The 57671-nt window shown below is 38.5% G+C and carries 52 protein-coding genes and 1 other annotated feature (2 of these 53 cut by a window edge); of the genes, 30 read left to right on the plus strand and 22 right to left on the minus strand.

Annotation, left to right across the window (positions count from 1 at the left end):
* On the minus strand, positions 1-207 hold the 5' portion of the coding sequence (locus ACFSTH_RS17885; RefSeq protein WP_377774625.1) for a four-carbon acid sugar kinase family protein. The gene continues 1092 nt to the left of window position 1, outside the view; the window shows 207 of its 1299 coding nt (coding positions 1-207); the start codon lies at positions 205-207; the stop codon falls past the left edge of the window.
* A 173-nt stretch (positions 208-380) separates the two neighbouring features.
* Between ACFSTH_RS17885 and ACFSTH_RS17890 the strand changes: the two genes are divergently transcribed.
* A complete protein-coding gene (locus ACFSTH_RS17890; protein ID WP_377774627.1) occupies positions 381-1070 on the plus strand; it encodes a GntR family transcriptional regulator in 690 nt (229 codons plus the stop codon).
* Between the two features lie 158 nt (positions 1071-1228).
* Positions 1229-2392, plus strand: a complete 1164-nt coding sequence (locus ACFSTH_RS17895) for an iron-containing alcohol dehydrogenase (protein WP_377774789.1) — start codon at positions 1229-1231, stop codon at positions 2390-2392.
* Between the two features lie 479 nt (positions 2393-2871).
* On the opposite strand, the gene ACFSTH_RS17900 is transcribed toward ACFSTH_RS17895, so the two are convergent.
* Entirely contained in the window at positions 2872-4425 is a 1554-nt protein-coding gene (locus ACFSTH_RS17900) for a malate:quinone oxidoreductase (protein ID WP_377774629.1), read from the minus strand.
* Between the two features lie 171 nt (positions 4426-4596).
* Between ACFSTH_RS17900 and ACFSTH_RS17905 the strand changes: the two genes are divergently transcribed.
* The gene (locus ACFSTH_RS17905) at positions 4597-5556 is read left to right on the plus strand and encodes a putative RNA methyltransferase (protein WP_377774631.1); all 960 of its coding nucleotides are present in this window, start codon (positions 4597-4599) and stop codon (positions 5554-5556) included.
* Positions 5557-5604: 48 nt separating this feature from the next.
* Here ACFSTH_RS17905 and ACFSTH_RS17910 read toward each other — a convergent pair whose 3' ends face one another.
* The 4 genes from ACFSTH_RS17910 to ACFSTH_RS17925 all read right to left on the minus strand — a co-directional run bounded on the left by ACFSTH_RS17910 (position 5605) and on the right by ACFSTH_RS17925 (position 9725).
* Complete coding sequence (locus ACFSTH_RS17910; protein WP_377774633.1) at positions 5605-6474, minus strand: aldose epimerase family protein; 870 nt, start codon at positions 6472-6474, stop codon at positions 5605-5607.
* Positions 6475-6579: 105 nt separating this feature from the next.
* Positions 6580-7419, minus strand: coding sequence for a carbohydrate ABC transporter permease (locus tag ACFSTH_RS17915; protein WP_377774635.1), 840 nt, complete (start codon positions 7417-7419; stop codon positions 6580-6582).
* 1 nt (position 7420) lies between these two features.
* Complete coding sequence (locus ACFSTH_RS17920; RefSeq protein ID WP_377774637.1) at positions 7421-8359, minus strand: carbohydrate ABC transporter permease; 939 nt, start codon at positions 8357-8359, stop codon at positions 7421-7423.
* Between the two features lie 19 nt (positions 8360-8378).
* Positions 8379-9725, minus strand: a complete 1347-nt coding sequence (locus ACFSTH_RS17925) for an ABC transporter substrate-binding protein (protein ID WP_377774639.1) — start codon at positions 9723-9725, stop codon at positions 8379-8381.
* A gap of 353 nt (positions 9726-10078) precedes the next feature.
* On the opposite strand from ACFSTH_RS17925, the gene ACFSTH_RS17930 reads away from it, so the two are divergent.
* Positions 10079-10816: a glycerophosphodiester phosphodiesterase gene (locus ACFSTH_RS17930; RefSeq protein WP_377774641.1), complete on the plus strand. Its 738-nt coding sequence runs from the start codon at positions 10079-10081 to the stop codon at positions 10814-10816.
* Positions 10817-11373: 557 nt separating this feature from the next.
* Here ACFSTH_RS17930 and ACFSTH_RS17935 read toward each other — a convergent pair.
* Entirely contained in the window at positions 11374-12339 is a 966-nt protein-coding gene (locus tag ACFSTH_RS17935) for a metallophosphoesterase family protein (protein WP_377774643.1), read from the minus strand.
* Between the two features lie 75 nt (positions 12340-12414).
* On the minus strand, positions 12415-13338 hold the full coding sequence (locus tag ACFSTH_RS17940; protein ID WP_377774645.1) for a DMT family transporter: 924 nt from the start codon (positions 13336-13338) through the stop codon (positions 12415-12417).
* 199 nt (positions 13339-13537) lie between these two features.
* Here ACFSTH_RS17940 and ACFSTH_RS17945 point away from each other — a divergent pair, with 199 nt between their 5' ends.
* Entirely contained in the window at positions 13538-13975 is a 438-nt protein-coding gene (locus ACFSTH_RS17945) for a DUF6526 family protein (protein WP_377774647.1), read from the plus strand.
* A gap of 162 nt (positions 13976-14137) precedes the next feature.
* On the opposite strand, the gene ACFSTH_RS17950 is transcribed toward ACFSTH_RS17945, so the two are convergent.
* On the minus strand, positions 14138-14458 hold the full coding sequence (locus ACFSTH_RS17950; RefSeq protein ID WP_377774649.1) for a thioredoxin family protein: 321 nt from the start codon (positions 14456-14458) through the stop codon (positions 14138-14140).
* 456 nt (positions 14459-14914) lie between these two features.
* Between ACFSTH_RS17950 and ACFSTH_RS17955 the strand changes: the two genes are divergently transcribed.
* The 5 genes from ACFSTH_RS17955 to ACFSTH_RS17975 all read left to right on the plus strand — a co-directional run bounded on the left by ACFSTH_RS17955 (position 14915) and on the right by ACFSTH_RS17975 (position 22521).
* Positions 14915-16186, plus strand: coding sequence for a sugar ABC transporter substrate-binding protein (locus tag ACFSTH_RS17955; protein WP_377774651.1), 1272 nt, complete (start codon positions 14915-14917; stop codon positions 16184-16186).
* 134 nt (positions 16187-16320) lie between these two features.
* Positions 16321-17211, plus strand: a complete 891-nt coding sequence (locus ACFSTH_RS17960; RefSeq protein WP_377774653.1) for a carbohydrate ABC transporter permease — start codon at positions 16321-16323, stop codon at positions 17209-17211.
* A gap of 50 nt (positions 17212-17261) precedes the next feature.
* On the plus strand, positions 17262-18086 hold the full coding sequence (locus ACFSTH_RS17965; RefSeq protein ID WP_377774790.1) for a carbohydrate ABC transporter permease: 825 nt from the start codon (positions 17262-17264) through the stop codon (positions 18084-18086).
* Between the two features lie 53 nt (positions 18087-18139).
* Positions 18140-21526, plus strand: a complete 3387-nt coding sequence (locus ACFSTH_RS17970) for a GH36-type glycosyl hydrolase domain-containing protein (RefSeq protein WP_377774655.1) — start codon at positions 18140-18142, stop codon at positions 21524-21526.
* Positions 21527-21555: 29 nt separating this feature from the next.
* Positions 21556-22521: a LacI family DNA-binding transcriptional regulator gene (locus ACFSTH_RS17975; RefSeq protein ID WP_377774657.1), complete on the plus strand. Its 966-nt coding sequence runs from the start codon at positions 21556-21558 to the stop codon at positions 22519-22521.
* Positions 22522-23397: 876 nt separating this feature from the next.
* On the opposite strand, the gene trpB is transcribed toward ACFSTH_RS17975, so the two are convergent.
* Together trpB and ACFSTH_RS17985 are read right to left on the minus strand one after the other, a co-directional pair.
* Positions 23398-24555, minus strand: a complete 1158-nt coding sequence (trpB, locus tag ACFSTH_RS17980) for a tryptophan synthase subunit beta (protein ID WP_377774659.1) — start codon at positions 24553-24555, stop codon at positions 23398-23400.
* A gap of 29 nt (positions 24556-24584) precedes the next feature.
* On the minus strand, positions 24585-25049 hold the full coding sequence (locus tag ACFSTH_RS17985) for a CBS domain-containing protein (protein WP_377774661.1): 465 nt from the start codon (positions 25047-25049) through the stop codon (positions 24585-24587).
* 821 nt (positions 25050-25870) lie between these two features.
* On the opposite strand from ACFSTH_RS17985, the gene ACFSTH_RS17990 reads away from it, so the two are divergent.
* Positions 25871-26959, plus strand: coding sequence for an acyltransferase domain-containing protein (locus ACFSTH_RS17990; protein WP_377774663.1), 1089 nt, complete (start codon positions 25871-25873; stop codon positions 26957-26959).
* A 116-nt stretch (positions 26960-27075) separates the two neighbouring features.
* Here ACFSTH_RS17990 and ACFSTH_RS17995 read toward each other — a convergent pair whose 3' ends face one another.
* Both ACFSTH_RS17995 and ACFSTH_RS18000 read right to left on the minus strand, forming a co-directional pair.
* Positions 27076-28122 (minus strand): LLM class flavin-dependent oxidoreductase, encoded by a 1047-nt coding sequence (locus ACFSTH_RS17995; protein ID WP_377774665.1) that lies wholly within the window; start codon positions 28120-28122, stop codon positions 27076-27078.
* An 89-nt stretch (positions 28123-28211) separates the two neighbouring features.
* Positions 28212-29402, minus strand: coding sequence for a coenzyme F420-0:L-glutamate ligase (locus tag ACFSTH_RS18000; RefSeq protein ID WP_377774667.1), 1191 nt, complete (start codon positions 29400-29402; stop codon positions 28212-28214).
* A gap of 133 nt (positions 29403-29535) precedes the next feature.
* On the opposite strand from ACFSTH_RS18000, the gene ACFSTH_RS18005 reads away from it, so the two are divergent.
* Both ACFSTH_RS18005 and ACFSTH_RS18010 read left to right on the plus strand, forming a co-directional pair.
* Positions 29536-30441 (plus strand): LysR family transcriptional regulator, encoded by a 906-nt coding sequence (locus tag ACFSTH_RS18005; protein WP_377774669.1) that lies wholly within the window; start codon positions 29536-29538, stop codon positions 30439-30441.
* 53 nt (positions 30442-30494) lie between these two features.
* Positions 30495-30842 (plus strand): zinc ribbon domain-containing protein YjdM, encoded by a 348-nt coding sequence (locus ACFSTH_RS18010; protein ID WP_377774671.1) that lies wholly within the window; start codon positions 30495-30497, stop codon positions 30840-30842.
* Positions 30843-30918: 76 nt separating this feature from the next.
* On the opposite strand, the gene ACFSTH_RS18015 is transcribed toward ACFSTH_RS18010, so the two are convergent.
* The 5 genes from ACFSTH_RS18015 to ACFSTH_RS18035 all read right to left on the minus strand — a co-directional run bounded on the left by ACFSTH_RS18015 (position 30919) and on the right by ACFSTH_RS18035 (position 36548).
* Positions 30919-31806 carry an NAD(P)-dependent oxidoreductase gene (locus ACFSTH_RS18015; protein ID WP_377774673.1) on the minus strand — a complete coding sequence of 296 codons (888 nt, stop codon included), beginning with the start codon at positions 31804-31806 and terminating at the stop codon, positions 30919-30921.
* A 35-nt stretch (positions 31807-31841) separates the two neighbouring features.
* Positions 31842-33212 (minus strand): aldehyde dehydrogenase, encoded by a 1371-nt coding sequence (locus ACFSTH_RS18020; RefSeq protein WP_377774675.1) that lies wholly within the window; start codon positions 33210-33212, stop codon positions 31842-31844.
* Between the two features lie 168 nt (positions 33213-33380).
* Entirely contained in the window at positions 33381-33692 is a 312-nt protein-coding gene (locus ACFSTH_RS18025) for a hypothetical protein (RefSeq protein ID WP_377774677.1), read from the minus strand.
* A 766-nt stretch (positions 33693-34458) separates the two neighbouring features.
* Positions 34459-35397, minus strand: coding sequence for a ribose-phosphate diphosphokinase (locus ACFSTH_RS18030; RefSeq protein WP_377774679.1), 939 nt, complete (start codon positions 35395-35397; stop codon positions 34459-34461).
* A 173-nt stretch (positions 35398-35570) separates the two neighbouring features.
* The gene (locus tag ACFSTH_RS18035) at positions 35571-36548 is read right to left on the minus strand and encodes a DMT family transporter (RefSeq protein WP_377774681.1); all 978 of its coding nucleotides are present in this window, start codon (positions 36546-36548) and stop codon (positions 35571-35573) included.
* 207 nt (positions 36549-36755) lie between these two features.
* Between ACFSTH_RS18035 and ACFSTH_RS18040 the strand changes: the two genes are divergently transcribed.
* Positions 36756-37598: a LysR family transcriptional regulator gene (locus tag ACFSTH_RS18040; protein ID WP_377774683.1), complete on the plus strand. Its 843-nt coding sequence runs from the start codon at positions 36756-36758 to the stop codon at positions 37596-37598.
* Positions 37599-37616: 18 nt separating this feature from the next.
* Here the strand turns inward: ACFSTH_RS18040 and ACFSTH_RS18045 are convergent, their stop codons facing one another.
* Positions 37617-38717 carry a hypothetical protein gene (locus tag ACFSTH_RS18045; protein ID WP_377774685.1) on the minus strand — a complete coding sequence of 367 codons (1101 nt, stop codon included), beginning with the start codon at positions 38715-38717 and terminating at the stop codon, positions 37617-37619.
* Between the two features lie 179 nt (positions 38718-38896).
* Here ACFSTH_RS18045 and ACFSTH_RS18050 point away from each other — a divergent pair, with 179 nt between their 5' ends.
* The 12 genes from ACFSTH_RS18050 (at position 38897) to ACFSTH_RS18105 (ending at position 51048) form a co-directional block, all read left to right on the plus strand.
* Entirely contained in the window at positions 38897-39586 is a 690-nt protein-coding gene (locus ACFSTH_RS18050; RefSeq protein ID WP_377774687.1) for a phosphoribosylaminoimidazolesuccinocarboxamide synthase, read from the plus strand.
* 11 nt (positions 39587-39597) lie between these two features.
* Positions 39598-40392, plus strand: coding sequence for an AAC(3) family N-acetyltransferase (locus tag ACFSTH_RS18055; protein ID WP_377774689.1), 795 nt, complete (start codon positions 39598-39600; stop codon positions 40390-40392).
* A gap of 119 nt (positions 40393-40511) precedes the next feature.
* Positions 40512-41267 (plus strand): ABC transporter ATP-binding protein, encoded by a 756-nt coding sequence (locus ACFSTH_RS18060; protein WP_377774691.1) that lies wholly within the window; start codon positions 40512-40514, stop codon positions 41265-41267.
* Between the two features lie 24 nt (positions 41268-41291).
* The gene (locus ACFSTH_RS18065) at positions 41292-42482 is read left to right on the plus strand and encodes an ABC transporter permease (RefSeq protein ID WP_377774693.1); all 1191 of its coding nucleotides are present in this window, start codon (positions 41292-41294) and stop codon (positions 42480-42482) included.
* A 150-nt stretch (positions 42483-42632) separates the two neighbouring features.
* Complete coding sequence (gene rlmN / locus ACFSTH_RS18070; protein WP_377774695.1) at positions 42633-43703, plus strand: 23S rRNA (adenine(2503)-C(2))-methyltransferase RlmN; 1071 nt, start codon at positions 42633-42635, stop codon at positions 43701-43703.
* Between the two features lie 82 nt (positions 43704-43785).
* On the plus strand, positions 43786-44829 hold the full coding sequence (locus ACFSTH_RS18075; protein WP_377774697.1) for a TlpA family protein disulfide reductase: 1044 nt from the start codon (positions 43786-43788) through the stop codon (positions 44827-44829).
* A 134-nt stretch (positions 44830-44963) separates the two neighbouring features.
* Positions 44964-46115, plus strand: a complete 1152-nt coding sequence (locus ACFSTH_RS18080) for a cell wall hydrolase (RefSeq protein ID WP_377774699.1) — start codon at positions 44964-44966, stop codon at positions 46113-46115.
* Positions 46116-46257: 142 nt separating this feature from the next.
* Positions 46258-46974: an ABC transporter ATP-binding protein gene (locus ACFSTH_RS18085; RefSeq protein ID WP_377774701.1), complete on the plus strand. Its 717-nt coding sequence runs from the start codon at positions 46258-46260 to the stop codon at positions 46972-46974.
* Positions 46971-48320, plus strand: coding sequence for an ABC transporter permease (locus ACFSTH_RS18090; RefSeq protein ID WP_377774703.1), 1350 nt, complete (start codon positions 46971-46973; stop codon positions 48318-48320). The genes ACFSTH_RS18085 and ACFSTH_RS18090 overlap by 4 nt, the downstream gene beginning before the upstream one ends.
* 19 nt (positions 48321-48339) lie before the next feature.
* Entirely contained in the window at positions 48340-48717 is a 378-nt protein-coding gene (locus ACFSTH_RS18095) for a VOC family protein (protein ID WP_377774705.1), read from the plus strand.
* Between the two features lie 177 nt (positions 48718-48894).
* The gene (locus tag ACFSTH_RS18100) at positions 48895-50166 is read left to right on the plus strand and encodes a hemolysin family protein (protein ID WP_377774707.1); all 1272 of its coding nucleotides are present in this window, start codon (positions 48895-48897) and stop codon (positions 50164-50166) included.
* Between the two features lie 129 nt (positions 50167-50295).
* Complete coding sequence (locus ACFSTH_RS18105; RefSeq protein ID WP_377774709.1) at positions 50296-51048, plus strand: MerR family transcriptional regulator; 753 nt, start codon at positions 50296-50298, stop codon at positions 51046-51048.
* A 99-nt stretch (positions 51049-51147) separates the two neighbouring features.
* Here ACFSTH_RS18105 and trpS read toward each other — a convergent pair whose 3' ends face one another.
* The 3 genes from trpS to ACFSTH_RS18120 all read right to left on the minus strand — a co-directional run bounded on the left by trpS (position 51148) and on the right by ACFSTH_RS18120 (position 53625).
* Positions 51148-52140, minus strand: a complete 993-nt coding sequence (gene trpS, locus ACFSTH_RS18110) for a tryptophan--tRNA ligase (protein ID WP_377774711.1) — start codon at positions 52138-52140, stop codon at positions 51148-51150.
* Between the two features lie 101 nt (positions 52141-52241).
* Positions 52242-52531, minus strand: a binding site (T-box leader).
* 75 nt (positions 52532-52606) lie between these two features.
* Positions 52607-52855: a hypothetical protein gene (locus ACFSTH_RS18115; protein WP_377774713.1), complete on the minus strand. Its 249-nt coding sequence runs from the start codon at positions 52853-52855 to the stop codon at positions 52607-52609.
* A 197-nt stretch (positions 52856-53052) separates the two neighbouring features.
* On the minus strand, positions 53053-53625 hold the full coding sequence (locus ACFSTH_RS18120) for an NAD(P)H-dependent oxidoreductase (RefSeq protein WP_377774715.1): 573 nt from the start codon (positions 53623-53625) through the stop codon (positions 53053-53055).
* A gap of 201 nt (positions 53626-53826) precedes the next feature.
* On the opposite strand from ACFSTH_RS18120, the gene ACFSTH_RS18125 reads away from it, so the two are divergent.
* The 4 genes from ACFSTH_RS18125 to ACFSTH_RS18140 all read left to right on the plus strand — a co-directional run.
* Positions 53827-54741: an FMN-binding protein gene (locus ACFSTH_RS18125; protein WP_377774717.1), complete on the plus strand. Its 915-nt coding sequence runs from the start codon at positions 53827-53829 to the stop codon at positions 54739-54741.
* 49 nt (positions 54742-54790) lie between these two features.
* Complete coding sequence (locus ACFSTH_RS18130) at positions 54791-56644, plus strand: FAD-dependent oxidoreductase (RefSeq protein WP_377774719.1); 1854 nt, start codon at positions 54791-54793, stop codon at positions 56642-56644.
* 93 nt (positions 56645-56737) lie between these two features.
* On the plus strand, positions 56738-57172 hold the full coding sequence (locus tag ACFSTH_RS18135; RefSeq protein ID WP_377774721.1) for a hypothetical protein: 435 nt from the start codon (positions 56738-56740) through the stop codon (positions 57170-57172).
* A 17-nt stretch (positions 57173-57189) separates the two neighbouring features.
* On the plus strand, positions 57190-57671 hold the beginning of the coding sequence (locus ACFSTH_RS18140; RefSeq protein ID WP_377774723.1) for a polyprenyl synthetase family protein. It continues 523 nt past the right edge of the window; the window shows 482 of its 1005 coding nt (coding positions 1-482); it begins with the start codon at positions 57190-57192; its stop codon lies beyond the right edge, outside the window.

The raw sequence follows: 57671 nt of genomic DNA on the forward strand, positions 1-57671 counted from the left end.
TTGTTGCGTCATTTGTCGCACTCTTTGGTATGCAGCAGCAGAGGCGATACTCCGACTATCCGTATCGACGACAATGGCTGCGTAGTGATGAATAGGAGTAGATGTAAGATCAAATAGTACCGCTGTTTGTAAACCGTGACGAGCAAGTTGAACGCCACTATCGTTAGCCCCTGTTAAATCATCTGCTATAATAGCTAGATTACTCATGTGAAGCTCCTTTCTAAATGTCATAAAACGCTTACAACGAATACATTGACAAATGCTTGCAAAGTATGATTTGATAAATAGAAGAAAAAGAACATAAAATGTTGAAATTTTCAAGTTTTGTGTATATTATAACATCATTAAATGTTGTATACAACATATCTGAAAGGTGATACATGGTGGAATTACCCAAAATTGATACATCAAATTTGTGGGATAAGACTTATGCGTTGTTGAAAGAAAGTATTATTCGTCGTGAATTTGCTCCAAATCAGAAGCTATCTATACCAGACTTGTCAATTCAACTTGGTGTCAGTCGAACACCAGTAAGAGATGCGTTGAATCGATTAGAGATGGAAGGATTAGTAAAAACTATTTCCAAAGTAGGCACTTTTGTTGTAGCTATTGACCGAGAAGATGTGTTAAATATTATGGATACTCGGTTGATGCTAGAATTGTGGGTTGCAGATCAACTTGTTGATCTACCAAGCAATGAATTAGCCGCGGGAATAAGCAGAATGGAGACTATATTAGATTTTGCCGAACAAGATATTGCTGCTAATAAGGACGATGAATATTTGAAAGCAGATTACAACCTACAGTTTCACATTGCATTTATGCAGCTAGGCGGAAATAAAAATAATATAGATATATATTTGCGCACGATGAATTATCGCTATATTACGTTAAAATCTTCGATTGTTTCACGCGAGATGGTACAAGTAGCTCAAAATCAACATCGCCACATTATTCAAGTTATTAAACAAAAGGACACAAATGCAGTCAAAAAAGCACTTCGTGAACATTTGGAAGATTCCAAGCGTAGATTGTTAGAAGTCATTAACGAACATAAAGGAATTATTTAGTTTGGCTATAGTAGATATACTACAGCTATGTACGTAACCGCATTATTAGTGAAAACTAATAGGCGGTTTAAAACTATCACTTTGTTATATACAACATTTAACGTTATGTCATAATACTTTATTATCTGCTCTATACGTAGAGAACTTTGGAGGTTGTAATAATGAATAATTTTCAGTTTCAAACTGCCGGTCAAATTGTAGCTGAACTGCATAGTGTGCATAAACTTGCAGATTATATGGAAAAGTTTGCTCGTGTACGACGTGTCCTTATACTATCTCAACCAGCTATGCAAAGAGCAGGATATTTAGATAATATAACTACTAGTTTACAAGCGAAAGATATTAGCTGTGACGTAATTACTTCCATTGCTCCTGAGCCGACGGATGCGCAGTTAACTGCTGTATTTGAAGATATTCGAAAAGAGAAATATGACGTTATCATTGCAATAGGTGGTGGAAGTGTGCTGGATGCTGCCAAAATTATTGCGGTGATGTTTACTAATGAATTGTCGATTAGACAGATGTTAGGGACGAATTTAGTTACGAAACCAGGCTTGCCGCTCATACTCATTCCAACTACTTCTGGAACAGGCTCAGAAGTTACTCCTAACGCTATTGTGACATTACCAGATGAACAGTTGAAGGTAGCTGTAGTTAGTCCATATCTATATCCCGATCTCGTTATATTAGATGCGCAATTAACGGTAGGTTTACCAGCTGCAATAACAGCAGCAACGGGTATGGATGCTTTTACGCATGCGTTGGAATCGTTTATATCGAATAAAGCTAACGTGATGAGCAATACGTATGCAAAGGAATCGATGCGCTTGATTAGCAATAGTATTGCCGAAGTATACCATAACGGTAGTAATATTAAAGCTCGTGAGCAGATGCTTATTGGTTCTATGTATGGCGGAATGGCATTATCATGCTCTGGAACAGCAGCTGTTCACGCTCTTGCTTATCCATTAGGAGGAATGTTTCATATTACGCATGGGGTTGCAAACGCGATGTTGTTGCCGCATGTAACGGAATTTAATAGAGATGCTATCGAACCGCAGCTGATGGAAGTGGCAAAAATAATAGGTTTATCGTCAAATGTAGCTAATACTAATCAAGCGGCAACCGCTGTAATTGATCAAATAGTGCAGTGGACAAAAGAGCTACATGTTCCACAAAACTTAGCAGATTATGGTGTGCAGCAGCAACATATTGACCAACTAGCTAGTGCAGCGGCAAAAGTAACTCGATTGCTGAATAATAATCCTAAAGAAGTAACGCTAGAAGATATGAAGCATATTTATCGTAAAATATTGAAATAGCGGATTACTTTGATGAAAACAACCGTATTTGGATAGTGGATAAGTACGATGAATTGCAATAAATATGATTTGAAAAAAAAGAGCCATAGCCAAAATCCCCGTTTAGAATGGCGTTATCGAGACAACATTCACTGGCGGGATTTTGGTATGACTCCATATCAATTTATTTGACCGCTACCCGTGTCTTTTTATACGTTTTATCGTATAAAGCTTATGTACAAACGGCTGCATACGACTTTTTATACGATATTTCGTACAAATCCTTCGCTCCAAGCGTCTGCCTAAGCTCGTTTATACGAATTTTAGTACAAAGCGTACTCTTCAACCATCTACCCAAGCTCATTTATACGATATTTCGTATAATACTTTCTCCTGTTGCGTCATGTCATCTAAACAATCACTTGTATGATGGTTCCAGATCAACATATATCGCATGAACACCACCGTTCGTATAGTTGCAGCAACTATGTGCCGCAAAATTATAGACGGCTATTTTGATTTTTTTTGGTAGCATTCAATTGCAATGTTTCAGCAGCTGATTGATGAATCATTTGAATTAATTGCGGATTATGCTGTAAAGATTGTTTGTAAGACGGAATCATTTGTTTAATTTTTGGTTCCCACTCTTTTATATGTCCAGGGAAGCATTTTTCAATGACTTCCAACATAACTGATACCGCTGTTGAAGCTCCTGGTGATGCGCCTAGTAGAGCAGCGATAGAGCCGTCTGCGGCGTGAATGACTTCCGTACCGAATTGCAAGACACCTTTACCACCGGTAGGTGTGTCTTTAATGATCTGTACCCGTTGACCTGCGACTACGAGATCCCAATCTTCACTTTTGGCGTTCGGAACAAATTGTCTTAATTCTTCCATTCGCTTTTCTTTGGATTGTAATACTTGTTGGATCAAATATTTAGTTAATCCCAGATTTTTGACTCCTGCTGCAAGCATTGTTGTTAAGTTATCTGTTTTCACAGAAGTAATTAAGTCCATCAAAGAGCCGTTTTTAAGAAATTTAGGCGTAAATCCTGCGAATGGACCGAATAATAATGCTTTTTTGTTATCGATAAAGCGCGTATCCAAATGCGGAACGGACATCGGTGGTGCACCTAAAGCAGCTTTTCCATATACTTTGGCATGATGTTGATCTGCAATTTCTTGCTTATTACACACCATAAATACACCGCTAACTGGAAAGCCGCCAATCCCTCTACCTTCTGGTATACGGGACTTCTGTAGTAAATGAATACTACCGCCACCGCCACCAACAAACACGAAGTTTGCTTCATGTTGTTCCACAGAGCCAGTCGTTAAGTTACGTATTTTCAATTTCCAATTGCCATTGGCATCTCTTTTTAAATCGTCTACGTTATGTTTGTAGTGTATATTAACGCCATCATCTTGTAGTTGTTTGAATAACATTCTTGTTAAAGCACCAAAATTGACATCTGTTCCGGAATCGATGCGTGTAGCAGCAATCGGCTCTTTAGAGACACGACCATTCATGATGACAGGAATCCATTCGGCAAGTTTAGTCGGATCGTCAGAGAACTCCATACCGTTAAATAAAGGGTTAGCTGACATAGCTGCAAATCGTTTTCGTAAAAAAGCGACATTCTTTTCGCCATGAACTATACTCATATGAGGAATAGGCATAATGAAATCTTGCGGTTTCTTAATAAGACCGCTGTTTACTAAATAAGACCAAAATTGAGTAGAAACTTGAAATTCTTCATTGACTTCAATTGCTTTACTAATATCGATAGAGCCATCAGCTTTTTCTACCGTATAGTTAAGTTCACATAGGGAAGCATGCCCTGTACCAGCGTTGTTCCACTCATTAGAGCTTTCTTCACCTGCAGTTGCTAGTCGTTCAAATACTGTAATGTTCCACTCGGGAACTAATTGTTTTAGAAGTGCTCCTAAAGTTGCACTCATAATGCCGGCGCCAATTAAAATAACGTTTGTTTTGGAGTTTTTGCTGCTCATTTTTACCGTCCTTATTACACTAATATTTGCATATTGTATCATGCACAGTTGTAATTTTTTAAAGATATACTCTATTATATGCTAGTTGAATGCGTTTTAAAAGACTTAATGCGCTGCATATGAGTTGCTTTGGTGTGCTATAATTAAGCTCAACTTAATTTGTTAGCAAACGAAAAGTATGGTGAGAAAGTTCACCAAGGGGAGAGACTGGCGATGAATGAATATCAAAGTCGCAATAATAAAATAAAAAGTGATAAACTGAGTTTGTTGCTTCATTGTCCAATTTGTATGGCTAGTATGAAAGTACAGGCAAATAGTCTTGTTTGTGACGAGCATCATAGCTTTGATATTGCACGAGGTGGCTACGTAAATGTGTTAAAAAAGCCGGCCACTGTTAAATATACGAAATCATTATTCCATGCGCGAAAAGCAATTAGCGAGAGTGGATTATTCGATCCACTTGATCAGAGTATTACTCGTTTGATTGATCGTTATTGGATGTCTAAAAACAGAATGCCCAACGTACTGGATGTTGGATGTGGGGAAGGCTCACGATTAGTACGTATACAGGAGCAATTACAACATATAATGACTGAAAAAACTTCTACATCTTCGGAAGCTCACACCAGTGACGCTCCTCACATAGAGCAACGGGCATCCATATTTGCTGGTTTTGATATTGCAAAAGAAGGGATTGCGCTGGCATGTAAGCATGAGTTAGATGCAGCATGGTTTGTGGCAGACTTGGCACAGTGTCCGGTGAAAGATCGTACTTTTGATATCATATTAAATATATTATCACCTTCGCACTACGGGCAGTTCAAACGAATATTGCGTCCAGATGGATTAGTGGTGAAGGTAGTTCCGGAACAACATTATTTGCATGAATTACGTAAAATGCTGTTCGTTGCTTCAGAGAAGCAAGAGTATGAAGGAAGCGATGATTCTCAGCAACAATTTGCTGATCAATTCCGCTTGATAGCATCCGAACGTGTAACAGAGCAGGTAACGTTAAATCAAACGCAGGTCCATCAATTGTTGCAGATGACGCCGCTCGCTTGGCATGCAGAGCAACAAACAATTGAAGCTATCCAACAATTAGACCAGATGAATATTACATTGGATTTGACGGTTTTAGTAGGTGATCAGCAACAACCTATCATCTATACATGATATAGACGATAGGTTAATTTTGTAGGAGCAGTCAGTACCATCAGTAATTTAATCGATAGTCGTTGCTGCAATATGAATAGTTGAGGTATGCTGTCTACCTGCTTCGAGATATTGCACACCTTTGTTCACGTTCATACCGTTAACTGGAGCCATCCAAGGCTCTACACAAACGAAAGGTTTTTCTTGCAACGCCCAAAGTACGATGTACTGAAAAACATCATCTGAAGTTAACGTTATTTTTAGATCACGAGCATGGTCTAGTATATGGCATTGGTTATTTTCTAGCTGATCGAATATGGCATTTGATTCTGTCTGATTTAGTTGGAACTTTCCGTCCACCATACTATTAGAAACCATATTGTTATAATGAGAAGAGGGCACTTGTAGCTCTAGTGCTTGCTTATCAGCAACATAGAAATACGGATGATAGCCCAAGTAAAAAGGCATCGTTTTGTCGTCTAGATTGTTCACTGTTGCTTGAATAGACAAGCCATTTTCATTTAATGTATACTTCATAGTTAACTTAAATTGGAACGGGAAACGTTCTAAAGTTGCTTCCGTGTGGGTGAAGTCCAGCGTTATTGCAGCATAATGCTGATTTGCCTCTATAGCTGTAACTTTAGCTATCAATTGACGAACAAAACCATGTTGTTTTAATTGGTATGGAGCATCGTTATAGTAATAAGTTTCGTTCTCTAAGTAACTACTAATCGGGAATAATATTGGATTACCGCCACGAATGTTCGTTGATTCATCCACCAGTGTTTCTTGATCCATATAAAATATTTGTTGATTTTGATGGAAATAGGAACTAATAATTGCGCCTCTTTCAGGAACTATTTCAATATAACTGTTCTGTGAAGCATGTTGTAAAACATAAGTGGTAAACTTTTCTTTCTTTATTTGATAAGTAAACATAAGGTGCACCCCTTAAAAGTAATGATTGATCCATTTATAAGTAGTTTAAGTGTAGCACCTAGTCATATAAAGTTAAAGAGTAGCGCTGTCTGTAGAGTATACTTGTTAGCCTTTCAAACCGGTAGTAGAAATCCCTTCAACAAAGTGTTTTTGTAAAGCGAAAAATAAAAGCAAACATGGTATGAGAGCAACTACAGACATTGCCAACAATGGACCCCACGATGAAGCACCAGAGGCATCCATAAACAACCGTAAACCTAAAGGAATGGTATATTTGTTAGCCGAATTTAAAAATAATAGCTGACTAAAGAAATCGTCCCACGCTCCCATAAAAGTAAAGATCGACGTAGTAATAATTGCGGGAACCATCAACGGTAAAATAATATTCCAAAAAATACGAATCGGTCCACAACCGTCAATCGTAGCAGATTCATCTAGTTCACGTGGCAAACCACGTACAAACTGCACCATTAGAAAAATATAGAAAGCTTCCGTTGCTAAAAATTTTGGTGTAATAAGCGGTAAGTAACTGTTAATCCATCCTATTTTCTCAAACAATATATACTGTGGTATAACTGTAACGTGATAAGGTAGCATAATTGTAATCATCATAATACCGAACCATAATTTTTTTAGTGAAAATTGTAAACGACCGAAAGCATACGCAGCTAAAGAACAGCCGATAATATTTCCAATAACACTGAGCGTAGCGACTACAAATGAATTGGTAATAAAAGTCCCAAATTTTAATCTAGCGATACCTGCCCAACCTTTGCTGTAATTATCTAAAGTTACCTCTGTAGGCCAAAGTCGCAAATCTGAAAATATTAAATAAGATGGTTTGAATGAACTACTGATTAACCAAAGGATAGGGTAGAGCATCAAAAGACCAATAAGCAAAACAACTACATGGTTAAGCCAATTCCACCGTCGAGTGATTTGCATGCTAATTCCCTCCATCCCCATAATTGACCCAATATTTTGAAGAACCAAAAATAATTGCTGTTAGTATACCAATAATAAGTAATAGCATCCAAGCCATAGCTGATGCATATCCCATTTCAAAAAATGAAAACCCTTTCATGTATAGATAGAGTGTATAGAATAACGTTGAATCAATTGGTCCCCCTGTGCCACTACTGATAATAAAAGATTGGGTAAATGCTTGAAAAGCACCAATGAGCCCCATGATGACGTTGAACAAAATAACCGGTGTTAGCATAGGAAGTGTAATTGATAAAAATCTACGGAAACGATTAGCACCGTCTACTTGTGCCGCTTCATAGTATTCACTTGGAATTTGTTTTAAGCCTGCTAAAAAAATTATCATTTGGGAACCAAACTGCCAGACAGATAATAAAATAATAGAGTATAACGATGTTTTAGGATTTGCGATCCAGTCAGTTCCTTGAATGCCGAAGAAGTAAAGTAAAAATTGATTAACTACACCATCTAAACCGAACATTTTTCTCCATAATACTGCTATAGCAACACTTCCACCTAAAAGAGTAGGAATATAATAAATGGTACGATAAATGGACAACCCTCGCATCCCACGATTTAGCAGCATAGCTACTAGTAAAGCAAAAATGAGCTTAAACGGAACAGATACGAAAACGTATGTAAAGGTAACTTTTAGGGATTGCATATAACGCGTATCTTGAAACATTGTAGTATAATTGTCGATCCCCACCCAGGTTGGCGGGGATAGTATATTGTATTGCGTAAACGATAAATATAAAGAATAGAACATTGGTCCAATGGTAAGTAAAAACAGTCCCCCGAACCAAGGGAGTAAAAACAGATAGGGAATAGCGTTTTTCTTCCACCACTTTTTAAGTTTCGACGATTGTTTGATTGGTACAGCAATAGTAGATTCACTCAAATCAATTCCCTACTTTCTGTTATTTTTTCAAAGCTTGTTCAGCAGCATTCACCACTTCTTGTGCGGCATTTTCAATAGATGTTGTTTTAAAGGCAATTTTTTGGACGGCATTTAATAGAACACTTGCCCATTCCGAGCCATTAGGTAATTCACGATCCATTTCTCTCGAATTGGCAATAGCTTCATCAATAAAGTTAAATACTTTCAAATCTACTTTACTGGCGTTTTCTTTTAACGCATCTCTTACTTGCGCTGAGCCCGGAATACCACGTTCCGTCCCTAATATTAATGTTGCTTCGGGATCATTAATGATAAAATCCAAAAACAGAGCAGCTTCTTCTGGATGCTTCGTATTTTTATTAACAGACATAAACTGACTTGGTTGCAGCCAAATGCCTGTCGTTTCACCGCCGAATGGTAATAGGGTCATTTCTAATTCATCTTGTAATAGATCTTGATAAGCTTTTAATTGATTAGAGAAGGCAACAGTCATGACTGCTTTTCCTTCTATAAGGAGTGATTTGTCTGGTCCAGTTTCTGTATAAGTGGCAGCCGTTTGCGCGTCAGAAATCAAACCTTTTCCTCTGAAGTTTTCCCACATTTGAAACCACTCGATAACATCTTCTTTTGTGAAGTTGATAGCACCATCTTTGTAAATGGCATGACTTTTTTGTCTAATAAAGTGATTAATAAAGTGCTGATTGTTAGATACATCGGTCATGGGCAATACGTTTGGTAATGCTTGATTTAATTGTTGTAGGTACTTCTCTAGTTGTTCCCATGTCCAATCTTTGGAAGGTGGATTCAAACCGGATTGCTCTATAAGTGCTTTGTTATAAATAACTCCTAGTGCGTTCGATCCGAGATTAATGCCATAAAATTGGTCATCTATTTTGCCGCTTGCAATAATAGATTCATCGATATGGTCTACTTTAATAAGGTTGCCTATGTAAGGGGATAGATCAAGTAAGGCATTCTTGGATACATAATCAGGGTAGTTATTACCTAGTTGAAAAATATCTGGAGCATTTCCACCGGCAACTAAAATGTTGAGCTTATCCCAATATCCATCACTACCTAAATATTCTTCACTAAATGTAATATGCGGATATTTTTGCTGGAACAACTCGATCACTTTCAACGTTGCCTCATGCCTAGTATCTGATCCCCACCACATAATTCTTAGTTGTACTTTGTCTTTGTTCTTATCTTTGTTTGTGCTTTGTTCATTAGTTGATGCTGTGGAAGCGTTATCATTACCGTTGTCAGGCTGCTTGCCTGTTTGTCCACTTCCAGAAGAACATGCTGTTACAAAGAGCAACGTTACCATCATCGTAGTAAATAATAATTGTTTTAATGATTTCATCTAAGTCACCTCTAATAATATAATAAAAAAATAGAAAAAAAGTGAAAAAGTTTAGTTGCAAAAAGAAGTAAATACACTAAAAATTAAAAAGATAGCGTTTACATTATCGCGATAAATCTATAATACGCAGGTAATACAAGTATTGTCAACTAAAAAATGTGTTTTTATTAATCAAATTATCAATTATGTTTATATTTAGTTTAGTATATTTGTTTAGAGTTGATAGCTCAGTAAGGTCGTTTCGATTTATGTTGAACTCGTGGGATAAGTAGTTGTAATATGTATAAAGTTTATGGCACAATTTAAGGTGGTTAAAGTTGAAAATATGAAAAGTTATATTGGAGGCAGGGAACATGACGCTAAAGAAGCCATTAATTATAGCTCATCGAGGGTCTTCTAAAGTAGCTCCTGAAAATACGATGGCTGCATTCGCTCTTGGGGTAAATGAAGGGTGTCAAATGATAGAGCTGGACGTTCATATGACAAAAGATGCACAGATTGTGGTCTGTCATGATGATACACTCGATCGGACTACTAATGGCAAAGGCGATATTGCAACATTACATTATAGTAAGATCAAGCAATATGATGCTGGCAGCTGGTTCCACAAAAAGTATGCTGGTCAGTATGTTCCGTTACTAGAAGAGGTATTGCATGCAACACCAGCAGACATCATGTTTAATGTTGAAATTAAACATGGGAAATTACCTCAAATAAATAAGCGAATCGTGAAAGTTTTGCAGGCAAACAATTGGATTAATCGTGTTGTCATATCTTCTTTTGATTATAATTATCTCATACATATCAAAAAGCTAGTTCCCGAAATACAAATCGGTCTATTATATGATCATTCACAATTTAGTTTTGAAGTATTTGAAGCGCAAGCAGGAGTGGAAGTATACTCTCTCCATCCGCGTTATAACCTAGTTACAGCTGCTTATATGGAAAAAGCTAAAGCTGCTGATAAAAAAGTTTTTCCTTGGACAGTAGATAGTGAGAAGATGTGGCGAAAGTTAATTTCTTTAGAGGTGGACGGTATTATAACGAATTGCCCGGGAAAATTGCAGCGAATGCTAATGTCATCGAATTAGTATTCAAGTAAATGGTTGTTGAGATGGTGACTGCGTAACTACACAAACAAAGCGGAATATCGAATAAGTCCCTAAAATAAAAGTTGGACGAAAACAGGTAGTGTTTGGTGCAGCACCCCTTTTCGCCCAAATTTCTTATGCATACGCTGATGTAGATAAGTAGTGAGATGTTTGTCTGTACGTATGCATTTGCCTATCACTGTCCCTATCCCTATCCCTATGCTTATACCTATGTATACTCTTTTATACGTTTTTTCGGACAAAGCCTCTGCTACAACTGGCTGCATAATCCCGTTTATACGAAATATCGTATAAAGCATTTACTCTCATGGTCTGATTCCGCCTATTTATACGAAATTTCCTACAAAGTGTTGACCCTCAGCGCCTGTGCCAGCCCGTTTATATGAAATTTCGTACAAAGCGTTCACCCTTCAATCTCGTACAAACATTCTCCTGTACATCATGCCATCTACACTACCTCGTGTACGTTACGTTTAGATCGCTAGAAATTAAACTATATGTCGTTTGAGTATGGAAATGAAGTCGTATATTAATTGCTACTGTTCAGGTAAATGTTGCGGTTGTTCTGTAATAAGTGAGCCGTCACCGAGTCTAAGCCAAGATTGGATTTGACGCTCGCCTTCTGTTAAGGAAATAACACGAGCTCCTCTGAGCATACCATCTCTGCCGTAAGTGTTGTGTCCGGTTGCTCGCCCATAGTACAGTCCAATTCCGTAGTATTTTCCATAAAAATCGTTAATGTGATCATGTCCACAAAAAGTAGCCATAACATCCCCTTGTTCGAGCATAGCAGTGAATAATCCGGATTGCACATAAGGGGCACAAATATCTTCTTGCTTTTGTCCATAGCAGGTAGCGCGCTGCCACATCATCTGATATTCAGGTAGTGGAATGTGGAAAAAAGCTAGAGCGGGTAGAGTAGCGCCATTGCATTTGGCCTGCCACGCTTGTGATTGTTCTATATACCATTGAATTTGGTTTTGTTTGATCCATGCATAGCCACCTACAAGTGGGTGGTCAGAGTATTCACCAGAATCAATACCGTATAATAGCGCAGCTTCTTCGTCTTTATCTTTATTTTTGCTCCACACCGGCATAACGTAGTTACCGACTCCAGCGATATCCGTTGGTCCAGCTTCACATAGGCTATAAGGTAATCGCATAGCTTCTTCCATTAAAGCTTGGCGCGTAATATTGAATTCAGAATCATGATTGCCAAAAACAAGAGACCAAGGAATATGTCGCTCAACTACGGATGCAACAGCTTCACGCAAAGAACGCAATGGGTCTGAACAAGTGGCATTCCCATCGCTATCCATACATGAGAAAATTACATCTCCAGTGAACATGACAAAATCTGGTTTTTCTACATCCAACACTTGCTCCATTACTTGCTTTGTCTTGGCATCTGCTTCGTCGCTTTCTTGCCAGTGAACATCGGTAAACTGCACGATTTTGAATGTGCCATCAGGGCGAAAGCGCAACGTTTTTTTAGTTTCCATATCGCTACCTCCATATCATCTACTATTTATTAAAATAATTGAAAGCAGATAGCACAAGTATGTTACACCATTAAATTAAACCGATGCTCCTGCTATAACAATAATACCGATCACTACCGCTATGGAAGCGGCTATTCTACGTAGTCCTTGCGATTCTTTCAAAACAAAAAAACCTAACAGTGTACCAAAGACAATACCTACTTCACGCATTGGTGCGACCATGGAAACGGCGGTATGCTGAGCTGCTAATAAAAATAAAAAGTACGATCCAGGTGATAAAATGGCACCTAACCAAATAATTTTCTTATTGTCTATGAGTGCTTGCTTCAATCGTTTACGATTTAATGCAGCTGGAGTTAATCCTAAGAGAAAGCCGATATTAGTAATCACTAATAAAGCTAGTGGAGTGATGGAAGATAGATTGGCTTTGTCAATAATAGTATAAGTAGTGATGCATAATCCAACAGTTAAAGCTAGGAAAATTGGTTTTATAGCTGCTTTATTACTTATTGTTTGTTTGATGGGACCTAGCATAACAAAGAAACCTGCGAGCATAAAAACAATACCAAACCAACCTAGTAACGGCATTGTTTCTCCTAATAATAGCACCCCTAAAATAGGTGTGAGTAGTGTAGGCGCTCCACGCATAATAGGATAGACCTGTGATAGATCGCCAACATTGTAAGTATGACTAAGTAGTGCAGCATAAATACTTTGCATGATCATCGACGCGATTAGAAGTAACCATTCTTGTGCTGATAAAGAAGTACTATTTAGCTCTGTAATTAAAAATGGCAGTAATATGATCGTAGACGGGGCGTAAATTACCCATAAAAATACCGATTTATCTGTACTTTGCTTAGCAAACATATTCCAAATCGAGTGAGTTAAGCCAGAGCATAATACGAGAATTAATGAAATAACGATGACAATAACCTCCTCTCGTACAGTAGAAACAATAAAAACCACACAAATACAATTAAAATCAACTGAATACAATATACCACAGCTGTAATTGTTTACACAATATTAATATTTCGTAAAAAAGTCTGAATAATGGCATGTCAATATAGCTCTATACATATAAATGTAATAAAGCTGGTCTTTTGTTAAAATGTCACTTATAATGTACCTATACATGATGGGGTATGTAGAGTGCATTTTCCCATACAATATAGAAACGAAAGGAAGAGTGCAATTGTCACAACAGCAAGATGCAAAAAATCATACACGTTATCATCCGTTGCAACACTTTTTTTGGCTGCCGTTAAGTGCTATTACTATCCTTACTTCATTGGTAGCTCTAATTACAGCATTAGTTAAAGGTTCATCTGCACTTATTTATGGGCTAGTATTAGCCGCAGCGTTTATAGGGCTTATATCTGGATTTTTAGCTCGTCGTAATGCACTTATTGTGCAGGATAGAGTTATTCGTATGGAAGAACAATTTCGGTATTATCGTTTAGCTGGAAAGATGCCAAGTGAAAAAATTACGGTAAAGCAGTGGATTGCATTGCGTTTTGCTTCTAATGAGGAGTTCGTAGCACTTGCAGATCAAGCCGCACAAAAAAACATGGCAGGATCGGATATTAAAGCAAGCATTAAACAGTGGCGCGCAGATGAGTATCGTGTGTAAAAAAAGAAAAAATGTATCGCATAGAAATGGGATACATCATGAAGGAGCCAGCAGCGAATCACCTGCTAGCTCCTTTTTTAATGTGCCGAATAATTGGAACAATCCTCTTCGTTTAACAAAAACATAAATATCGAAGCTTTATTATGATTATGGTTCTATTGTTTAAAATAAATCATTATACTGCTGTAGTTTGTCAGATAATTCTTCGAAACGTACAAAGCGGGCAGCGCGATAAACTTCTTTTCCGTCGGCAAATAGTATTACTGTTGGAGCAGAAAACGCAAGAAAGTCAGCCGCACAATCAGGGGCGTTATCTAAATAAAAATAAAAGCCATGAATATGATTATAATTCGGTAATAACTGCTCTATTTTTTGCAATACAACATCACATACGCCACATTGTCTCGTTTTTATAATTAATAATGTAAGAGTATGCTGTTTAATTTTTTCGTGAATAGTGTCTCGATCAAATAATTCCAACATAGTAATTCCTCCGTTATTTGAAATGGTATGTAGCTGGATTTTTATACTTTTAGTATACAGTAATTACGTAATAAATAAGCACTCCATCCATTTCACCCGAATAGAAACGTTTCGAATTTTAAAATTTGTCACTTGTATACGATTACAGTTTGTTTTATAATAACGGTGAAACGTTTCGATTTGATGTGAATGACAACTAAGAACTGCTATTATATTTTTTTGAATCAAAATAGAAACGTTTCACCAATTTTTAAATTGCTAAATTTTAGTTGTTTAGAATGTGTTATTTAAGAATAGGGTACTCTAAGCAACAGGATTAGCATGGTGCATTAGGAGGGGTGCTTGGACTTACTTGAATTGTAATTGAAGATGAAATGGTAGATTCATGCATAAGCAAGTGGTTTAAGCGAAATTCTAAGGTTAAATATTTTTATAAAAAAAGAGAGGGGTATTAAAATGAAGAAAAGATTAAAAGTAGTAACAGCTACATTATTAACAGCGGTATTACTGGCAGGTTGTGGTGCTGGTGGAGCGAAAAATAATACGGGAACAGATGGGCAAGGAACTAATTCAGGCGGCGAAGAAAAAGCAGTGACGATTAGTGTTTGGGGAATGGGTGAAGAAGCAAAAACATTACCAACACTAGCAGAACAATTTACAAAAGAAAATCCGAATATCAAAGTAAATGTGCAGGCGTTGCCATGGAATCAAGGGCATGAAAAATTGTTAGCAGCAGTTGCTTCTAAAAAAGGTGCAGACGTTATTCAAATGGGAACTTCTTGGATACCTGAATTTGCCGCTGCTGGTGCGCTAGCTGATTTATCTCCTTTTGTCGAAAAGTATCCGGAAATGAAAGAAGATAACTTTTATGCCGGCGCTGTAGAAGCGGGTAAATATGATGGGAAATATGTTGGTATACCTTGGTACGTAGAAACTCGTGTTTTATTCCATCGTACGGACTTGTTGAAAGAAGTTGGATTTGAACAAGCACCAGCTACATGGGAAGAATTGTCTGATGCTGCACAAAAACTAGCGGCTCGTGGTGATGGAAAATATGGTATGAGTATTGACCACAAAGAGCAATCGTTAGGCTTTATGTTTGCAAGACAAAATGGCGCGGAGCTGTTTGATTCCGCAGGTCAACCGAATTTTACAGATGAAAAATTTGTGGAAGCTGTCTCTTATATAAATAGTTTTTATCAAAATGGTTCAGCTCCAAAAGATTTAGGAATTGATATTGTACCAGCGTTTAAAGAAGGAATTTTGCCAATGTTCATTAGTGGTCCTTGGATGATTAAATTAATTAAAGACCAAGCACCTGAAATAGATGGAAAATGGGCAATCTCCGTATTACCTAAAAAAGAAAATAACACTTCGCTTCTAGGTGGATCTAACTTATCTATTTTTGAGTACTCACAAAATAAAGAAGCGGCAGCAAAATTCATCGCCTTTATGAGCAAGCCAGAAACACAAATTAAATGGATGGATCAAACAAGTTCTCTGCCGGCTACAACAAAAGCATGGGAAAATGATGTACTTAAAAATGATGAAAACTTCAAAGTTATTGGTGACCAACTAAATGCAGCACAACCGATGCCGGTTATTACAGAATGGATGCCAATCAGTGAGACATACTTGAAGTATTTTGAAGTTATTTATCGTAACAATGCTGACGTACTGGAACAAATGAAATTGTTTAATGCTGATGCTGTTAAATTTATGAAGTAAGTAACACATTTCAAACAAACACTTCTTTACATGTTAGCTCTGTAGTGGAGTGGGAATTAACAGGCTGGTCTATGTAAGACCAGTCTGCTCTATATATGCCTATTACTGGTGTAAAAAGGAAGTGAGAATGACGGATGAAAAATTTTTTGAATAGAAGAGCACCATACTTTTTTATCGCTCCAACGTTATTGTTGCTCATTATGTTTTCTATCGTTCCTATTTTAGTTGCTCTAGTCATTAGCTTTACAGATATGGATCTAAGTGGTTTGGCTAATATTAGTTCTGTTACATTTACTGGTTTTGATAATTACAAAGAAGTGCTTGCTGATCCAGTGTTTCTAAAAGCAATACTTAATACTGTTTTCTATGTAGTCATCGGAGTGCCGTTAGTTTTATTATGCTCCTTATCGATTGCTATACTTATTAATTTAGGTACATCACGGCTGTTTAAAGCCTTTCGAGTTGTCTATTATCTCCCTTCTGTTACCAACATTGTCGCAGTAGCAGTCGTTTGGAGTTATCTTTATAATCCATCTATTGGTCTGTTCAACTATTTATTAGATCTCATCAACCTTCCAGCAGTCCCTTGGTTAACGGAACCAACTATTGCTAAATTGTCACTTATATTGCTCGCTCTGTGGAAATCTATTGGATTGAATATGCTTATTTTCATTGCAGCATTGCAAGGAATTCCAAGGTCTTACTATGAAGCGGCACAATTAGACGGTGCTAGTACTTGGCAGCAAATTACACAAATTACAGTACCAATGCTTCGGTTTGCTATATTCTTTGTTTCCATCACGACGATGATTGGCTGGTTACAATTTTTTGAAGAGCCATTCGTTATGACCAATGGAGGACCGCTGGATGGTACATTGTCCGTGGCGTTGTTTATTTATCAAAATGGATTCAAATTTAATAACTTTGGTTATGCAGCTGCAGGTTCATTCGTATTGTTCGTCTGCATCATCGTGATTACTTTAGTTCAGTTGAAATTACAGAAGAATGAATCAGATATGACTTAAGAAATGGAGGGATACCTTTGAGCGCGACAGCTACTAAGAAAAAAAAGGCGATGGTGACGCAGCAAGATCGGTTCATTCGAATCATCTCTGGAATTGTACTTTCAGTTGGTAGTATTTTGTTTTTACTTCCGTTCGTCTGGATGATTTTGTCTTCTTTTAAGCCGGAAGCGGAAATTGTACAAATACCTCCGACATTATGGCCGGAAAAGTTTTCGCTAGATAATTTTAAATATTTATTTGAAAATATGAACTTTGGTGTGTATTTACGAAATACACTAATTATTGTGTTGTTTTCATATGTTGGTTTGTTTTTTAACGCAATGGCAGGTTTCGGATTTGCCAAATATAAATTTAAAGGGAAAGATTTCTTATTCGTTCTTGTACTTGCTACGATGATGATTCCAAGCCAAGTTACGATGATACCTGTATATTTGATTTTAAATTCTTTTGGATTAACGAATACGATGATCGGGATCATCCTACCTGGTTTAGTAGGAGCGTTTGCTATATTTTTGTTCCGTCAGTTTATGTCGACCATACCTACAGAGTTGTTAGAGGCGACTAGGTTAGATGGGGCGAGTGAATATCGGACCTTTCTACAAATTGTATTACCTATTTCCAAACCTATATTGGCGGTACAAGCTATTTTAACCTTTATCGCTGGCTGGAACAGTTTTTTATGGCCACTAATTATCGCCAACGACGAAGGATTGTACACATTATCGGTGGGCTTGTCTTTATTGAAAGGACAATATACCGGAAACTATGGCTTACAAATGGCTGGAGCAGCGTTCATGGTAGTGCCAGTCATCGTTTTATTTACGTATTTCCAAAAACATATTATCGAAAACTTCACAATATCTGGATTGAAATAAAAATAAATTAGCCTTATTGATAGGACGTTGTAGCTTTGGAAAGGAGAACGGAAATGAGCATACTGAAACAAGCATCCAATATAAAGATATCAAAAGATGATGTGACATTTACGTTTTTAACGAGTGGGGATTTGCAACAAATTAACTATAATTATTTGCTTATTAATCAAGTGATTTCGAATCCATTGGACGGGTCACTACAAAATATATATTTGCGAGTAAAGGAAGATGGTCAATATAAGTACGCTCCATTATTAGGCGTGAAATCAAATAGTACGTTTGCCTATTCGGAAGAACAGGCGGTATGGACGGGTACTGTCTTCGGTATAGCCTATAAGGTAACTTTTACTTTGCAGCATGGACAAATGTGGTTTTGGGATGTTGTACTGCAAGGAAATAAGCAGGAAGTAGAACTGTTCTACGGACAAGATATCGGGCTGGCGGATGAAGGTGCAGTGCGTAATAATGAAGCCTATATGTCACAGTATGTAGGGCATTCTGTCTTTTCGGATGAACAGTTAGGATATGTCATATGCTCTAGACAAAATCAACCGATGTCGAGCGGTTTTCCGTATATTCAACAAGGTAGTTTAACGAAAGCAGTAGCATATACTACCGATGGTTTTCAATTTTTTGGGACGAATTATAAAGCAACTGATGAAATTATGGCATTAAACAATCCACAGCTTGCTAGCACTGTTTATCAGTACGAATTTGCCTATACAGCATTGCAGTCTCCTCCCGTTGTTTTGGATGGCGAAGCGCAATTTGTGTTTTATAGTTTACTTCAAGCCGATCATTCAGCAGCGATAAGTGAATTGGAATATAAGGACCGAGTAATAGATGCCTGGAAAACAGTACAACAGCAGCAATATTCGACAACGATGCATGCTGTACCGCAGGTGAAAATAAATGAAACGATTGGTGAACCGCTACAAAGCCCGTCATTGTCCTTTATGGAAGTAGAGCAAATGTATCCTAACCGCTATCATGAAGAATGGGATGGAGATACGTTGTTATCGTTTTTCACCGATACGCATGAACATATTATTTTGCCAGCAAAGGAAATTCGGGTCGAACGTCCGCATGGGCATATCGTCATGAGTGGTCATAATGATAAGTTGACGGACAAAGTAATCTCTTCGACTAATTATATGTATGGGATTTTTCACTCTCAAATTGTAATCGGAAATACGACCTATAATAAATTATTAAGTAATGCTCGTAATGCGCTCAATATGTTGAAAACATCTGGTCAGCGCATCTATGTGCAACTTGGTGCTACGTATCATCTACTGACGATGCCAGCCGCTTACGAAATAGGATTTAACTATACGAAATGGTATTACAAATTGGCGGACGATACACTGATCGTTACAGCTTGGACACATGCTAGTAAGCCGGAGTTAGCTTTACAGGTTACTTCTATTGAGCAGCGACAATATCGTTATTTGGTAACAAATCAAGTGGTGATGAATGAGCAAGAATATACGTTACCTTTTGAGATGGAGCAAACTAAGGCAGAATCATTGCTGTTTACTGCTAATGAAGCAGCTCTAAGCAGTTCTGTTTATCCTCATCTGCAATTCAAAATGGATATAACGGGCACTCGCTATCAATTGGCAGATGAACGAGTGTTTGCTAACCAGTTGAAACCTGGTTGCGCCTCACTTGTTGTCTTGCAGTTAGAGCCAACAAGTAGTTGGCAATTACAAGTATCCGGAGCTATAACGGAGTCTGGAGCACAACAGCAGGTCGAAGAAACGTTACCACAACCTATGATAGCGGAACATGAAATAGCACATTATCGTAGCTACTTGCTGCAATTGATGAATGGCTTCCAGCTGTCGCATCCTGATAATCAGTTGAATAAAAAAATAAGTAAATTCAATACACTCGCTTGGTGGTATACCCATAACATGCTAGTTCATTATTCGGTTCCGCATGGTTTAGAGCAATATAGCGGGGCTGCATGGGGAACACGTGATGTGTGCCAAGGACCAACGGAATACTTTATGGCGATGGGTAATCATGAACGAGTTAAAGAAATTATAAAAATTGTCTATATGAACCAATATGAGCATGATGGCAATTGGCCGCAATGGTTTATGTTTGATGAATATTATCGAATAAAACAAGCAGAAAGTCATGGCGATATTATCGTATGGCCTTTGAAAGTGTTAAGTGACTACATGCGAGCAACTGGTGATCTGACCATTTTACAGGAAAAAGTACCTTATACACGTGCAGATGGTGAACGTACAGCGGAAAGTCACTCTTTATTTGATCATATGAAAAAAGAACTGGCTTATATTAAAAAACATTTTCTACATGACACAGCATTGTCTGCTTATGGTGATGGCGATTGGGACGATACGCTGCAACCTGCTAATGCGAAGCTAAAACAATATATGATTAGTAGCTGGACCGTTTCTTTGACGTACCAAGTATTTGCGGAGCTATCAGCTATTCTGGCGTTTGCAGAAGAGTATGAATCGTTAGCAATAGAACTACAGCAGTTAGCTGGTGAGATAAAGCAAGATTTTCAACATTATTTGGTGAAAGATGGGGTAGTATCTGGATTTGCTTATATGGAGCAGCCGGAACAAGTCCGATTAATGCTACATCCATCGGATGATTCTACAGGAATCAAATACCGTTTGTTGCCTATGACACGTAGTATGATTAGTCAGTTATTTGATGAGGAGCAAGCGGCTGATCATTTCGAATTGATTAAAGAACAACTTTATTGCCCTGACGGTGTACGTTTAATGAATCAACCAGCGACTTATGCAGGTGGCGTAAGTCATCGTTTCAAACGAGCGGAACAAGCTGCTAACTTCGGTCGTGAAGTAGGATTGCAATATGTACATGCTCATATTCGTTTTATTGAAGCAATGGCTAAACTGGGTAAAAGCGATGAAGTGTGGAACGGCTTGGAAATCATTAATCCCGTAGGCTTGCAGGAAGCAGTGCCTAATGCAGATTGGCGTCAAAGTAATGCCTACTACAGTAGTTCCGATGGCAAATTTCCAGATCGTTATACAGCAGCCGAAGGATTTGATTTATTACGTACAGGTGATGTCCAGGTGAAAGGTGGCTGGCGAATTTATTCTAGCGGTCCAGGAATATATATGAACCAACTGATTTCGAATGCACTTGGTATTCGCCAATTTGCTGGCGATCTAATTGTTGACCCGGTACTGCCAGCGTCATTAGACGGGATGAATTTGCAATTTGAATGGCGCTCCGCTAAGTTTAACATCACGTACACTGTTCAAGGAAAAGAAGTGAAGCGTGTTACTTTAAACGGACAATCATTGCCACTTTCACAAGCGAAAGACAATCGTTATCGCCTCGGTGGTCAACGAATCCCGTATGAGCAAATACAACCGTTATTACAAGATGGTATCAACCAATTGCAAATAGAAATGAATTAGCTGACCAGCAAAGATAGGAGCGACTGGGTATGGTAAGTATTAAAGATATTGCCAAGCAGGCGGGAGTATCTATTTCAACTGTATCCTACGCATTGAATGGAAACCCAAAAGTAACAGAAGGAACGAGAAATAAAATACTAGCAGTTGCCGAGGAATTGAACTATGTTCCTAACGCAGCTGCTCGTACGTTAAAAATGCGAGAAACAAAAATAATCGGCGCGTTTTTAACTTCTTTTCAAGGATCGTTTTATGGTGAATTGTTACAAGGGATGAAAGAAGAAGCGAATAAACGTGGTTATGATCTCGTTATTTGTAGTGGAAAGCAATCGCATCGCATGTTGCCAGAGCGGTTGATGGATGGAGCGGTCATATTGGATCGCCAATTTGCTGATGAACAATTGCTACAATATGCGAAGCGGGGTCATAAATTAGTCGTGCTTGATCGGGAGCTTCAGCATCCTGGTATTGTGCAAGTGTTACTGGATAATAAAGCGGGTGGCACATTAGCGATTGACTATTTGATTCGTCAAGGGCATAAAAAAATCTATACTGTGACCGGACCAATGGCATCGTATGACTCTCAGCAGCGACTAGCAGCAGCTAAGTTAGCTATTGAGCGCAATGGAACGGTAGAGCATCACATTATATATGGTAACTTTGACAAACCTAGTGGTGTCGCAGCAGCAGAAAAAATAATGGCAGAATATACGGAGCCAGTTGCTGTATTTTGTTTTAATGACGAGATGGCAGTAGGAATGTATCGTGCTTTACAAGGTACCACCTATACAATAGGTAAAGATATTCATATCATTGGCTTTGACCATATTGATGTCTCTCGATATTTGCAGCCTAAATTAGCAACGATCGATTATTCCGAGCGTCATTGGGGTGCGGTAGCAGCGGAACAGCTCATTAAGCTGATTCAAGAAGAACCGGTAGAGAACGAGCGAATATATGTTAGTTTGGTGGAAGCTGATTCGGTCGGTGTAGTGTGACTACTTTTGCTGAGGAGAAAACTGTAAAAGATGCTGTTTAGTAAGTCTAAAACGAAAAGAAACGGAATGGAAAAAAAATACGTTTTTCCATTCCGTTTCTTTTGTCTTATCGTGTCTAGAAAAGTAGTGCGACGGTTTCTTTTCGCTTACGTGCATGTTGCTTTCATGTTAAAAAGCTGAATTTATACGTTTTTTCGTATGAAACCTTACGTTACTATCCACTTCCCAAGTCGTTTATACGTTTTTTCGTATAAAACCCTACGTTACTACTCACTTCCCATGTCCGTTTATACGTATTATCATACAAACGCTCCGCAGTAGCCACTTAAATCATGGCTTTGTTAGTGTTACTTTACACCATTGGAGCGACTATCTCTTATTCTTGATGTATTATTTCCGAGGTAATATTGTAACAATGAAACCGACTATTAGAAATTCAATACAAAAAATTTCAACAACTAAGTAATCATATTTCAAAAGTAAAAAACCCGAAGTTAATATCAAAGCTAACCCAATGCCGACCTTTTGCATGTGATCAATATTTTTTATGTATAAAAATAATAGGTAAACTAAAAGAATATCAATTACTATAGCGAATAATAAAAATGATAGCAGTGCAAACATGACATACCCCTCTATAAAATCATTTTTGAATAATATTATGATATACGTATTAAAATATTATCCTTTTTTATATTCAAACCCCATTATAATGCATAATTAACAATGTTGTATTATATATTTAATAATTGATGCTGAACACTTAATAAATATGAGAATGATAAACAAAAACTCCTACTAAAAGAACAGAAAAAATATCTGTTTCTTTAATAGGAGTGTTTTTTGCTTATATGAGTATAAATCATTTACAATTTATTATTTATTCAACATCTCGTATACTTGCTCCACGTCTTTGTCGCCACGACCGGATAAATTAATAATTATAATTTGGTCTTTGCTCATTGTTGGTGCTAATTTTTTGGCATAGGCTATAGCGTGGGAGCTTTCTAGTGCAGGAATAATACCTTCCGTACGGGAAAGTTCTTGAAAAGCAGCGAGTACTTCTTCATTTGAAATGGTATAGTATTCCGCACGTCCTGTTTCTTTTAGCTGGCTATGTTCAGGTCCGATACCTGGATAGTCTAGTCCAGCAGCGATAGAGTAGGTTGGTTTCGGGTTACCTTGCTCATCTAGTAGCACGAGACAACGAAAGCCATGAATAACGCCAGGCACACCTTCGGTTAACGTAGGTGCTTGGTCAGGCTCTACTCCAATTAAGCGAACGTCAGTATCATCAATGAAATGGGCGAATGCACCGATAGCATTACTACCACCACCTACACAAGCTATGACGGCATCAGGTAGACGACCTTCTTTTTCTAAAATTTGACGTTTAGACTCTTCACTAACGATAGATTGGAAGTGTTTTACCATGGATGGGAATGGATGTGGTCCTACTGCTGAGCCAAGTAAATAAAACGTATGTTTATAATTTTGTACGAGATCATTCAAAGCTTCGTCGACAGCGTCTTTCAATCTGCCTTGTCCTTTATGAACGGGAACAACAGTTGCGCCTAATAGCTCCATTCGGAATACGTTTAGCGCTTGTCGTTTTGTATCTTCTGCTCCCATATAAATCACACATTCCATATTAAACATAGCACAAACGGTTGCTGTAGCTACACCATGCTGTCCAGCGCCAGTTTCAGCAATAATTCGCTTGGCACCCATTCGTTTTGCTAGTAAAATTTGTCCTAGTACGTTGTTAATTTTATGCGCACCAGTGTGGTTCAAATCTTCTCGTTTTAAATAAATTTTCGCACCGCCCCATGCCTTGGTCAATTGTTCCGCATAGGTAAGTGGGTTTTCTCGCCCGACATACTCTTTCAAATAATATCGTAGTTCTTCATTGAAGGAAGGGTCTTCCTTGTACGTATAAAATTGATCGCTTAAATAATTCATTACTTCTTGTAGCTCGGGTGGTACAAAACTGCCACCAAATTGTCCGAACATACCTAGTTGTTCATTACTCATGAAAACCCCTCCGTGTTAGTACTTATTTATTATTGATCATCTAATAATCCTTTGAATGATTGACGGATAACGTCACCGCGACTAATTACTCCTACTAATACACCATCTTTTTCTACTGGAACTTTTTTAATTTGTCTTTTAGCCAACATAGTCGCAATATTTTCTATATCGGTATCGTGTTGTACTTTTACTATTTTTTTCGTTGCTAGTCGCATAACGTTGACATCTAATACTTCCTTAATGCGGTCTTCATAATTATCTTCATCACCTTGAAAATAACTAACTAGGAAAAACATATCGAGGATAATATCATCATGCTTACCAATATAACTCATTATATCCCCGTCACTAATAAAGGCAACAATTTGATTTTGTTCATTAACGACTGGTAGCCCACTAATATTATGATCGATAAACTTTTTGACAACCATACGTATCGTGTCATTTTCCTTCACTTTGAACACGTTTGGTATCATTATTTCATGCGCTTTCAATAGTACCCCTCCTGTTCCTACCTTTTGCAAGGTTAGCATCGTGGTTTTACAACAGCACATTTCATTGCGTCATCACTATTATATATGTATTTTAAACTGATTTGGGAATAGTCACAAGGAATAGAATTTAAATGAGGCGAAAATCATGATCTAAAGCGTACATAAATACTATTACCTTCATTAATTGCACTTGCACCGGTTTAAAAGGGCTAATCCCCTGCTACCTTCCATTCTAAAGAAGAATTTTATCGCTAAATGATGAATATCGAGGTAAAATAATTTCTAAGGAAGATTTTAAGTCTTAAGTGTGGAAAAGGAGCTCCAAATAGTGGTATCAGGCATCATTAACGTTATAAATCTTCTTTATATTTTCAAAAGGGCGTTTATTGGGTAAATAAGGTGATTATTCTTCGTAACAAGTAAGAAGTCAACATTTAGGATTTAAGATTTGGAATTAAGAATATAGCATTACACATAGCCTGTCGAGCGCTTCCGTCTTACCGCCATAGTTTCCACTATTACCTATACTAAAACAGTTCATTTTTGAATGTATAACAATAAATCAATCCCAAGTTAAGGTGATGAACTTGTTTCTTCACTATTAGTTAATTACCTTCCATTATTTATTTGAATTAGTTTCATTAACAAAATAGAATCGTTATACTCTAATGAGGAAAAAACTGTTTATTTTATATTTCTAACCTACACTGTGGTTGTTTTTTGCGTTGTTTTTCGATATTACCAAATGGGATAAACTGTTGTATAATCTAACCATCAGTAATAGGCAGACTATGGTGTGCAAAGGGGCGAATATAGTTATCGTGGATGATTTATTAGATTATATATCAGACGAACCGTTGAAAACAGCAATCATTCGAACAGGAAAGCTAATAGAACAGAATGAGTGGCTGCTGCAATTGACGGAACGATTAGAGCAATTACTCTTTGATGAAAGCGGAACCACTTCTTATTGGAATTGTTACTTGGAGCATAAAGCAGAGATTGATTCGCTACTAGAAGAAGATAAAGATTGTTATTTAGCGTATGTGTCTAAGGTAGCTTTTCCACGTTTACAGCAGTACTATGCTAGGCTTGGAATTCCACATCATATTATGGCTGCAACGTTAGCTGATATTGATTTGCGGGCGCACAATTATCGGATGATGTTTGGTGGCGTTGGTATTGATGATTATCGTTGGATGACCAATCATATAACAGGAAGAATTTTTCAAATTGGGCGTTTGCAGTATATTTATAGTAGAAAGTTTGCATTTAATAGTCGTATCTATCGGCATCGTCAAAGTGGGCTGCTGCTAAAAATTGCCGAAGGAAACTTATTTGTCGATGAGCAAGGTTTTATAACAAACGAGCAGCAAGCCGTATTTCAAACTACATTAATCGAAAATGAACATCAAGTCACTGGTAACATCATTGATGAAAAGGGTAATATAACCAATACGCGAGTAGAAATAGCTTACGCCAATTATGAGAATGTTGTACAATCAGGTGATGCGGTGATTGATATTCATATCCCCGCTTCCGGTAAAATGGAGTATAACGATTGTTTGGCATCGTTAGAAGCAGCATTTACGTTTGCTCAAACCTACTTTCCAGATATGAAGTTTCGTGGGTTTGTTTGTTCCAGCTGGCTACTTAGTGACGAAGTAATGGAGATGTTACCAGAAACATCTAATTTAGTACGTTTTTCTGGTTCCTTTATTCGTTGTGCAGGTCGTCATTCTGATCATGAATTGATTTATAAATGGATATTTGGAATGGACAAAGAGAAGCACGACTATAAAAGCCACGTTCCAATAACAACGTTACAGCGTGGTACGCATCAACTACTAGATCAAGGACGCTGGTTTGAAAAGAGAACAGGATTTATAACACCAGAAGTATTTTTGTAGTGTAAGAAATGGTGATGTATTTGAGCAGGATGAGGCAATGAAAAAAGGCAGCCAGCATATGGCTGCCTCTACCATATGCTGGCTACGTATAACAAGGTACGGTGCTGTCTTCATGATTACTGCAATGCTTTTCTAACGATAGGTGCCACTTTGGTACCTAATAGTTCTATAGCACGCAATACATCTTGATGTGGCATTGTACCAACGTTAATGTGAAGGAAAAAACGGTTAATACCAAGGTTTTTGTGCAGTAGAATAATTTTCTCTGCTACATATTCTGGTCCGCCCACGTATAGCGCACCTCGCAAACTACAAGCAGCTTCAAATGATTCATACGTATAGGGTGGCCAGCCTCGCTCCCGACCAATGACGTTCATTTGTGCTTGCGTTGGCGGGAAAAATAGTTGCTGCGCTACTTCATCCGAATCGGCTAGAAAGCCATGGGAATGGGTTGCGACTAATAGTTTATTTGGATCATGACCTGCCTGTATACCAGCTTCTTTGTACAATTTTACTAATGGTGCGAAGCGTTCTGGCATACCACCTATAATAGCAAGTGCTAATGGCAATCCGAGCTGCCCTGCTCTAATGACAGATTCTGGGCTGCCGCCACTTGCAATCCAAACTGGCAGTGGCTCCTGAACAGCTCGCGGATAAACACCTAAATTATCTATCGATGGTCGGTGTTTCCCTTGCCAGCTAACCTTTTCGGATTCTCTAATTTTTAAGAGCAACTGCAAATGTTCTTCATATAGTTCGTCGTAATGCTCTAAGCTGTAACCAAATAACGGAAATGATTCAATAAACGAGCCTCGTCCCGCCATAATTTCGGCACGACCACCAGATAAACCGTCTAACGTTGCATAGTCCTGATACACACGAACTGGATCTGCCGATGATAAGACAGTTACTGCGCTAGTTAATCTAATATGTTTAGTTGTCGCAGCGGCAGCAGCTAAAATAATGGCTGGAGCGCTACTGGCATAGTCTTGTCTATGATGTTCGCCAATGCCGTATACATCGAGCCCTACTTGATCCGCTAATATCATTTCTTCCATTGCGTGTTGTAGTCGCTTGGCATGGCTCATTTTCTTTCCGGTTTCCGGATCTATTGTTGCTTCCAAAAAAGTGCTAATCCCGATTTCAATTACTGGTTTTGACATGTAGTTACACTCCTTATTTACAGTAATAACTGCTAGCAGTTATATTATACTTTAATAAGTAAAGTAACTCAATATTATAAAGGTTTGTACTATGATGTATAATTGTCAAAATATCCTTGAATAAAAACAATCGGTGTTCCTTTGTCACCACTACCTGACGTAAGATCAGACAGCGAGCCAATTAGGTCGGTTAACTGACGTGGTGTTGTCCCTTGAGAATCCATTGCCCCGACAAGATCTTCTTGTTTATTGTTAATGTACGCTGTAATAGCTTCTTGTAGCTGCTCACCGCGTAGATCAGCAAAATTGTTATCTGCCAAATATTTTAGCTTCACTTCATTCGGAGTACCTTCTAACCCTTTAGTAAATGCAGGTGACACGACAGGATCTGCTAACTCCCAAATTTTACCCACAGGATCTTTGAAGGCTCCATCGCCATAAATCATTACTTCTATTGTTTTTCCAGTAATCTCTTTTAATCGTTGCTGAATCCCATCGACAATTGGTTGGCAATCACGTGGAAATAACTTCACACTATCTTCTGTAGATTTATTAGATCCAAGTAAACCATATTGTTCGTTAAATCCACTATTATTGATGGATGCATTTAATATATTTTCCAAGTTATAAATTTTTTCTCCGCCATTTGCTAGCAAAATGCGTTTTGTTCGTGCTCTAGTATGCACGTCACATGTTAATACGCTCGTCGTATATTCCAGTATCGTTTTTGGATTGTTAGAAAATATAATTTCGCATTCTGTTCCACATGATTCCACAATCGAGCGGTAATACTCAATATAGTCAACTCCAGTGAAGCGATGTTTATTATATCCAAAGTGCTGTCTAAATTCCGTTTCTGTTAACACATCTGTCCAAGGATTCACTCCTTTTACATCCAGCTCATCCATATCGACAAGGTGATTACCAACTTCATCGGCTGGGTAGCTAAGCATCAATATCACTTTTTTTGCACCCATGGCAATACCTTTTAGACAAGTTGAAAAACGATTACGGCTCAAAATAGGAAATATAACTCCTACTGTGTCATCACCAAACTTGCTTTTTATATCTTCAGCAATATGGTTAATGTTCGCATAATTACCTTGCGCTCTTGCTACGACAGATTCCGTAATACTGACAATATCTTTATCTCTTATAGTAAAGCCGTCTTTTTCTGCAGCTTGTAATACGCAGTTTACAACGATATCTTCAATGTTATCGCCCTGATTAATAATCGGACTCCGTAATCCTCGTGATACAGTTCCTACAACTCTTTCCAAAATAATCGCTCCCTATAAAATGGAATTTTAGTCTAAACACGAATGATTTGTTAATTCCCTACTTGTAATATACATGATTTTGCTGGTATAAGTAAAATGAATAATATGTATGATACCTATAAGGGGTGGTTATATGATCAGTAAACTTGATTTGTATCGCATATTTGTAAAAGTTGCTCAGTCCGAAAGTTTTTCGGATGCAGCCAAACAATTGTTTATGACACAACCGGCTGTTAGTCAATCTATTATGCAGCTCGAGCGGGAATTGGACACTCGTTTGTTTTATCGCAGTCCGAAAGGAGCTACGCTTACGAGTGAAGGACGTTTATTGTTCGAGTATATCCAATCGGCCATGAGTTTGATTCATACCGGTGAGCAAAAAATATTGGAGTTCAAAAATTTGACGATTGGCGAATTAAAGATTGGTGTCGGCGATACGATTTCTCGTTATTATTTGTTGCGTTACTTAGAAAAATTCCATATCAATTATCCAAACATCAAATTTAAAATAATGAACGCTACCACAATGGAATTATGTAGTGCGCTAAAAAGTGGTAGTTTGGATATTGCATTTTGTAATTTGCCATTAGAGGATGCAGCGCTTGAGCAGCTGCCATGTTATGCAATTGAAGATATATTCGTTGTTGGTCAGCAGTATCGATACTTGCTGGAGCAGTCACAAACGATGGATATGATCATACAGCTGCCGCTTATTTTTTTGGAATCAAAATCTAACTCACGTAAATATGTCGAGGAATATATGGCTAGCTGTGGCGTATCACTTGCGCCTGCTTTTGAACTTGGTTCACATGATTTACTATTAGAGTTTGCAAAAATAAATTTGGGCGTGGCATCGGTTATTAAACAATTTTCGTTAGATTATTTAGATAAACAATTAGTGTTTGAAGTGCCGTTAGTGAAACCAATTCCAAGCAGAAATATAGGGATATGTTATTTGCGGAATGTTCCTTTGTCGATTGCTGCTACTCGTTTTGTAGAGATGATCAATGGTGACAATTCAAGTAGTCATTTGTCTTAATAGCGTATCTGTGGCACTATGATAGGTGAATGTAGGGAGAAGGAGGTTAAAAGATGTCACAATTGCCTAATTGTCCAGCGTGTCAATCACAGTATACTTACGAAGATCGTGATATGTTAGTTTGCCCAGAATGTTCGCATGAGTGGGTTGCTGGAGCGGAACAATCAGTAGAGGAAGAGCAGTTGGTTATTCACGATGCTCATGGTCATCCACTACAGGATGGGGATTCAGTTACGGTTATTAAAGATTTAAAAGTAAAAGGTAGTTCTACTGTATTAAAAGTAGGCACTAAAGTAAAAAACATCCGTCTAATTGATGGCGATCACAATATTGATTGCAAAATTGATGGCTTCGGTGCGATGCAGTTAAAGTCGGAGTTCGTAAAGAAAGCAACAAACTAAATAGGTAGAAGCAATTAAAGCATTGTGCAGCCCTCTATTGTAGCATCTTTTGTGATCAGTAGAGGGCTGCTGCTTTTTATTGATGCTCCGTGTAATACAAATAGATCGCCTGTGTTCCTTGTTCGTTATAGCCAAGTTCGGCTAATTGTTTGTAGATTTGTTCCGCTAATGCTAGCCCAGGCGTTTGTAAATTCATCTCATTAGCAGATTGTAAAGCGATCCCCATATCTTTAATAAAGTGTTTAATATAAAAACCAGCTTCAAAGTCATTTTGTATCATGCGCGAGCCCAAGTTACTAAGTGACCAGCTGCCTGCTGCACCAGTAGCAATACTTTGTAAGACAGTTTCAGGCTGTAAATTTGCAGCTTTAGCATAAGCTAATGCTTCACTGACACCGATCATCGTGGAGGCGATAGCGATTTGATTGCACACTTTTGTATGCTGTCCAGCGCCAGATTTTCCTTGATAAACGATCGTTTTGCCCACTATTTGTAATAACGGAAGTATGCTTTCATAAGCTGCTTGCTCGCCGCCGACCATAATAGATAAGGAAGCATTTTTTGCTCCAATATCACCACCTGAAACAGGAGCATCCAAACTATGTAGTTTGGCTTTTTTGCTTTCTTCATTTATGCGACTCGCTAATTGTGGGCTGGAAGTTGTCATATCGATGAGATATGTTCCTTGTTTTGCATGATATACCAAACCATTTTCACTTAAATATATTTGTTCTACGTCATGCGGATAGCCTACCATCGTAATGATGACATCACAGTTTTCTGCGATTTGTTGTGGAGAGGGCTGCCAGATAGCGCCTTTTGCTAATAACTCATGGGCTTTTTCTTGTGTGCGAGTATATACATGTAGTCGATAACCAGCTTGTAATATATGTTCGGCCATACTTTTTCCCATTACGCCAAGCCCGATAAAGCCAACAGTACTAGTTTCAGGTGAAATGAACATGCTACATATAAGCTCCTTTCATTGCTGCGTGTAAACTATTTTAAAAACATTTTAATTAAACGCAATCCATTTTTTAAATTGGGATAACGAAACGGTATATCAAACTTTGTCGTCTGGCGTAACACTGCTTTTTGATGAGAAAATAATTGAAAGCTATGTTGTCCATGATAAGCGCCTATCCCGCTATTGCCGACACCGCCGAATGGTAAATAAGGATTAGTGAAATGGTAGACCGTATCATTAATGCAACCGCCACCAAAAGAAAGCTCATTCATCGTACAGGATTGTACTTGTTTGCTTTCGGAGAAAACATATAATGCGAGCGGTTTTTCATGTTGTCTAACTTCTGTTATAACGGTATGGAGATCATCATATGTTAGCATGGGAAGCAGAGGGCCGAAAATTTCTTCTTGCATAATAGGTTGCTGACGTGAAACTTCCGTTAAAATAGTAGGTGCTATTGCTTGAGTAGTCCGGTCATACTGTCCGCCATATGCAATAGTAGGTTCTTGCATCATTGCTACTAGTCGATCGAAATGACGTTCGCTTACGATGTGAGCGTAATTTTCATTTTGCAATGGCTGTTCGCCGTATAGTAGCTGTATAGCACGTATTAAATGTTCGGTAAAAGCTTGCTGCACAGATTGGTGAATATAAATATAATCAGGAGCGACGCATGCTTGCCCTGCATTCATAAATTTGCCCCAAGCTATTCGTTTGGCTGCCAAAGCTAAATTAGCATCTTCATGCACAATACAAGGGCTTTTTCCGCCTAATTCAAGTGAGACAGGTGTAAGATGTTTTGCTGCCGCTTCCATTACAATTTTCCCAACTTGTTCGCCGCCTGTATAGAAAATATAATCGAAACGCTCTGTTAATAAGGCGGTGCTTGTGGAAGCACCGCCTTCGATTACAGTAACATGTTCAGGGGCAAATGTTTCTTGGATGATAGCAGTAATCACCTTAGATGTATGTGGTGTTAATTCTGATGGCTTTAGAATGACACTATTGCCGGCAGCCACTGCGCCAATCAGTGGGTTTAATGCTAATTGAAATGGGAAGTTCCATGGCGAAATAAGTAAAGCTACACCGTAAGGCTCTTGCTGAATATAACTACTTGATCCCAAATGAGTCATTGGTGTTCGTACTTTTTTAGGCTTCATCCATGTAGCTAGTCTTTTCAAGACAAAAGTAATTTCACTTAACACGATACCAATTTCAGACGAATACGCCTCGAAAGCAGACTTATTCAAATCAGCATGCAGTGCCGTCGTAATTTGTTGTTCATAATTACGAATCGTGTTAGCCAACTGTTGTAAAGCTACTTTTCGAGCCGCATATGAACGCATATGTCCTTTATTGACAAACGTACGTTGCTTTTCAATTAATAACTTGTAAGCTTGCATCCTATCACCTCATTTGCAACGATAATTGTACCATCTACGTATACTGTTCGCTTTGTAGTGCTATTATCCTGCTTATAAATACGGCAATCATTAAGAAAGTTGTAGATGGTACGTTTGCTAATATAATTGATAGGAGTGAGGATTGTAGGGTGCTTATTAGTTTCACTTTTAAGGTGTTCTAATTTCAGCTCTCAAAGCAGTTTCTAATTTTTCGTTTAAGATTTGTTCTTTGCGAGATATTTCTCGTAACGTCTGCCGAACGCTTTCGTTAACAGCCAAAATGTCGTTTATGCTGGCAGGCGGTGTTAAGTTGTTACCAGGTAAAGTACCTAAAACGTATTGTAGCTTCTCTCCTTCGGCATTAATAATATGACTTAAACCCATTTCTTCCATAGCAATTGATGCGATGATTAAATTAATGACATCCTCTCGATTGATGGATATCTCGGGTGTAATATCTGGAATGTTTGGTTGTGACATACGATCACTCCTCTAATTATTATAGTCAAGCAAGGTAGCATGGAGGGTGGTACTTATCAGCAAGACGCTTTAAATAACACACAACGAATGCCTCAATACCTAATCTATGTAGTTAGCAGGGGAATAGAACCGAGATGGATTCGAATAAAAAAAGAAGGGGTTGTTCAGAAAGTTAGTAAAAATGGACGGAGTATGGCAGTTGAGGAATATGGAAGTTTGAATTTTGAACAGTAACTAGAAAGCTAATTTAAGAGCTTCGTGTTTATATGGAACGAATGCTATTTGGTTAAAGCTTTCTTGGGTTCGTAGCTTATTGAACTACCTTATCGTGAGATTGTGCATCCGACACAACGCAACAGGATAAATTTTATACGATAAATCGTATAAACGTACAAGTACAGCCGGTTGAAATGTACGGTTTGTTTGATAAAACGTATAAAAGTGTATGTGTAGCTGGTGAAAATGTGCGGTTTGTATGATAAATCGTATAAACGAGCGTATAAAGTAGGTTGAAGAGTAAGTTTCATACGAAACATCGTATAAAGATAAAAATAAAGACAAAAATAATGGAACGGATGAATTGGAATATAATTTTTAACTTCATTGGCACGTAATCTACGGAAAGTAGCGGGTATCCGTCTTGTTACTTTTCTGCAATAGCAGCTGTAAGCTACATAAATAAGTTGGACGGAAAACGGTGCAGCATCAAAATCTACCGTTTCTCGTCCAACTTTTTATTTTGGGGATTATTGGACAGCCCTTCGTACTAGAGTCTAGCGTGTAGTAACGTGTTGATCGAACCGCCTCTTGTAATAATGCGAATAGCTTCAGCTAACAAATCAGAAGTGGATAGCTCAACGAATCGATCGGGTGCATCTAGCCATTCAATTGTATCTGTAACAACTACTTCTTTAATATTTGGATGGTCTAGTCTGTCCATCGCGTTGTCAGAAAAAACAGCGTGAGTAGCACAAACGTATGCATCTTTAGCACCGTTATTTTTTAACGTGTTGACGACATTGACGATGGTGCCGCCAGTGTCGATTAGATCTTCAATAATAATCGGAGTCATACCTGCTACATCACCGATAATATGAGTAATTTCAGCTTTGTTATGTTCCGGACGATTTTTGATCATAATAGCGAACGGACAATTCAACAGAAGTGCCAACTGTTCCGCCGTTGTTGCACGACCAGCATCTGGAGACACGACAACCGGATTCTCAATATTTTTTGTTTTCAAATATTTAATAATTAGCCCTAGTGCAGTCAAATGATCTACTGGTATTTTGAAAAACCCTTCAATAGGATCGGCATGCAAATCAATCGTAATGATTCGGTTAGAACCAACGGTTGTTAAAATATCGGCAACCATTTTGGCAGATATCGGCTCACGTGGAGCTGATTTTCGTTCTTGCCGCGCATAGCCGTAATAAGGGATAACTAAATTAATGGTACGAGCAGAACCACGCTTTGCAGCATCAATAAGTACGAGTAGTTCCACTAATTTTTCGTTAATTGGATGTGACAGTGCTTGTACAATAAAAACATCACAATTACGAATAGATTCTTGATAAGAAACATGAATTTCACCGCTAGAATGACTCGAAATAGCGACTTCACCTAGAGGTAGCTCCAATCGATGACATATTTTTTCGGCTAGCTTGCGATTGGAAGTTCCAGAAAACACTTTAGTAGTAGACATAATATCCTCCTTGAAGGGACGCAACGATACAAAGATTATTTTACTGCATTCGATTTAAACACACTATCTATTATAGCCTGTTCGGTTTGTGGCGAGAAGCTTCTTTGTGAAAAAAAGAAAAATATAAAAAAACAGCCACGTTGTTATTTTAATAAAACGTAGCCGTAGTTGTATTATGCTGATAACTTTCGTTCATATCTGCGTTGTAATGTTTGCTTTTGGTCAACGATAACATCTGCTTTACGCTGCATCATATTATTACGAACAAGTGCAAAGATGATCAAGGCAGTACCGTAAATTTCAAATGCGCTAATGTTATATCCTTGAAAAGCCATAATAATAAAAGTAGTAATAGGAACAGCATTGATAAATAAAATACCGTTAATCGATCCAAGCATTTTAATACCTAAATTCCAGCTTAACAATGCAACTAGACCAGGGATAAGAACCATAAAGGCCATTTCGTATTTAATAGCAAATAACGTTTGGACGGTTGGTGGTGTTAGCAAACCACTGATCGATGCCACACTGACTACAACGAAAGAAATGATGCTGCCAAATATGCAAGTTAATGTAGAATAACGAAGCGTAGACCAGCTAGCAAACTTTTCGCCACCCATAGAGTAAAATACCCAACTCACGACTGCGATGACCATTAACAATAATGGTAAAATATGCTGACCCAAACTTTGGAAGAAAGCTACTTTTCCATTGGTAATAACTAACAGCGCTCCTACTAATGCAAGAAGTACACTTGTTATCGTATAGCGTTTCGGTGCTTTTCGCGTGGCAACCCATACGATGACGACAGAAATCATAGGCATTAATACTTCAGAAATGGAAGCGGCAATACTGCCCGGCTCGCCCATCATCGATTGTGCTGCAAAAATACACATATTATAAACTGTAAAAGCAAGTGTTCCATAACCGATCAACTGCCACGTTTTACCTTCTAACTTAAATGCCTTTTTTCCTTCTTTCACTAACAACAACACGGTTAAAATAATAGCCACCAAAAAATAACGTATAAAGGAAAAATAAAAGGGATCAATTTGTTGCAAAGCGATATGTGATACCGGAAACATAGCACCCCAAGAAATGCTGGCGATGAGGCAAAGTGCAGCACCCATCCACATCGTTCGTTTATTCATTTTTTTCGCTCCTGTGTCAGTAATAAAATGGTTAAATACTAATCCGACAGCGTTATTACGCTCTTTTTTCGTCACTATACATGGTATGCTCAAAAAACTTAAACGTAAAATGATTAAAACTAATGAGTAATATCATTATTAATGATATTATGGACGTAATCTGTTTTTGTTAAATACTTTTATAAGTACGATTAGCGAGGTGCAGTAATGGAACTGAATGACCTTATTATATTTGAGCAGGTGGCCATAACAGGAAGTGTCAGTAAAGCGGCGGAAAATTTGAACTATGTACAATCTAATGTAACGGGGAGAATTAAACGATTAGAGCAGGAACTGCAAACGTTACTGTTTGAACGGCATAAACGAGGTATGGTTCTAAATGCAGATGGAAAAAAACTATTGGAGCACGTTCGTGATATATTGCAAAAAGTTGATGAAGTAAAGCTGATGTTTAGTCCTACGACTTCCCCATCGGGTATATTGGATATTGGAATCATCGAAACGGTTCATGCCCTTCCAGCTATTTTGCACGCTTATTATAGTAAATATCCCGATGTTGACCTATCACTTGCTACTGGCGTTACAGCAGAGCTGCTACAGGCTGTTCTTGATATGAAATTGAACGGAGCATTTGTTACTGGACCGATTACTCACCCCCAAATGGAGCAAATAGAAGTTATTCAAGAGAAATTAGTGTTTGTAACGAGAGAAGCTGATTTTCAGCTAGAGGATATAACAATCGTCCCTTTATTATTGTATAACAAAGGTTGCGGTTATCGTGGAAGATTAGAAAGTATGATGCAATTGCAAGGAATTGTTCCGAAGCGAGTGATGGAGTTTGGAACGTTCGGTACAATTATCGGCAGTGTTGCGGCAGGTATTGGCATTACGGTTCTTCCAGAATCATCTGTGCAGCAATATGCGGCGGAAGGCAGTGTTTATCTACATCCACTGCCATCGCCGTATGATGATGTGACAACTGTCTTTATTTGGCGCAAAGAAGCATTTATGACAAGAACGTTACAATCTTTTTTGGATGAAATCAGTTAGTCTATAGGGAAATAACCATTACACGTTAGAGATAGATTGGTGGATATCTGTTAAAATGGTGTGCAATTGTGTGTTGAAAGCTTCATAATTACAGCTTTGTTCATATATCGCTTCTAAGTCACGCTTGTATGTGGCGGCTTCCTCTAATTTTGCTGTAGCTGCTTTAATCATTGCTTTATATTGTGTTGTAATGATTTCTAATGGTTCAGCAATTTGACTATCAGCGTCGGGTTGCATGCATAACTCATATAGATCAATTGTAATATCCGGTGCAACTGGTACGTAGGCGTGTGGTGGTGTACTATCAAAAATGGCGAAATTCAATTCACGGACGATGACCATATCAATACTAGCGGAATCAAGCCCGCAGCGGTATACTTCGCTATCGTAACCGAGCGCATTTGCTTGAGCAGCTACTTTTCGCAGTATTGTTGATTTTCCTGACCCGGCGCGTCCCTTCAAATGATACTTTTGTAATCCAGCGGTTATCGATGGAACGAAATCGACAGCACCTTCGGCGGTTGCTGTACCGAGTAACCGAACAACTTGCCGGGGAGTCGTAGTTTTTGGTGTAGCATTAGCAAATAATAAGTGTAAATAGTCTTCAGTAACTTGATTCGTTTTCGCGAAATCGATATATGGTCGATATAGAGCTTCCCAATCATCGTGGATGCGTAGAGCAGTCGCTAGTAGCGTGTAGGCTTCATTTTTTGCACTAATGATTTGTTGCGCAAGCTGCTCCGTTTTTTTGGAATGAGTCAGTAATTTTTCTTGATCGCACGCTTGATCTAAATGATAGGAAAACAATAATTTTTCAGACCAATCAATCGCTGTGCTACTATCGTGTGGATTTGAATAGAGGATAGCAGTGCGTAGTTCCGGGAAAACAATACCGTCTAACAAGTCAGCTTGCAGGGGATGATGGAGAAACCAACAGGTGGATTGGGATTGCATTTGTGTAGCGATGAGCTGTAATAGGATGGAAATAGATTGATGCATCGTACCTTTTAGTTCAACGACATGATCGATTTCTTGTAGAGAAGAAGCTAGTTCGTTAGTAAGTCCACCAGCAGTATTGGCAGTTGCCATATAGTGAATGGCATTGCTTGAAGTGCTCACGAATAGGTCACGCCCTTTCTTATAGCTAGATATCTGTTATATAGTATTAACCAAGTTGTTATTTTGTGCCCAGAAAAAGATAAGTGATAGTCATTTCATTTCATTCATTTTATTTCTATGGTATTATTATATAGCGTAATTTGTAACATCCATTTTCATTGAGAGAGGATTAAGCCATAATGAAAACCATTTACTCTGGTAAAACGAAAGATGTTTTTGAGTTGGATAACGGGAACTATTTGTTGAAATTTAAAGATGATGTTACTGGTGAAAACGGAGTATTCGACCCAGGTGCTAATACGGTTGGGCTAGTTATGGAGGGAGCCGGAAGAGCTGGTCTGAATATGACGACGTACTTTTTCCGCAAACTGCAAGAGCAAAATATACCCACCCATTTTATTGATAGCGACTTGAGTGAAGCGACAATGACTGTTATTCCTGCTACAGTGTTTGGAAATGGGCTTGAAGTGATTTGCCGTTACCGTGCAGTTGGTAGTTTTTTACGTCGTTATGGCATGTATGCTCAGTCTGAGCAGTCACTCGATGGATTTGTGGAAGTTACGTTGAAGGATGATGAACGTGGTGATCCGCCGATTAGCGAAGATGGGTTAGCGATGTTAAATATTTTGTCATACGAGGAATATGCCCAATTAAAAAGGTTGACGAAACAGATTAGTGATATTGTTAAAGCTGAGTTGGCTAAAAAGGGCATTGAACTATATGACATTAAGCTGGAATTTGGTCGCCATGGTCAAACAGGAGAAACAATGTTGATCGACGAAATTTCTGGCGGAAATATGAGAGCTTATAAAGATGGACAATATATAGAGCCACTTGAGTTAGAAAGGCTGTTGTTTGCAGAAGGATAGGAGGAATTGCTATGCATACAAGCGATAGTTTGTTACAGCAGTTAGAAGAAGCGGGCATTGATCGTACTGGAACGTTACTCATGCACTCGTCTATGAAACAAATTGGAGATGTGGATGGTGGAGCAGATACTGTACTTGATGTATTATCGGAATATATGAAGGATGGATTACTAGTATTGCCGACACATACATGGCGAGATATTAATCCTGATAATCCACGTTATTACGTAGAGACTTCGCCCGTATGTGTTGGTATATTGCCGGAGTTATTTCGGAAGCGGTCAGGGGTACATCGTTCTCTGCACCCTACCCACTCCGTTGCTGCTTTAGGTACTGATGCAGAGCAGTTTGTTGCCGGTGATGAGCGATGGGATACGCCATGTCATCGAAATTCGGCTTGGGGTAGATTACTTGATCGTCAGGCGACGATTATTCTAGTCGGAGTTGATCAGAAGCGGAATACGTTTATTCATGGTATTGAAGAGTGGGTGGATATACCTGGTAGAATGACCGATGATCATCAAATGTTAATTACTGTTTTGCCCGATGGTACAGAAATATCGGTTCCTTCGCGTCGACATTGCGGTTTATCATGGTCGGAGCATTTTTGGAAAGTAGAACAATTGTTAGAGCAGCAAGGTGCAATCTATCGGGCACAGCTGGGTGATGCATTGATGTGGGTTTGTGATACTGTTAAATTAACGGAGCAAATTAGCGAGTTGTTGCATAAGTACCCGGATCTGTTTTCCGATAATGAACCGTTAAGTTTTCATACAGGACAAGCATCGGTTGAATCTCATTCATAAAATAATATAAATGCAAAGAAGCGCAAAGCAAGATGTAATAATCATCTTGTTTTGTGCTTCTGTTTTTTTTGTTACAAATAGGGAGACGGAACGTACTAGTAATAATTAGGGAAGTTGACATGTTTCCTGTTCATAATAGCTGTTCACTATGGGAGGTTGTTAGATTGACGAGAGAAGTGTTACAAGTCCAACTAGAAGAAGCGGGATATGAGCTTGGTAAGCCAATCGTTCACAACATAGATATAACAGTGGCAGAAGGAGAAATGGTTGGATTAATCGGTCCGAACGGAGCGGGTAAAAGTACAACAATAAAAGCGATTCTTGATTTGGTAGATTACAAAAAAGGCAAAGTACACATTGGCGGAGCGAAGCAACGTTACGCGTATGTACCAGAGCAACCGATTTACTATAATTATTTGACGTTATGGGAGCATTTGGAGCTAGCTGCGGCAGCTTTTGAAATAGAACAACAGCAATTTAAGCAAAAAGCGGAACAGTTGTTGACGTTATTTAAGCTTGAAAGTAAAGTACATCATTATCCAGGGCAGTTTTCCAAAGGAATGCAGCAAAAGTTAATGCTTATTATTGCTTTTTTGCTGGAACCTGATGTTTATATTGTCGATGAACCGTTTGTTGGATTAGATCCAAGGGCAACGATTGATTTACTGGCGCTGCTAACGATGGAGCAACAACGTGGCGCCGGAGTGTTATTATGTACTCACGTGCTTGATACAGCAGAGAAAATATGTAACCGATTCGTATTGTTGCATACGGGGACGATTGTGGCAGAGGGAACGTTTTCGCAAATCCAACATTTAGCCGAAATGGACGAGCAAGCGACATTATTGCAATGCTTTGATCGGTTAACGGAATAACGGTTCAATAAAGGAAGTGATGCTATGAAAGTATTTTGTATATTCGGTCAACGATTGATAGCAAACGCTGTAGTTCATTTGAAAGCTTGGCGGACCAGTTTGGACTGGACAGTATGGCTTTACATTATTATTCCTGCTGCTGTCATAGGGATTGGGATGTACCTTGAATTATGGACAAGAGATATATCGGCCCCACTAGAAAGTATAAATACTATTTATATATTGCAATTGATCATGGCGCTTATTATTGCTACTGGACGACTTCGCATATTTGTAGAAGCAGCAGATCGTCTATTTTTGATGCAACGAAAAAGTTGGTTGGCTGGGCTAAAAGGTTGGAGCTATATTTATTCCTATTGTGTATGGGCACTACGTTTAGTGTTGCCTTTCCTTATTGCTCTACCGTACTTAATACGAATAGAACAATTGCATTTGGAGCAAATATGGCTATTATGGATCGTGAACTGGTTACTGCAAATGATAGTCGCTACGCTAGAGCATGGGATCAGCGCTAATTATAATCGAATAATGAAGTATATCGCATTAACGATTTTATTTCTTATACAAGCAATTATCGTTATTTTGTTACCTAATTATCTCATCATGTCAACAATGATAATACGTTATAGTTTATTCATCATGATTAGTTTGTTAGCGATTGTGTGTTCAATTGTTATATGGCGGTTGCCTTTGCGGATGGATCATGAAGTCAAACGGAGCTTATCTGCGCAACTATCATCAACGAAAATACTAATTAGTCAATCTGTATCTGTCAAAAAGATAAGTACTCTTCGTCGCCCATTAGTGTGGCGCTCGTCTGAGCGAATATTTAAGTCTTCTCATCCGGCTGTTATGTTGGCAGAAATGCGTATAAAATCGTTTGTACGGGAGCTAACGTATTTACAAAGTTATCTAGGTTTCATGTCAGCTAGTACAGTGGCACTAGTATTGGTACCGAGTAAAGGAGCCATCGTTTTATTACCATTATTACTTATCGTTGCTTGGAGCTGGATAAATTGGCAAAAAGCATCGTGGATGCAGGAATCGTTTATTGGGCAGTTCAAATGGTCGATCGTGATACAATCGTATGCGAACAGCATTGTTCGTTTTTGGATACTGCTACCTGTTATTATTTGTTGGTCGATACTTGCTGGTATGAAGTTTGGTGGCATCTTACTGCCCCTGTTGTTAGTTATTGCAATAGTAGCTATATGATACGTGTTTCATCACTTAGAGTGGAGAAACTATCGTAGCATGAATCAGAATTGAATCGTGTCAATTGTTGTTTTGAGTAAACACTTGTTTTCTATAGTGAAGTTTGCGAAAATAACAGCAGAACTAGCAGTATTGGAGAGTAGATAAGAGATGGGTAAAGCGTCAATATATGGATTAACATTAGAGCAGCTGGAAAGTTGGCTTGGACAATATGGTCATAAACGTTCGCGAGCACGCGCTGTATGGGAGCAGTTGTATCGGGAGCGAGTGCGACAGTTTCCAGCTATGGCAGAAATAAACGATAGCTGTCAACAATTGTTGCAGGAACATTTTATAACAGAAACATTAACGGAGCATACGAGACAAGAATCAAGTGATGGCACTATTAAGTTTTTGTTCAAATTACACGATGGTAATTTGATCGAAACGGTACTGATGAATCATAAGTTCGGTATGTCGGTATGTGTGACGACGCAAGTTGGTTGTAATATCGGTTGTAGTTTTTGTGCGAGTGGATTGCTGGCGAAAAGTCGTGATTTAACGAGTGCGGAAATAGTGGAACAGGTAATGCAAGTACAGTTCTTTTTGGATCAACGTGGTGAGTCTGAAAAAGTGAGTCATATTGTCGTAATGGGGATTGGCGAGCCATTCGATAATTATGACCATGTGTCTAACTTTGTTCGGGTGATGAAGGATCATCGAGGTTTGGCGATAGGGGCAAGGCGAATTACAGTATCTACGAGTGGATTAGTACCGAAAATTAAGCAATTTGCCGATAGTGATCTGAACGTCAATTTGGCGATTTCTTTGCATGCACCGAATGATGAATTGCGTACGAGAATAATGAAAATCAATCGAGCATATCCGTTAGAGAAATTGTTTGATGCGATGGATTATTATACGACAAAATCGAATAGACGAATTACGATAGAATATATTTTGCTCAGAGGTATTAACGATCAGCCAGAACATGCACTACAATTAGCAGAGCTGATGCATCCTCGAAAAAAACATATTAACGTTAATTTAATTCCTTATAACCCAGTGGATGAACATAGCCAATATGAGCGAAGTAGTAAGGAAGACATTCGTCAATTTTATGATGTCATGAAAAAACAACAGATTAGTTGCAGTGTTCGCTTAGAGCATGGTACGGATATTGATGCTGCTTGCGGACAATTACGCAGTAAACAAACACAAAAAAAAGTGCAAATAAAATAGTGAAAAAAACAAGATAGCATCCCATCTATGTAAGGGTGTTTTCATTGCTCTCTATGGCATTATTAGGAGGGAAACAGAAGTAATGGATAATTTGCAAATAGGCTCATTCGTACTAAATTCGGATCTTCTCGTTTACTTAGTGGCAGGTGCGATTGCGGCGCTATTGATTACGTTTCGTAATAAAGAAGCAGACTACAAGGAACAATTTAGCTCTGTTGCCTGGAATACGTTGCTGTTGTGGATTATTGTCTGGAAAGGTAGTTACATCGTATTTGATTTGAAGTCATTTGCTGCTAATTGGCAGTCTATTCTTTATTTTGATGGTGGAACCGCTGGTTTCGTACTAGCGGCAGTCATCGGTAGCATCTATTTGCTACTTAGTTTCTTTAAGCACTCTAATTGGAAAATTGCCATCGAAAATATGTTGCTATATGTATCAAGTTGGCTTGTTATTTTTAGTTTGTCTCGTATTGTTTGGGGGCAAGTGGTGACACTGACGCATTATGTCTTACTTATTCTCTCATTAGTACTGGCTTTGCTTCTTATGCGACCGGCATTTCAATTGACGAAGAAAGCAGTACCTCAGTTGTTTGGTGTGCTTCTCGTAGCAGGCTTGATCGGTTACATTGCCTATGAACAAGTGGAATTAAAGTTGCGTGTACCTACTGCTGTTAGCGGAGCTGAAAATGTTGGCGTACGAGTTGGACAGACTGCTCCCAATTTTACAACGGTGGATTTAACTGGAAAAGAAGTGCAGCTAGCAGAATATCGTGGAAAAACGGTGTTACTTAACTTTTGGGCAACGTGGTGTTCGGTGTGTAAAGCGGAAATGCCCCATGTCCAAAAGCTACATGAACAATTAGATGAAGAGAAATACGTCATTCTATCCGTAAATTCTACAAGTCAAGATAGTGGGATGAAACAAGTCGAAAAGTATATTTACGATAGTGAATTGACGTTCCAAGTCGTATTGGATGAGTCTGGTCAAATAATTAAAGATTATCGGGTGCGAGCTTATCCGGTAACGCTTATTATTGCCCCAGACGGTACCGTTACCCGTAACCATACCGGAGCAATTAGCTACGACCAAATGAAAAAAGCGATGGAAGACGCTGCGGAGAAGTAGTCGAGAACGAACGTGAACAAATAATCATATTGTTTCATTGGAATTCTTTTAGAATTGCTACCCTGTCTGTCTAATTATGATAACATACCACTATTCGTTAAGAACGCAGAAACGAAGGAGTGGAATGTACAAAGATGGATTTAATGAGAATGAAATTTACGAGAAGGAACAAATTATATTTTGTTGGACTAATTTGTATTTTGTTATTAGTTACTCCGATTCAAGCATTTGGTCAGGAGAAGCAAGGAGAAAAGGGTTTTTCTGCTACATCCAAGATTACACTTTTATTGAATGATCAGCCGCTTGTTTTTGAAGAGCCTCCGGTAGTGGAAGATGGCAGAGTGTTCGTGCCAGCACGTTATGTTGTTGATTACTTTGGTGCAACAATGGAATGGGTGAATGATAAGCGAGAGATTGTGATTATATCAGCTCTTGGAGAGCGACTTGTGTTTGGAGCGGATAACCCTTATATGATTTTTAATGATCAATCTTACTTTATGGGCGTCGTTCCATCGATTGAAGACGAGAAAATTTATTTGCCGATTCGACATTTAGCGGAGTTTTTGCATATGGATGTCAGCTGGGATGCAGAGAATCAAGTGGCAAGCTTTAAGCAAAATACTGTACACGCGTTGAGCGAATTAGATACACCTGAAGAGTTAGCAAAGCGTTACGATACATCGGTGGAATTGTTACTTGAGCGCAATAATTTGAAGCGAGCTACTGATATAAAAGCGGGAGAAACTTTGAAGGTAGTCATTCCGGAAATTATGGAAGTGAAAATAGATCCCAAGCCTTATTTTGCAGCAATAAAGAAAGAAAAAGAAAAAGCTGAAGCGGAAGCAAAGGCGAAAGCCAAAGCCGCCGCGAAGGCAAAGGAAGAAGCTGCTGCTAAAGCTGCCGCACAAGCACGAGCAGAAGAAAAACAGCAACAAGATCTGCTGTTACTAGCGAAAATTGTGCAAGTGGAAGCGGGAGCGGAATCATATGCAGGGCAGCTGGCTGTTGCCAATGTTGTAATGAATAGAGTGAAAGATAAGCAGTTTCCTAACACGATCAAAGGTGTCGTTTATGCACCGAACCAGTTCCCTCCAGCCCATAATGGGTTACTGGATAAGGCGACTCCTGGGAAAAAGGCATGGCAGGCTGCTGAAGCAGCTATGGCAGGAGAGAATAATGTCAAAGGGGCACTTTATTTTTACAATCCAAAAGTGACATCAGGTTCCTACTGGAATAGTCTCACTTTTATAAAAGAGATCGGCACTCACCGGTTTGTGGGGCGTTGATCAAAAGCAAGGGATTCCAATATTACATGTTGGAATCCTTTTTTCATGCATTTCTAAAGGTTTAATTAAGGTTTTCTTTAAACTGTTTTTACGAGTAGCTGTTATACTTTGCGAAAAGGGAAATAAATCGGAGGGATATAAGGTGATTCATGTTGAAGGTGTTAGTCACTATTTCCAAGTGGGGAAGCGAGGGAAGGAGCGAAAAGTTCCTGTCTTGCACGATATTAACTTCTCCGTAGCGAAGCAAGAAATATTAGCAATTGTTGGACGAAGTGGATCAGGGAAGTCGACGTTACTTAATTTAATGTCTGGCTATACAAAACCGACAAGCGGTTCGATAGAAGTAATGAACAAAAAGATAAGTGAAATGAATGAAGGGAATGCAGCCCAGTTTCGTTTGGAACATTACGGATTTATATTTCAAAGTTTTCAGTTGATTGCCGGAATGACGGCGTTCGAAAATGTGGAGTTACCGTTAACGCTCAAAAAAATGAATACACAGGCGAGAAGAAAACAAGTGCAAGAAATGTTGGAGCGATTTGGCATAGCAGAATTCGGTAGTCATTATCCTGGAGAGCTGTCTGGTGGACAACAGCAGCGGGTTGCTGTCGCTCGAGCTTTAATTTTGCAACCACCTATTATATTAGCGGACGAACCGACAGGTAGTTTGGATAACGAAAACGAAAAGCAGCTACTTACGATCATTCAGCAGCTCAATCATGAGTGGGGCACTACATTTGTTATTATTACGCATGATGAAGAAGTAGCATCTATTGCTCATCGTACCATTACATTAAACGACGGACGTATAATAGCAAACGTGCCAGCTCATCGTGAAATTGGAGGGTTACAGTCATGACTATGCGCGATAGTTTGCAGTTTGTAATGCGAAATGTGAAGAAAAATAAAACACGATTAATGATGACTGTACTGGCTACGGCAATGGGTTGTTGTTTTCTGATTGTACTTTTATCAGTAGGTATTGGCTTCAAACAAAGTATTGTCGATCATATGGTAGGAGATAGATTAGTTACGGAAATACAAGTACATGGCAAAATAGAAGGCAACAACAACGATATTACGACCAGCGATATGGAAAAATTTAAACAATTGCCTAATATAAAAACGATTACGTACAAAAACTACGTGCAACAAGATTTATTACCTAAGTTAGAGGAGCAGCTGTTATCGAATTCTCCAGTTATGCAAGTTGATTTTGCAGCGGAAGCGATAGCTGGTTTCAAATTAAGCGCAGGAGTTATGCCCAATGCTGAAGCAGCAGAAGTAATTCTAGGTTACCATGCTATCGAGGATACAAGTAATGTCATTGGAAAAACGTTAGAGCTAACCGTTCATTATCATGAAGATAATAAGGTGAAACAGCAGATCGTACCAGTTGTTATTACAGGAATTAGTGAAAAGCCCTCTCGTGAGTGGCAGCAAGATACGATGATTTATGTGGGAGAGCATACATTGCAGCAAATTGAACAACTAACCAAGACGCAGTTTGGTCTGCTGCCACCACTTGCTGAGGAGCTGGAACAGTTTTTAGAAGGACAAGCAGTTGAGCAAAATGGTAATAAAGTTGTGTTCGATGAAAAAGATTTGCCAGCTATCCCAAGCCCGACGGATGATCGAATCTATCAAAACGTTACTATCGTTGCAACGCATATGAAGCATGTCACGAAATTATCAGAGCAAATGAAAGAACAGGGCTATTATAATTATTCGGTAGTTAGTGAGTTAAAGCAATTAGATGTCATTTTTACTGTGATTACCATTGGTCTCTCTTTTATCGGTATTATCGCTATTCTCATTGCTTCGATTGGTATTTTTAATACAATGACGATGGCTGTGACGGAACGATATCAGGATATTGGTATTATGAAAGCGATTGGGGCGCATCCTGCTGTCATTAAGCGAATATTTTTGTTAGAAAGTGCTTTGATTGGTTTGCTAGGAGCAATAGTGGGCACGATAGTAGCGTATATTATATCTGGCGTAGTAAACTGGGCATTACCGATAGCTATTGAAATATTTATGGAGCAAAAGTTGCCAAGTGGATTTACGTTTTCATCTATTCCCTTTATATTAGTATTATCTGCTAGCATATTGTCATTAGTAGTAGCGATGTTGTCTGGTTATCGACCAGCAAAAAGAGCGACTCAAATTGATGTACTACGTGCGTTAAGAAGAGATGTTTAATTCCAAGGGGGCAATGTAGATGAGTATTAAGTTGGACATGGTAGGTATTGTAGTGGAGGATATGAAGCATACGCTCCAGTTTTATCGTACGTTAGGATTTTCTATAGCAGAAGAATGTAATAATGAAAATCATGTAGAAATAGAACAAGGCGGAGTCAGACTAGCATTTGATACGAAGCAGGTGGCGGAATCCGTTTTTGGAGAGTGGGAGCAAGCAGTAGGGCATCGTATTGAACTTGCCTTTTTGTGTGATAGTCCAGTTGCTGTGGATGAAACATATGATCAGATTGTGGAAAATGGATTTACTGGGCATCGTGCGCCTTGGGATGCTTTTTGGGGACAACGCTACGCTATTGTACAAGATCCAAATGGAAATTTGATCAGTTTATTTGCATAAAAGAGGGAATTTCCTACAGTTACTTTCATTAAATAGTATAAATTTCAACAAAATGGTCTGTTATGTCGCTCTGTTAGGTATTATAATGGTAGGAAGGATAGAATAGTATTACCCATAAATAGGGATTAAATGGATTCTATTCAAATACGTATATATTTACAGGAGTGTGACGATCAGTTGGACGATATTCCCATATCATTGCTCTTTGTACTAGGAGCCTTGATTATACTGTCAGCGTTTTTTACATCACTTGAAGCAGCGTATACGCATGTGAGCAAGCTGCGGTTGCGTCAATTTGCCGATGATAATAAGCGAGGCAGTAAAAAAGCAATGTATATCGTTGAAAGGTTGGATGAAGCAATAGCAACTGTATTGCTGAGTAATTTAGTTGTGACCGTAGCAGCTGTAGCATTGGCGACAAAATTATTTATTAAAGCGTTGGCTGTTACACCGGGACTTATTTTATCGATAGTTGTGATGGTACTCGTATTGTGGGTGGTTGCTACTATTATTCCGCGAACGATTGGCAAAGTTTATGCAGATGGCTATGTTTTATTGAGTGCAGCACCACTCTATTATTGGTTAAAGCTGATGACGCCAGTTAATATTATTTTCGGTGGCTTGCAACGGCAAGTAACGAAGATGCTGTCTAAACAAAATACGGTTGTGCAGACGATTACGGAAGATGAGTTAAAAGCTATCGTGGAAATAAGTGAAGAAGAAGGCGTTTTGGAAAAAGAAGAAAGAGAACTAGTTAATCGCTCATTAGATTTCGATGAAATTTATGTAGGTGAAGTGTTTACGCCTCGTCCGGATATGGTTGCAATTGAAGTAAATCAATCCATTGATCAAATAAAAAAAGTGTTTTTTAAAGAACGACTATCACGTATTCCTGTCTACGAGCAAGATATCGATAATATCATTGGTATTCTATCTGAGCGCGAGTTTTTTTCCGAGCTGTTATTGTATGGAACTACAGATATTCGTCAATTACTTCGCAAACCAAAGTTTGTCGTGAAATCGATGCAAATTCCAACATTAATGGTAGAACTGCAAAAAAGCAACGTTCATATGGCTATCGTTATTGATGAATTTGGCGGTACTGCTGGATTGATTACGTTAGAAGATATATTGGAACAATTAGTCGGAGAAATATGGGATGAACATGATGAAGTTATTAATTTGTTTACCCAAATTGATGAAACAACTTACGAAGTAAGTCCGCAAATTGCACTAGATGAATTCGAAAAATTGCTTAATATTCCACCGATTGAAAGTGAGTTTTATAATTTAGGTGGCTGGATTTTTGGTAATACAGATCGTATTCCACAAAAAGGCGATACATTTGAATATGAACATGTGACCTTAACGATAGCGGAAGTGGAAAAAAAGCGCGTCAAAAAAATAATTGTCAACGTGCATGAGCCGCAATCGGCAGTAGAGGATTAATATAAGTATGGAAAAAGCGTATAGTAAGCAGAAGAAGCTTTAACATCTTTTGCTACGATACGTTTTTTTCTTGTTGACTCTCACGGAACGTTATACTTTATAGTTGCAAATAAGAGAGGAGGAACAGAGGTGTTAAAAGTAAGTGAACTTGCGGCGCTAGCAAAGATTAGCGTTAGAACGCTACACTATTATGATGAACTTGGTTTGTTACAACCGACGATGATTACAGATGCAGGGTATCGTTTATATTCGGATGAGAATATAGAAAAATTGCAACAAATATTGTTTTACCGTCAACTAAATATACCATTGAAACAAATTAAACGATTGATGGATGATCCCGATTATGATCATATAGCAGCTCTAGAACAGCATCAGTTGATGTTGTTGAAAAGTAGAGAGCAATTAGATATTTTGTTATCCAATTTGGAACAAACTATTTTGGTAGCCAAAGGAGAGACAACGATGAGTAAGGAAGCAAGATTTGCTGGTTTTTCATTTGATAATAACGAATATGAACAAGAAGCAAGTGAACGCTATGGAGATGATGCGGTTGATGATGCGAACAAGAAGGTACAAGGCAACAACAAAGCGTTTGGAGAGCAAATGGCAGACCGAATGAACGAGTTATATCGGGAATTGGCAGAGCTTAGAGCGCTAAATCCACGTTCTGAACAAGCACAAACAGCGATTGGTAAATGGTATACGATGTTGAATGAAATATCGACATATTCGCCGGCAATGTTTCGTTCTTTGGGAGAAATGTATATACAGGATGAGCGTTTTACAGCGAATATCGATCAATTTGGTACAGGTTTAGCGTTATTTATGAAAGAAGCGATGGACGAATATGCTACACGATTAAAAAGTGAACGATTATAGTTTGAACAAAGCTTCCTTCGATGGTACTTGTTTCGCAAGCCATTGGAAGGAAGCTTTCTTTATTTAGTAAATTACTATTTAAATCACAGTTAGAGCTGATTATGGTAATAAAAAGCCGAGCGCCGTTTTTACTTTCGTTAACGTTTGATTTGCCACATGCGCTGCTTTGGTAGCTCCCTCTTTTAAAATAACATCTAACTGTTCCGAGTTTACAATTTCAGCATATTTTTCTTGAATAGGAGCCAATTCGTTAATAACGACTTCAGCCAAATCTTTTTTGAAAGCACCATATCCAAGTCCTACATAGCGTTGCTCAATTTCAGCTATAGAAAGATGAGAGAATATGGAGTAAATTTCAATCAAGTTACTTACTGCCGGTTTATTTTCCCAGTCATAGCGAACTGTAGCATCTGAATCTGTCACTGCCCGAGAAAACTTTTTGCGGATAACGTCAGCGCTATCGAGCATCATCACGTAGCTGTTGCCGTTCGGGTTACTTTTACTCATTTTTTTGGAAGGATCATCTAATCCCATAATGCGCGCACCGAGTTCTTCAGTAATTGGTTCTGGCAAAGTAAAAGTATCACCAAAACGATTATTAAAGCGAATAGCGAGGTCACGAGTGAGTTCCAAATGTTGTTTTTGGTCTTCTCCAACCGGAACGTGAGTAGCTTGATATAGTAAAATGTCGGCTGCCATAAGTGCAGGATAAGTAAATAGTGCGGCACTTACACCGTCTTTACCTTCTGATTTTTCTTTGAATTGCGTCATGCGGCTCATTTCGCCAAAGTGCGAAATAGTTTCCATAATCCAACCAAGCTCAGCATGTGCAGAAACATGCGATTGCATAAAAATGGCGTTTTTCTGTGGATCAACACCAGCAGCGATATAGAGTGCTGCAATATGGCGTGAACGTTCGCGCAATTCTTTCGGATCTTGTGGGACAGTAATGGCGTGTAAATCCGGTACGAAGAAAAATCCAGTATACTCTTTTTGCAAGCGAACAAACTGGCTTAATGCTCCAGCAAAACCACCAATATTAAGCTCTCCACTTGGTTTAATTCCTGATAAAATACGTTTTTCTGTCATCATAAATAGCTCCTTTTTTTGTTAATAGTGATTTTATTGTAAATTTAGCTGCATGTTTAGTTGATTTAAAGCACAAAAAAGCTTCATCCCCTATTTTGTTATAGATAAGGGACGAAGCTATTACTCCGCGGTACCACCCGAATTCAGTCTAATGATAGACTGCGCTCATACGAACAAACTGCAAATGTCAGTTATTCGTTGTCTTCGATAACGGTGAAGTGTGCCGTCAAAGCCTACTCGCTACATAGGTTTGTTAAAAATACATTCCCTTATGCAGTGTTCAGTTTGAAGCGAAGAGATCCATTCATTGTAGCAGTTGTGTCGATCCTTGCACTAATCGTCGACTCGCTTGAACAACTATCCAACAATTACTACTTCTCTTCCTAGCTGTTTCCTATGTCATTTTCATTATTGACAATAATAACGGTAAATAAAATGGAAGTCAAGGACTGCGGATTATCGTTTACGTTTATTTTTTTCGTAAAGCACTAATCGCGACAATGATAAAACCTAAAACAATGATTAAAGCAGAGATGATTTGTGTCGATTCTGAACGTGCTGAAAGTAGTATAAATCCACCAATTATTGTAATTTCTATGCCTAGAATAGCTATTAAGATTGGGTTGAGCTGCGTTTTATGTTTCGTTATATCATACAAAATAAATATGCCTATAAGCATCAAGATAATGATTGGAGCTGCAAAAGTAGATGTAGCCAAAAATATCCCTCCTTTGGCGGAAAGTATGTTTCAATACGGATTATTATATCTAATAAAGGGAATTTTAGCAGTAAAATTCAGGGGGAAATTCAGGACAAATAAATTTGAAGATATCAAAATAAAAGAAGTGTAAATCGAATAAACTGTCATACTTCTTGTTATTGGGAATACACTTCTTCTGTTGTTGTATTTTATTATTATATAGCAGCAGTTCGAACAGGATTCATTGATGAAGTTAAATAAATCGCGTATTCTTCTGTCTTCAACTCTAGTTCTTCTTCTGTCATTTTCATAACGTTGTAGATAGAAAACACAGGTAAGAAGCTAGCGCCGATTGTATGGGCAGTTACCGCAAAAGGACGCAGCAATTGTTCTAATGGAAACAAGTTATATCCTTGCGCACTATAGGCAAAATCAGATCCACCAGCTGTAACAGCAAGTCCCCATTCTTTTTGATGCAGTTTATTGCCACCTTCTCCATACGCAAAACCGTAGGTTAATACTTCATCAAACCAGCGTTTGAGTAGACTTGGGCAACTATACCACCAAATTGGGAATTGGAAAATAATGCGGTCGTGTTCTAGCAATAATGCTTGTTCTTTGCTGACATCTATTTGCTGATTGTTCGAATAAATGGCATATAAATCACGAACTGTCGTTGCATGTTCTTCTGCTTTTTTCATCAAGGCGATGTTGGCAGTTGAATTGGTATGGAGCTGTGGATGAGCAACGATTACTAGTGTTTTACGATTGGTAGTTGTAGTGATCATCTGTTTTTTCACTTCCTTTTAAATAGGGGTGGGCGTTGACGCCCGTTTTTGGCTATGTAGTCAATATATCAAATCGTTTTTCACTGTTAGGTGATAAATATCACAGCACTACAATTGCTATAATAAGTACAATGTAAGTAAGAAAACAGTGTGAATCCATTCACAACTGAAAAAGAAAAAGGATCCAGGGAGGAACCAAAAATGAAAAAAGTAGGTCTAATTTTATTAACACTAATGTTGTCAGCTACACTTGCTGCATGTGGAGGCGACAAAAAAGAAGAAGGGGCAAACACGAATCAAACGCCAACTAATACTGCTACAGAAGCACCAACAAATGCAGGTACGGACACTGGCACTGCTGAAGCAGAATTGAAAGATGGCGCTTATTATGCAGAAGGTACAGTAGATGAAAAATCTGGTTGGCAATATGTTGTAGCGTTGAAAGTAGAAAACGGAAAAATTACTAACGTGAATTGGAATGGATTAAACAAAAATGGTGGTTTAGATAAAAAAGCACTATCTGAGTCTGGTGAGTATGGTATGGTGGAAAAAGGTAAAGCAGTTGCTGAATGGCATGAGCAAGCAGCGACGATGGAACAGTTTGTTATTGACAAACAATCGGTAGCAGATATCGCTGTTAATGAAGAAGGAAAAACAGATGCAGTTTCTGGCGTTTCTATTACAGTAAGTGACTTTGCAAAACTAGTAGACGATGCATTGAAAGCAGGTCCGGTAGAAGCTGGTGCATATAAAGATGGACACTACAAAGCAGAAGCAGCTGATTTTGATGAAAAATCTGGCTGGAAAGCGACAGTAGATGTAACAGTAATGAACGGAAAGATTGCAGCAGTACGTTGGAACGGTGTGCATAAAGACGGTGGCACAGACAAAGTTACTCGTTCTACAGCTGGTGAGTATGGTATGAAAGAGCATGGTAAGGCAGTTGCTGAATGGCACGAGCAAGCAGCATTAGCAGAAAAATTCTTACTTGAGAAACAAGATCCTGCTGCAATTGCAATTGGTGATGGCGGCAAAACAGATGCTATCTCCGGTGTAACTATCGCAGTTAGCGAATTTACAGAACTAGCAAGTAAAGCGTTGGAAGGCGCGAAGTAAACGAAGAAACCGAACAAGGTGATAATGTGAGGTTGGGGAGAGAATGACAATGAAGCAAATTATAGTATTGGGTGGCGGTTACGGCGGTATACTAGCTGCGAAGAAATTAGCCAATCAGCTTCGTAAAGATAAGGACTATAAAATAACGTTAATTGATCGTAAACCATATCATACGTTATTAACAGAACTTCACGAAGTGGCTGCGGGTCGTGTTGAAGAGGATTCGATTCGCGTTGATTTGAAAAAAATATTTTCTGGATTTCGTAATGTAGAAGTTTTATTGGACAACATTGATAATATCGATTTTAAAGCGCAAAAACTGCAAGGAGCAAAGCAAAGCTACGCTTACGATTATTTAGTTATCGGTACAGGTAGCAAGCCGACTTACTTCGGCATTAAAGGTGCAGAGGAACATGCTTTCTCACTATGGTCGTATGAAGATGCGATTACATTAAAAGATCATATTTTAACAATGTTCCGTGAAGCAGTCAAACAACATGATCCAGAAGTACGTAAAGAAATGCTTACATTCGTAGTCGTTGGTGGCGGGTTTACTGGGGTTGAAATGATTGGTGAACTAGCCGAGTATGCAGAACAACTAACTAAAGAGTTCTACGTCAATCCTGATGAAGTGACTTTGCATGTCGCTGATATGGTAGATACTATTTTGCCAATATTACCGAAAAAATTAATTGCTAAATCAGAAAGACGTCTACGCAAATTAGGTGTTAACATTATTACTGGTAAAAAAATTACAGAAGTTTCGGAACACGGCGTTCAAGTTGGCGATAAATTTATTAAGTCAAAAACGGTCATTTGGACAGCTGGTGTTGAGGGATCTGATTTAGTCGGCGATTTGGACATCGAAAAGCAAGGTCGACAACGAATCCAAACGAATGATAAATTGCAAATTCCTGAGCATCCTAACGTGTATGTAGTCGGTGATAATATCTTCTACATTCCAGAAGGAACGGATCGTCCGGTTCCTCAAATGGTGGAAAATGCAGAGCAAGCTGCACCTCTTGCTGCGATGAATATTGTAGCTGATATTAAAAATAAACCTAAAAAATCGTATAAACCGACGTTCCACGGGATGATGGTTTGTATCGGTAGTCGCTATGGAGTGGCACACGTTGGTGTACCGAAGTTTATGGTGCCGCTAAGTGGTTTCCTAGCGATGGGAGTAAAGCACTTAATCAATATGTTCTACTTGTTCCAAATTTGCGGATTTAATAAAGTATATAGTTACGTTCTACATGAGTTCTTCCACGTGAAGAACAATCGCAGCTTCTTCGGAGGTCATTTGGCGAAACGTTCTCCGAATTTCTGGTTATTCCCACTACGTATTTTTGCCGGGTGGATGTGGTTTAAACAAGGGTTTGACAAAATAGGTAAAATAATAGACGATCCAAAAGCAATGTTTCTTATTCCAGCAAAAGCAGCTGACGGCACATCAGCCGCTTCTGCAGCCGGAGCGACAGATGCTGTATCAGCGGCATCGGATTATTCAGCGGAAGCATTGTCTGCTCTTCCTGTACCGGACTTTATGAAAGGTATAGTAGATTGGTCGATGGACCTTATGTTCTATACAGCAGATGGTGGATATACATCACTTGCGTATATTTTCCAATCAGGTATGGTATTTGCAGAAATGATAGTTGGGGTGCTACTAATCCTTGGATTATTCACTGCTCCTGCAGCAGTTGTATCAGTAGGTATGGGAATTATGGTTTGGGTATCTGGCATGGCACCAACCGAAATGCTATGGTACTTGGTAGGTGGAATTGCTTTGATCGGTGGTTCTGGAAGTACGCTAGGTCTAGATTACTACGTATATCCTCGATTGAAGAAAATTTGGCGGAAGCTACCAATCGTTCGTCGATGGTATATCTACGCTGATTAATTAAGAAGGTATGATGTTGGGAGCGTAATGTGTCTTACGACCATTACGCTTTCTTTACGATAAATTGCTAAAGTTTTGAGAGGGGCTGTTGTCATGGATAATAAATTGCTTATAGATACGGTAGCATTGGTGAACGACTATATTCATAAACAAACGGATATAAAACTGGATATTAGTGATCGTTCCTTGCAAGAACTTGCTGATCTTATTGGCAATTATCAGATGACACGCTCACGTAAAATGACAGTTTTATCCTGTTGTATGTTACTGTCGGCGGGAATAAGGAAGCATAGTAAGCTTCCTGACCAAAGTCAAAAACAACTAGCACGTAAAATTTTGGATGGCGATTATTTAATCGGACTTATTTATAAATTAGCGATTAGTCGCAAAGAGCAAAAACTGCTGACTAAGCTAACTCCTATTTACAAAAAAGTGCAGCTGCAAGTAGTAAAAGGATTGCCAGTTGAGGAAGTTATGACGGAGTTAAAGCAAGAGATTAAAGTATATATGGAACAGCAAAGTGCTTAAGGAAGGAGCGGAATTTGATGTTAAGTAAACAACCATTGTATGAACAGCTCCATTTATCTTTAGAGGAAATTAATGAGATGTTACTAAACATTATCCGCTCAGACCAAGAGCTAGATCATACATCTGAATTATATTATAGTATCGAGCGGATGATTGCAGCAGGCGGCAAACGACTGCGACCGATTATGACGCTTATAGGTGGACGCTTCGGAAATCCGGAGCGTATTCATCTTGTTTGGAAAGCTGCTGGCTTACTGGAGTATATGCATATGGCGTCTCTAGTTCATGATGATGTTATTGACGAATCGGAGCTTCGGCGCGGCGAGCAAGCGTTACACGCGGTTACCGATATTGAAACAGCTGTTCATGCGGGAAACTATATGATAGCTCGAGCGCTTGAATGGTGCAGCGATGAAGAGCTACTGGAAGAAGATTTTTTTACAGGTGCAGAGCTGGCAGCACTCATAACGGAGTTATGTGTAGGGGAATATAATCAGCT

Source organism: Paenibacillus yanchengensis, from assembly GCF_042684845.1.
Lineage (GTDB): Bacteria > Bacillota > Bacilli > Paenibacillales > Paenibacillaceae > Pristimantibacillus > Pristimantibacillus yanchengensis.

What these genes read in the sequence shown, in the direction of transcription:
- ACFSTH_RS17890 (WP_377774627.1), top strand. Translation starts at nt 381, where the DNA reads ATGGTGGAATTACCCAAAATTGATACATCAAATTTGTGGGATAAGACT.
- ACFSTH_RS17900 (WP_377774629.1), bottom strand. Translation starts at nt 4,425, where the DNA reads ATGATACAATATGCAAATATTAGTGTAATAAGGACGGTAAAAATGAGC.
- ACFSTH_RS17905 (WP_377774631.1), top strand. Translation starts at nt 4,597, where the DNA reads ATGAATGAATATCAAAGTCGCAATAATAAAATAAAAAGTGATAAACTG.
- ACFSTH_RS17910 (WP_377774633.1), bottom strand. Translation starts at nt 6,474, where the DNA reads ATGTTTACTTATCAAATAAAGAAAGAAAAGTTTACCACTTATGTTTTA.
- ACFSTH_RS17915 (WP_377774635.1), bottom strand. Translation starts at nt 7,419, where the DNA reads ATGCAAATCACTCGACGGTGGAATTGGCTTAACCATGTAGTTGTTTTG.
- ACFSTH_RS17925 (WP_377774639.1), bottom strand. Translation starts at nt 9,725, where the DNA reads ATGAAATCATTAAAACAATTATTATTTACTACGATGATGGTAACGTTG.
- ACFSTH_RS17930 (WP_377774641.1), top strand. Translation starts at nt 10,079, where the DNA reads ATGACGCTAAAGAAGCCATTAATTATAGCTCATCGAGGGTCTTCTAAA.
- ACFSTH_RS17935 (WP_377774643.1), bottom strand. Translation starts at nt 12,339, where the DNA reads ATGGAAACTAAAAAAACGTTGCGCTTTCGCCCTGATGGCACATTCAAA.
- ACFSTH_RS17950 (WP_377774649.1), bottom strand. Translation starts at nt 14,458, where the DNA reads ATGTTGGAATTATTTGATCGAGACACTATTCACGAAAAAATTAAACAG.
- ACFSTH_RS17955 (WP_377774651.1), top strand. Translation starts at nt 14,915, where the DNA reads ATGAAGAAAAGATTAAAAGTAGTAACAGCTACATTATTAACAGCGGTA.
- ACFSTH_RS17960 (WP_377774653.1), top strand. Translation starts at nt 16,321, where the DNA reads ATGAAAAATTTTTTGAATAGAAGAGCACCATACTTTTTTATCGCTCCA.
- ACFSTH_RS17965 (WP_377774790.1), top strand. Translation starts at nt 17,262, where the DNA reads ATGGTGACGCAGCAAGATCGGTTCATTCGAATCATCTCTGGAATTGTA.
- ACFSTH_RS17970 (WP_377774655.1), top strand. Translation starts at nt 18,140, where the DNA reads ATGAGCATACTGAAACAAGCATCCAATATAAAGATATCAAAAGATGAT.
- ACFSTH_RS17975 (WP_377774657.1), top strand. Translation starts at nt 21,556, where the DNA reads ATGGTAAGTATTAAAGATATTGCCAAGCAGGCGGGAGTATCTATTTCA.
- trpB (WP_377774659.1), bottom strand. Translation starts at nt 24,555, where the DNA reads ATGAGTAATGAACAACTAGGTATGTTCGGACAATTTGGTGGCAGTTTT.
- ACFSTH_RS17995 (WP_377774665.1), bottom strand. Translation starts at nt 28,122, where the DNA reads ATGTCAAAACCAGTAATTGAAATCGGGATTAGCACTTTTTTGGAAGCA.
- ACFSTH_RS18005 (WP_377774669.1), top strand. Translation starts at nt 29,536, where the DNA reads ATGATCAGTAAACTTGATTTGTATCGCATATTTGTAAAAGTTGCTCAG.
- ACFSTH_RS18010 (WP_377774671.1), top strand. Translation starts at nt 30,495, where the DNA reads ATGTCACAATTGCCTAATTGTCCAGCGTGTCAATCACAGTATACTTAC.
- ACFSTH_RS18015 (WP_377774673.1), bottom strand. Translation starts at nt 31,806, where the DNA reads ATGTTCATTTCACCTGAAACTAGTACTGTTGGCTTTATCGGGCTTGGC.
- ACFSTH_RS18020 (WP_377774675.1), bottom strand. Translation starts at nt 33,212, where the DNA reads ATGCAAGCTTACAAGTTATTAATTGAAAAGCAACGTACGTTTGTCAAT.
- ACFSTH_RS18025 (WP_377774677.1), bottom strand. Translation starts at nt 33,692, where the DNA reads ATGTCACAACCAAACATTCCAGATATTACACCCGAGATATCCATCAAT.
- ACFSTH_RS18030 (WP_377774679.1), bottom strand. Translation starts at nt 35,397, where the DNA reads ATGTCTACTACTAAAGTGTTTTCTGGAACTTCCAATCGCAAGCTAGCC.
- ACFSTH_RS18035 (WP_377774681.1), bottom strand. Translation starts at nt 36,548, where the DNA reads ATGAATAAACGAACGATGTGGATGGGTGCTGCACTTTGCCTCATCGCC.
- ACFSTH_RS18040 (WP_377774683.1), top strand. Translation starts at nt 36,756, where the DNA reads ATGGAACTGAATGACCTTATTATATTTGAGCAGGTGGCCATAACAGGA.
- ACFSTH_RS18050 (WP_377774687.1), top strand. Translation starts at nt 38,897, where the DNA reads ATGAAAACCATTTACTCTGGTAAAACGAAAGATGTTTTTGAGTTGGAT.
- ACFSTH_RS18055 (WP_377774689.1), top strand. Translation starts at nt 39,598, where the DNA reads ATGCATACAAGCGATAGTTTGTTACAGCAGTTAGAAGAAGCGGGCATT.
- ACFSTH_RS18060 (WP_377774691.1), top strand. Translation starts at nt 40,512, where the DNA reads ATGTTTCCTGTTCATAATAGCTGTTCACTATGGGAGGTTGTTAGATTG.
- ACFSTH_RS18065 (WP_377774693.1), top strand. Translation starts at nt 41,292, where the DNA reads ATGAAAGTATTTTGTATATTCGGTCAACGATTGATAGCAAACGCTGTA.
- rlmN (WP_377774695.1), top strand. Translation starts at nt 42,633, where the DNA reads ATGGGTAAAGCGTCAATATATGGATTAACATTAGAGCAGCTGGAAAGT.
- ACFSTH_RS18075 (WP_377774697.1), top strand. Translation starts at nt 43,786, where the DNA reads ATGGATAATTTGCAAATAGGCTCATTCGTACTAAATTCGGATCTTCTC.
- ACFSTH_RS18080 (WP_377774699.1), top strand. Translation starts at nt 44,964, where the DNA reads ATGGATTTAATGAGAATGAAATTTACGAGAAGGAACAAATTATATTTT.
- ACFSTH_RS18090 (WP_377774703.1), top strand. Translation starts at nt 46,971, where the DNA reads ATGACTATGCGCGATAGTTTGCAGTTTGTAATGCGAAATGTGAAGAAA.
- ACFSTH_RS18095 (WP_377774705.1), top strand. Translation starts at nt 48,340, where the DNA reads ATGAGTATTAAGTTGGACATGGTAGGTATTGTAGTGGAGGATATGAAG.
- trpS (WP_377774711.1), bottom strand. Translation starts at nt 52,140, where the DNA reads ATGATGACAGAAAAACGTATTTTATCAGGAATTAAACCAAGTGGAGAG.
- ACFSTH_RS18120 (WP_377774715.1), bottom strand. Translation starts at nt 53,625, where the DNA reads ATGATCACTACAACTACCAATCGTAAAACACTAGTAATCGTTGCTCAT.
- ACFSTH_RS18125 (WP_377774717.1), top strand. Translation starts at nt 53,827, where the DNA reads ATGAAAAAAGTAGGTCTAATTTTATTAACACTAATGTTGTCAGCTACA.
- ACFSTH_RS18130 (WP_377774719.1), top strand. Translation starts at nt 54,791, where the DNA reads ATGAAGCAAATTATAGTATTGGGTGGCGGTTACGGCGGTATACTAGCT.
- ACFSTH_RS18135 (WP_377774721.1), top strand. Translation starts at nt 56,738, where the DNA reads ATGGATAATAAATTGCTTATAGATACGGTAGCATTGGTGAACGACTAT.